The following is a 57,671-nucleotide window of genomic DNA, read 5'->3' as shown; positions in this document are numbered from 1 at the left end:
CGTCTCCAACCTGTGAGGAGCGCTGCTGCGAAATCCCTGCGGATTGACGCCCGTAGGGCAACACTGGGTTCCAAACACACACCACCGGGGGGCGGCCATGAGCACTTCAAGCCGCGGGAAAGACACCACAGCCACCACTCATCTCTCATCCCAGCGAAAGATCCCATCCATGTGCCAGCACCAGCCACCGTGTCCGACAGCCGAATCAGCCGACCGGGAGTCCGCCCGCCTCGTGGCGCACCACCCGGAGCAGGGATGGAGCCTGCTGTGCAACGGCGTTCTGCTCTTCGAGGACACCGGTGAGCTCCTGCCCGACGGCCAGATCATCGCCCCGCACCGCCCCCAGGGCAGCGAGCACGTGATGACGGCCGCCTGAGCCGCACAACCGGGTGACGGTGACCGCCACCCGGACATGGAGAGGGGCCGGCCCGGAGACGTGATCTCCGAACCGGCCCCGACGCGTATCCGAGGGTGACTACGCTTCGTAAGCGTCCAGCGGCGGGCAGGAACAGACCAGGTTCCGGTCGCCGTACGCCTGGTCGATGCGGCGCACCGGCGGCCAGTACTTGTCCGCGGCCGAGACACCGGCCGGGAAGACGGCCTCCTCGCGGGTGTACGCGTGCTCCCACTCGCCGCCGAGTGCGGCGGCGGTGTGCGGCGCGTTCCGCAGAGGGTTGTCCTCGGCCGCCCAGACGCCCGAGCCGACCTTGTCGATCTCCGCACGAATGGCGATCATCGCCTCGCAGAACCGGTCGAGCTCGATCAGGTCCTCGGACTCGGTGGGCTCGATCATCAGCGTGCCGGCCACCGGGAAGGACATCGTCGGCGCGTGGAAGCCATAGTCGATGAGCCGCTTGGCGATGTCGTCGACGCTGACGCCGGTCGCCTTGGTCAGCGGACGCAGATCGATGATGCACTCGTGCGCGACCAGCCCGCCGGGGCCGGTGTAGAGCACCGGGAAGTGCGGCTCCAGGCGCTTGGCGATGTAGTTCGCGGACAGCACCGCCACCTGCGTGGCCCGCTTGAGGCCCTCACCGCCCATGAGACGGACGTACGCCCAGGAGATCGGCAGAATGCCCGCCGAGCCCCAGGGAGCGGCCGAGATCGGTCCCACGCCGGTCTCGGGACCGGCCGCGGGCTGCAGCGGGTGGTTCGGCAGGTACGGCGCCAGGTGCGCGCGTACGCCGACCGGGCCCACGCCCGGACCGCCACCGCCGTGCGGGATGCAGAACGTCTTGTGCAGGTTCAGGTGGGAGACGTCACCGCCGAAGTGGCCCGGCTTGGCGAGGCCCACCAGCGCGTTGAGGTTGGCACCGTCGACGTACACCTGCCCGCCCGCCTCGTGCACCTGCGCGCAGATGTCGGCGACGTGCTCCTCGAACACACCGTGCGTCGAGGGGTACGTGATCATCAGCACGGACAGCTCGTCGCGGTACTGCTCGATCTTCGCGCGCAGGTCCTCGACGTCGATCTCGCCGTCCTCGGCGGTCTTCACGACGACGACCTTCATGCCGGCCATCACGGCGCTCGCGGCGTTCGTGCCGTGCGCGGAGGACGGGATCAGGCAGACCGTGCGCTGGTCATCGCCGTTGGCCCGGTGGTAGCCGCGTACGGCGAGCAGCCCGGCCAGCTCGCCCTGGGAGCCCGCGTTCGGCTGGAGCGACACCTTGTCGTACCCCGTGACCTCGGCGAGCCGCTCCTCCAGCTCCTGGATGAGGGTGAGATAGCCCTGCGCCTGCTCGGCGGGCACGAAGGGGTGCAGCTGGCCGAACTCGGGCCAGGTGACCGGCTCCATCTCGGTGGTCGCGTTGAGCTTCATGGTGCAGGAGCCCAGCGGGATCATGCCGCGGTCGAGCGCGTAGTCACGGTCGGACAGCCTGCGCAGGTAGCGCAGCATCGCGGTCTCGGAGCGGTACTGGTGGAAGACCGCGTGCGTGAGGTAGTCGTCGGTGCGCAGCAGCGCCGCGGGCAGCGTGTCCTCGGCGATGGCATCCAGGGCCTCGATGTCACCGTCGACACCGAACGCGGTCCAGACGGCGCCCACCTGCTTGCGGGCGGTGGTCTCGTCGCAGGCGATCGACACGTGGTCGGCGTCGACGAGATGGAGGTTGACGCCTCCGCTGCGCGCGCCCGCCACGACCTCGGCGGCCCGGCCCGGCACCCGCGCGGTCAGCGTGTCGAAGTAGGCACCGTGCACGACCTCGACCCCGCCGGCCGTCAGGCCCGCGGCGAGGATCGTGGCGTACCGGTGCGTACGCCGCGCGATGGTCCGCAGGCCCTCGGGACCGTGGTAGACGGCGTACATGCCGGCCATCACCGCGAGCAGCACCTGCGCCGTACAGATGTTGCTGGTCGCCTTCTCGCGGCGGATGTGCTGCTCCCGCGTCTGCAGGGCGAGCCGGTACGCCTTGTGTCCGTCGGCGTCCACGGAGACGCCCACCAGGCGGCCGGGCAGGCTGCGCGCGAACTTCTCTCGCACCGCCATGTATCCGGCGTGCGGACCGCCGAAGCCCATCGGCACGCCGAAGCGCTGGGTCGTACCGATCGCGATGTCGGCGCCGAGCTCACCGGGCGAGGTGAGCAGCGTGAGAGCGAGCAGGTCGGCGGCGACCGTGACGACCGCGCCGAGCTCGTGCGCCTGCTCGATGACGGGCTTCAGGTCTCGTACGGCACCGGAGGCGCCCGGGTACTGGATCAGCACGCCGTTGATCTCACGCCCGGCGATCTCGGCCGGGATGCCCTCGCCCAGGTCGGCGACGACGATCTCGACGCCGGTCGGCTCGGCGCGGGTCTCGATGACGGCGACGGTCTGCGGCAGGGTGTCCGCGTCGACCAGGAAGAGGCCCTTCTTGTTCTTGCCCATGCGCCGGGACAGCGCCATCGCCTCGGCGGCGGCGGTGCCCTCGTCGAGCAGCGAGGCGCCGGAGGTGGGCAGCCCGGTCAGCTCGGCGACGACGGTCTGGAAGTTCAGCAGCGCTTCGAGCCGCCCCTGGGAGATCTCCGGCTGGTACGGCGTGTACGCGGTGTACCAGGCCGGGTTCTCCATGACGTTGCGCAGGATCACCGGCGGCGTGAACGTGCCGTAGTAGCCGAGGCCGATCATCGAGTCGAGCACCTGGTTGCGGTCCGTGAGGGAGCGCAGCTCGGCCAGTACCTCGGCCTCGGTGCGCGCGCCCGGCAGCTCCAGCGCCTCGGCGTTCTTGATGACGTCCGGCACAGCGGCGGCCGTCAGCTCGTCGAGCGAGCCGTACCCGACCTGCGCGAGCATCTTGGCCCGCGCCTCGGGGTCGGGCCCGATGTGGCGCTGCTCGAAGGGGATTCCCTGTTCGAGCTCGGAGAGCGGAATGCGATGGGCGGTCATTGCGGAGGCCTCCTGGTCTGACACGACCTTCGAGGGGCACCACGGCGTGGGTACCCCGACGGCCTCCCCCTCTGTCATCTCAACCTGAGAGCTTCACCGGACCGCCCGCTCACTGCGACCCGGCTTTCACCGTCGGTGAGAGCGGAGGCCTTCGACACCCGCCCTGCTTTCCAGAGTGACCTCGTCCGTGCGGTACGTGTGCCTGAGAGATTCCGGGGAGGATTTGCTCCTTCGGCGCCTCCGATGGTGTCTGGAGGACTCTCCCGCACGGGGTCAGCAGCCGCTTGCCAGCCTACCAGCGAGGACAACGCACGAGCTTTCGAGTGGCCACCTTCCCGAATGTGCTCTTTTGTAGTGCTTACGGATGAGTTGCTAGCGAGTGGAGGGACCGTGCAGACCGACATCGATCCGCGCAACCTGATCGGCCGCAAGGCGCTCGACCGCAACGGCGCCAAGATCGGCACGGTCGACGAGGTCTATCTCGACGACGCGACGGGCGTCCCGGAGTGGGCCGCCATACGGACGGGCCTGTTCAGCAGGGACGCCTTCGTCCCCCTGGAGCCCAGCGAAGTCGTCGAGGGCACGCTGCGTGTCCCCTTCGACCGCGCCCTGATCAAGGACGCCCCCGACTTCGGCGTGGGCCGCCACCTCTCCCCCGAACAGGAACTCCAGCTCTACCACCACTACGGCCTGGACGTGACGCCCCCACCTCCACCCCCGGACCGCGACTTCGGCCGCCTGGCAGGCACGGACGAAGGGTGACTTCGCGGTCTGCGCCCCGCTGACGCGCCTCTCCAGGAGCGCGCGGAACTGACCAGCCACAAGCAACCCGCGACTGTCGAACCGACCTCACCCCCCACGGCGATCGCACACGGCCCCCATCACCAACGGCAACGGATCAGCCAACTCCAACGCAACATCATCCGTACGAAACGTCCGCACACGCCCCGGCTCTGAGTAAGGCGTCTCGAACCGCACGGTCACCCTCCCGAGCCCGCTCCCCTGCACCCACCCGTGCCCGAACTCCGCGTGCCGCACGTCATGCCCCGCAGGCCACCGCCGCTCGGCAGGCGGCGCCTGCTCGGCAGCCGCTCCCTCCGCCCTCTCTTCGCCCGGATGCTCCAGTACCGCCGACTCCCCCGCGGCGGCCTCCGCCTCCGCCTCCGCTTGCGCCTGGGCCTGGGCCTGGGCGAACAGGTCCTCCTGCGTGTAGTCGGCGAGCCCCGAGACGCCGACCCCCAGCAGCCGCACGCCCCCGGTCGTGTCCACCGCTTCCAGAAGCCGTGCGGCGGCCTCCCGTACGACGCCGGGGTCGTCCGTCGGCCCCCGCAGCGTCTCGGACCGGGTCAGCGTCGAGAAGTCGTACCTCCGCACCTTCAGCACGATGGTCCGCCCGGACAGCCCCGCACCCCGCAACCGCCGCACACACCGGTCGGCGAGCCGCTGCACCTCCAAGCCGACCCGCATCCGGTCGTGGATGTCCACGTCGTACGTGTCCTCCACCGACACGGACTTCGTCTCCCGCTCGGCCACCACGGGCCGCTCGTCGTGCGCCAGCGCCATCGCGTAGAGCGCGTGCCCGTGCGCCTTCCCCACCAGCCGTACGAGTTCGTCCTCGCCCGCCTCGGCGATCTCGTCGACCGTGGTGATCCCTGCCCGGCGCAGATGGTCCCCGGTCGCCGGCCCGACACCCGGCAGCGTCCGCACCGACATCGGCCCCAGCAGCGCGCGCTCCGTCCCCGGTTCGATGACCACGAGACCGTCGGGCTTCGCCTGCTCCGAAGCGATCTTGGCGAGCATCTTGGACGCGGCGAGCCCCACCGAACCCGTCAGCCCCGTGACGGCCCGGATGTCCGCGCGCAGTTTCACCCCGGCCAGCCGCGCGGAAGCCTCGTCCCAGGCCGCCTCCCCCGCCTCCAGATCGACGAACGCCTCGTCAAGGCTCAGCGGCTCCACCAACGGCGACAGCGCCCCCAGCAGCCCCATCACCTGCTCGCTGACCTCCCGGTAGAGGGTGAAGCGGGGGACGAGATATGCGGCGTTCGGCGCCAGCCGCCGTGCCTGGGCCATGGGCATCGCCGAGTGCACCCCGAAGACCCGTGCCTCGTACGAGGCGGTCGCGACGACTCCGCGGGGTCCGAGTCCGCCCACAACAACGGCCTTCCCGCGCAGGCTCGGCTTGGCTGCCTGCTCCGCCGAGGCGAAGAAGGCATCCATGTCGAGATGCAGGATCGTAGGCGCGGTTCTCACATGTCCGATGCTGCCCTACGCCACTGACAATGCCTTTGCGGACCTCAGACGGCCCGATTGCGCCGACGCGCCAGCTCGTCCGTCGGGTTGTGCCCGACGAGCGTCTCGCCCGTGTCCACGCGCTCCCCGTGCAACTGCGAGAGCGCGCTCTCGACGTCCCGCCACACCACGCCCACGGCGATCCCGAAGACACCCTGGCCGCCCTGCAACAGGGCGTGGACCTCGTCGGGCGAGGAACATTCGTAGACGGTCGCGCCGTCGCTCATCAGCGTCATCCGCTCCAGGTCCCGGAAGCCGCGTTCCCTGAGGTGCTGGACCGTGGTGCGGATGTTCTGCAACGACACTCCCGTGTCGAGGAACCGCTTCACGATCTTCAGGACGACGACATCCCGGAAGCTGTAGAGCCGCTGGGTCCCCGACCCGTAAGCGGGCCGCACGCTCGGTTCGACCAGACCGGTCCTGGCCCAGTAGTCCAGCTGCCGGTAGGTGATGCCCGCGGCGGCACACGCCGTAGGACCGCGGTAGCCGATCTCCTCGGCAGCCGCCCCTCCCCCACCGTGCTCGCCAGACACCGCTGTCGGCCGCTGCGGAACGTGATCGGCCGCGCTGCCGTGAAGCGGGTACGGGCTGCTCTCCCCCAGACTTCGTCCGGGGGCACCCCCAGCCGTACCGTCGCCGCTGATTCTCACGCCGACCTCCGTCCTTGACCTGCCCTCTCGACGGTAGGCAGTCACCGGGGGTGCGTCAACGATCGCCACACTCGGCACGCCGAGTGATAATCACCCTAAGAGTGGTTTCCCGTGTCCCACCGCGGGGAAAGGCTAGCCGAATGCTCTCGGAGCGGGCCGCAGCGCGCCACACGGGCCACGGGCCATTGCCGCCCCGGAGTCCTGCGATCCATCGGTTTGTCAGGGGGCGGACGCCACTCCCCGACCCACGAGCCCGGCGTCCGATCGCCCACCCGCGGGCGATCGGTCCCGTCACCGGTCGACCGGTCCCCTCACTGGCTGTTGGTCCCGAAGTCCTCGGGCGAGATCTGGTCGAGGAACTCTCGGAACTTCTCCACCTCGTCCTCCTGCTCGTCCGGGATCGCGATGCCGGCGTCGTCGAGCACCCCGTCACTGCCGTAGATCGGCGTTCCGGTGCGCAGCGCCAGCGCTATGGCGTCGGACGGGCGGGCACTGACCTCGACCCCGCTGGCGAACACCAGCTCCGCGTAGAAGACCCCCTCGCGCAGATCAGTGATGCGCACCTCGGTGAGCTCCTGGCCGACGGCTTCCAGCACGTCCTTGAACAGGTCGTGGGTCAGCGGTCGCGCGGGGGCCATGCCCTGCTGGGCGAAGGCGATCGCCGTCGCCTCCCCCGGTCCGATCCAGATGGGGAGGTAACGGTCGCCTCCCACTTCACGCAGGAGCACGATCGGTTGGTTGGAGGGCATTTCGACCCGGACACCTACGACATCGAGCTCGTTCACACAGCAACCCTAGGCCGTGCCCGGGACGTTTGGGTAGTCGGGCACAGAACGGGTGGCCGATCCGGACGCCCGCCGGGCACTTCGGGTCACGGCAGCCGGACGCCCAGCGCGGTCTGCACCAGCGCCGCGTGCAGCTTCACCGTGAGCCCCGCCAGCTCCTTCGTACGGGCCTCGGCGTGCGCCCTGGTCTGCGGATTGCGGTGGCGCCGCAAGGGGGCCACCACCTGGTCCACGAGCCCCGCGTCACGGTCGGCCGCAGCCTTCATCGCACGCAAATGGCGCGGCTCGATCCCGAACCGCCCGAGCTCGGCGACGAGCGCGGCGACCGTCACCGCCTCAGCGTCATATGCCCCGTCCGGAAGCGGGGCGAGGAGTCCGTACGACTCCCACTCCTGAAGCTCCTGCTCACCGATCTCGGCGGCGGCCAGCAGCTCCGCACGGCCCACCCGGGCCGCTGTGGGTGCCTCGGGCTCCCCGAAGAGGTCACCGAGCCCACCGAACGGCTCCCCGTCGCCGGAGTCGCGCTGCCGCCCCACGGACGGCAGCCGCACCGGCTCCCCACGCTCCAGAGCGTCCAGATGCTCGCGGATCACCTTCAACGGCAGATAGTGGTCCCGCTGCATCCGCAGTACGTGCCCGAGGCGCTCGACGTCGGCCTGGCTGAACTTGCGATACCCCGAGGGGGTCCGCTGCGGCTCGATGAGCCCCTCCGACTCCAGGAACCGGATCTTGGAGATCGTGACTTCGGGGAACTCGTCGCGCAGCGTGTTCAGCACCGAGCCGATGCTGATCAGCCCACTGTCCGCTGCGGCGGTACCGCTCCCGGCACCGCCGCTCGGTGATCGAAGCATGGACCTTCCTGAGGGTCCCCCCGGACGGAGTCCGGGGGAGGGTCAGATGCCTCGCTGGCTCGCGTAGAAGACCAGCCGGTACTTGCCGATCTGCACCTCATCGCCGTTCGACAGCGGGACCGAGTCGATTCGCTCCCGGTTGACGTACGTGCCGTTCAGGCTGCCCACGTCCGCGACCGTGAACGAGCCGTCCGCGGCGCGACGGAACTCCACGTGGCGACGCGACACGGTCACGTCGTCCAGGAAGATGTCGCTCTGCGGATGACGCCCGGCCGTGGTCAGGTCACCGTCCAGCAGGAAGCGGCTGCCCGAGTTCGGACCGCGGCGCACCACCAGGAGCGCAGAGCCGAGCGGCAGCGCGTCGACGGCCGCCTGCGCCTCCGGAGAGAGCGTCGGCATCTGCGTCTGGCCGGTGACCTCGGCATCGTAGGCCTCGATGCCCGAAATGGAGATCGTGGATGTGGTCTCGGAGGCACGCTCCGGGACCGCACCGGGCCGCAGCGGCGCACCGCAGTTGGAGCAGAAGCGGCTGTTCTCCGCGTTGCGGTTACCGCACCTCGTACACACCAGGGCCGACATGGACGGATCCTCCTGCCGCGGCTGCCCCCCAGGGGCATGGGACGCATACGGGTCGGAGGTGAACCCTCCACCCGCACTTGAGGCTGACGGTTCCCCGAAACCTATGCGTCCGGACTGGGCAGGGTCAACAGACGGCGCGCCCTGACCACCGGGAATGTCACCGACCTGGTCCCGGAACAGCGGGCGGTCGCCGCTCTGGCCCTCCGCGTCTCCATGGCGTGGTGCACGGTGTCGGGCAGTCGCGTTGTCGCTGCCCTCTCCTCGTGCGCTCTTGCCGAACAACTTCGCAAACAACTTCACGGGCGATTCCCCTTGACCGAAACAGACCCGCCCGTGGGGCAGGACGAACACTGATTGAACACACCGGTCGACCCGGACATCCTCACAACGTCCGTATCCACCAGACAGTTTCCACCACGCACCACCCATTCGGTGCGCCGACCCCCCGCAACCTCATGCCCTCGCCGGACGACGCCCATGCACCCCCGGTTCACTGGGAGGACGACCGAGCGTAGTCAGGCTGCTTCGCAGCCCGCAAGGCATCCACAATGATCTTCGTCGCACGCTCCACCGTGACGGTGGCCTGCTCCTTCTCGAGAGTCTGCACCACGCCTCCGGGGATGTTGAGCGCCGGCTCGAGGTCCTGCGGCTTACCGATGACCTTGAAACGATAGGGCTGAGTGATCTTGTTCCCGTCGACACTCACGCCCTTGCCGGAGTCGGCCAGATAGGTGCTGGCGACGACCCGTACACCGTTCACCTGGATCGCCTCCGCACCGGCGGCGCGCAGCTCCTGGATCGCGTCAAGCAGCATGTCCGCCTTGACCGTCCCCTTCGTGTCGTTGACCGTCAGCGTGATGCCGGGTCCCTGCGCCGCCACCGTGCCCGCCAGAATGCCGAGTTGCTTCTCCTTCTCGGCGGTCTGCTTGCGGGCCTCCGCGGCCTGGTTCGAGCTGTTCTCCAGCTCGGTGCGCTGATCTTCGAGACCCTGCTTCTCGTCTTCTAGACGCTGCGTACGGTTGTCGAGTTCATCGAGGATGCGTACGAGATCCTCTTGACGCGCGCCGCGCAGGGCGCTGCCGCTGTCGCTGTTGGAGGCCACCTGGACGGCCAGGCCGAAGCCGAGGCCGAACAGAAGCAGGGCGACGATGAGTTGCGCGCGCGTCACCCGCGGCGGCCACAACCCCTTCACGAGCCGCTGCCGACCGGCCAGCGACGGCTCGTCCTTCTCGTCACGCTGCTCGGGCCCCGAACTCTCGGGAGCCGCGGCCGGGACCTCTTCGGGAAGTTCCCTGCGCAGCCGGTTCTCGGGTGTCTCGCCTTCGTTGCTCATCGGCGTCACGCCCGGAACACGTGCCGGCGGATCGCCGCGGCGTTGGAGAAGATGCGGATGCCGAGGACGACCACGACGCCGGTGGAGAGTTGGGCGCCCACGCCCAACTTGTCGCCCAGGAAGACGATCAGTGCGGCCACGACCACGTTCGACAGGAAGGAGACCACGAAGACCTTGTCGTCGAAGATGCCGTCGAGCATCGCCCGCAGCCCTCCGAAGACGGCGTCCAGCGCCGCCACGACGGCGATCGGAAGGTAAGGCTCGACGACCGCCGGAACCTCGGGCCGGACCAACAATCCAGCCACGACTCCCACGACGAGGCCCAGTACGGCGATCACGATGTGCCCTTCTCTGTGCTCGGCTGTGCTGTACGTACGATCACACTCGGTGCGGCGGACAACTGGACGTCCTCTTCGACGGAAATGGCGGTCCGGATGCCGTAGTTCTCCTGCAGGGCGTGCAGATACAGGCCGTCGGCACTGTTCTGGAACCTGGTGCTGAGCCGCTCGCCGTCCCCCACCGCCAGCACCGTGTAGGGCGGCACCAGCGGCTTGTTGTCGACCAGTATCGCGTCACCGGCTGCCCTGATCGCCGACAGTGCCGTCAGCCGCTGTCCGTTGATCGAGACGGCCTCCGCACCGGACTCCCAGAGCCCGTTGACGACCCGCTGCATGTCACGGTCGCGGACGCGCCCGGTGTCGGAGAACCCACTGGTCTCACGAGGATTGCCGTCGCCGCCCTCGGTGGCTTCCTTGGCGTCGTTCACGACGAGCTTCACACCGGGCCCGTGGACGGCGACTGCGCCCGACAGGACGCCCACCAGATCGGCCTGGCCGCTGCCCCCCTGCTTCTTCAACGCCTCGTTCTGCTTGGCGCTCACATCGTCGCGCAGGGTGTCGACACCGCTCTCGAGCTTGTCCGCGGCCGCGGTCTCCCGCTCGACGCGGTCGATGAGCTCCTGGCGTTCCTTGGCGACGACCGGGGCTGCAATCCGCGCGTTCGCCGCGCCCACGGTCACCACCAGGGCCGCGAGGACGAGGCCGGCCGCGAGGCCCAGCTTCGCCCGCACCGTTTTCGGCATGCCGCCGGCACCCTCGGTCTGCCTACGGGCGGCCGCCTCGGCGTATCCGTCGTCGAGGCTGTGATCCATGACGTTGGTGAGCAGCGACATGGAGGCGTCCGGGCGCGGGGGGCGCGGAGGTGTGCTCCGAATGGGGGGCTGCTGCGGCATGCCGCACATCGTCGCACGTCGCGGGTGCTACCTCCGAATGGCCCCACCGGCGTGCCGGACAGGCCCCTTTGGGGGCACTTGTCCGGCACACGCGCGTGCTGTCCGTTTCAGCGACCTGCGCTGTCCACGACGGCAGCCCACTCGTCGAGCAGGGCCTCCGCGGACGCGTCGTCAGGCCCCTCCGCCCACAGATGCGTCACCGCCTCGGCGGGGTCGGGAAGCACCATCACCCAGCGCCCGTCCGTCTCCACCACCCGTACGCCGTCGGTCGTGTCCACGAACCGGTCCCCGGCCGCCTCCACGACCCGGCGCATCACCAGGCCCTTGACAGCCCAAGGAGTGGCCAGGTCGCGCTTGAGGACATGCGCCCGCGGAATCCGCGCGTCGATCTGGCTCAGCGTGAGCTGCGTCCGCGCCACCAGCCCGATCAGTCGTACGAAAGCCGCCGCGCCGTCGAAGACGCTGCTGAACTCCGGAATGATGAATCCGCCGCGCCCGTCACCGCCGAAGATCGTCGACTCCTCGCGACCGACCCTCGTCAGATCGTCCGGAGACGTCGTCGTCCACTCCACCTGCGTCCCGTGGTATGCCGCGACCTGCTCGGCGATCCGCGTGGTGGTCACCGGCAGCGCCACCCGCCCACTACGCCGCTCCGCGGCCACCAGGTCGAGCATGACGAGCAGGGCCCGGTCGTCCTCGACGATCCGTCCCTTCTCATCGACGAGCGAGAGCCGCTCGCCCACCGGGTCGAAACGCACCCCGAACGCGGCCCGCGCGGACGCGACGATCTCGCCCAGCCGCACCAGGCCGGCCCGCCGCGTGTCCGCGGTCTCCGTGGGCCTGGATTCGTCGAGACCGGGATTGATGGTCAGGGAGTCCACACCGAGCTTGCCCAACAGGCTGGGCAACACCAGCCCCGCACTGCCGTTCGAGGCGTCCACGACCACCTTCAGACCGGATTCGGTGATACCGGTGGTGTCGACATTCCTGAGCAGTGATCCGGTGTACGAGTCGAAGACGCTGGCCGGGAAGTGCAGATCCCCGATCTCACCCGGGAACGCACGCCGGTACTCCTGCCGCGCGAACACCCGGTCCAGCTTCCGCTGCCCCCCTTGCGACAGGTCGGCACCCTGCTCGTCGAAGAACATGATGTCGACGGAGTCCGGCACCCCGGGCGTCGTACGGATCATGATCCCGCCCGCACTGCCCCTGGCGGTCTGCTGACGAGCCACTGGCAGCGGTACGTTCTCCAGGTCGCGTACGTCGATGGCGCTGGCCTGCAAGGCTGAGATGACCGCCCGCTTCAGCGCACGGGCGCCTCGGGAGTGGTCGCGGGCCGTGGTGACGGTGGAGCCCTTCTTGAGCGTCGTCGCGTACGCCCCCGCGAGGCGCACGGCGAGCTCAGGAGTGATCTCCACGTTCAGGATTCCGGTGACACCGCGGGCACCGAAGAGATGCGCCTGACCGCGCGACTCCCAGATCACCGAGGTGTTGACAAAGGCGCCGGCCTCGATGGTCTTGAACGGATAGACGCGTACGTTGCCCTGGATGATCGATTCTTCACCGACGAGGCATTCGTCGCCGATGACAGCGCCGTCCTCGATCCTCGCGGCCCGCATGATGTCGGTGTTCTTCCCGATCACGCAGCCCCGCAAATTGCTGTGCTGGCCGATGTACACGTTGTCGTGGACCACGGCCCTGTGCAGAAAAGCCCCGCTCTTGACGACGACGTTGGAGCCGACGACGGTGTGCTCCCGGATTTCGGCGCCCGCCTCGACCTTGGCGTAGTCGCCGATGTAGAGCGGGCCTCGCAGTACGGCGTCGGCGTGCACTTCGGCGCCTTCGGCGACCCATACGCCCGGGGAGATCTCGAAACCGTCGATCTCGACGTCGACCTTGCCCTCCAGGACGTCGGCCTGCGCCTTCACATAGCTCTCGTGGGTGCCGACGTCCTCCCAGTAACCCTCGGCGATATAGCCGAAGACCGGCTTGCCCTCCTTCATCAACTGAGGGAAGACATCGCCGGACCAGTCGACGGAGACATCGGCCTCGACGTAGTCGAAGACTTCGGGCTCCATCACGTAGATACCCGTGTTGACGGTGTCGGAGAAGACCTGACCCCAGGTCGGTTTCTCCAGGAAGCGCTCGACCTTGCCCTCTTCGTCCACGATGGTGATGCCGAATTCAAGGGGGTTCGGCACACGCGTCAGGCAGACGGTGACCATCGCACCCTTTTCCTTGTGGAAATTGATGAGGTCGGTGAGATCGAAGTCGGTCAGGGCGTCACCGGAGATCACCAGGAAAGTGTCGTCCTTCAACGCCTCCTCGGCGTTCTTGACGCTCCCGGCAGTACCGAGTGGCTTCTCCTCATTGGCATAGGTGAGCTCCATACCGAGCTCCTCGCCGTCACCGAAATAGTTCTTGACCAGCGAGGCCAAGAACTGGACAGTAACGACGGTCTCGTTGAGCCCATGCCTTTTGAGCAGCCGCAGCACGTGCTCCATGATCGGGCGGTTCACCACCGGCAGGAGCGGCTTGGGCATGCTTGAGGTCATGGGACGAAGGCGTGTGCCTTCGCCTCCGGCCATCACGACGGCCTTCATGTCGGAAGCGTCCTCCTTGAAGAGACGACGGTCTAGCCGACTTCACCCGTCCTGATTGTCCCGCAGTTTTCGAGTGCGGGCCATCCGGGCACTTCAGCTGCCCCATCGGGCCGAGCTCAATCGGCCATGGCGTCCGCCCTGAGAAGCCGGCGGACCTGCACCACGTAGAGGACTCCTGCCCACCAATAGAGGGTTGTACCCCACCCGGCGAACGCCCATCCGAAAATCGCGGCGAGTGAAGCGAGCCATCCGCTTCCGTCGCTGAGCAGCAACAGAGGGAAGGCGTACATCAGGTTGAAGGTGGCCGCCTTCCCGAGGAAGTTCACCTGCAGCGGCGGATAGCCGTGACGCCGGAGGACTGCCACGACCACCAGCAGAACCAGCTCACGCGCCAGAAGCACAGCCGTCAACCACAGCGGCAGAATCTCGCGCCAGGTGAGCCCCACAAGAGTGGACAGAATATAGAGCCGGTCCGCCGCGGGATCGAGCAGCCGGCCGAGGCTGCTGATTTGGTTCCAGCGCCGCGCGAGCTTCCCGTCGAGATAGTCGCTGACGCCGCTCAGCATGAGCACGAGCAGCGCCCAGCCGTCACTCTTCGGACCGCCGAACTCGGGCCGGAGGATCAGCCACAGGAAGACGGGTACGCCGACGAGGCGCGCCATGCTGAGGATGTTCGGGATGGTGAGGACCCGGTCCGTCTGGACGCGGGTCTCCTGGACCTCCACCCGGGGGCCTCCTGTGGGAAACGAGCCAACGATGCCCCCTGACCCTACCCGCAGCGCTCGCGTCGAGGTGCGGAGGGGTGGCGGAGTCACCGCGAAAACGGACTTGACCCTTGAAAGCAGAAAACCCCCGTACCGATTTCCCGGTACGGGGGTTATCCCTACAATGAGTTCGGCGGCGTCCTACTCTCCCACAGGGTCCCCCCTGCAGTACCATCGGCGCTGTGAGGCTTAGCTTCCGGGTTCGGAATGTAACCGGGCGTTTCCCTCACGCTATGACCACCGAAACACTATGAAACTGTCACTACCGCACCATGCCCAGTGGCCCTGGGAATGGGGTTGTTCGTGGTTTCAGAACCAACACAGTGGACGCGAGCAACTGAGGACAAGCCCTCGGCCTATTAGTACCGGTCACCTCCAGCGGTTACCCGCCTTCCAGATCCGGCCTATCAACCCAGTCGTCTACTGGGAGCCTTAACCCCTCAAGGGGGTGGGAATACTCATCTCGAAGCAGGCTTCCCGCTTAGATGCTTTCAGCGGTTATCCCTCCCGAACGTAGCCAACCAGCCATGCCCTTGGCAGGACAACTGGCACACCAGAGGTTCGTCCGTCCCGGTCCTCTCGTACTAGGGACAGCCCTTCTCAATATTCCTACGCGCACAGCGGATAGGGACCGAACTGTCTCACGACGTTCTAAACCCAGCTCGCGTACCGCTTTAATGGGCGAACAGCCCAACCCTTGGGACCGACTCCAGCCCCAGGATGCGACGAGCCGACATCGAGGTGCCAAACCATCCCGTCGATATGGACTCTTGGGGAAGATCAGCCTGTTATCCCCGGGGTACCTTTTATCCGTTGAGCGACGGCGCTTCCACAAGCCACCGCCGGATCACTAGTCCCGACTTTCGTCCCTGCTCGACCCGTCGGTCTCACAGTCAAGCTCCCTTGTGCACTTACACTCAACACCTGATTACCAACCAGGCTGAGGGAACCTTTGGGCGCCTCCGTTACTCTTTAGGAGGCAACCGCCCCAGTTAAACTACCCATCAGACACTGTCCCTGATCCGGATCACGGACCCAGGTTAGACATCCAGCACGACCAGAGTGGTATTTCAACGACGACTCCACAACAGCTGGCGCTGCCGCTTCAAAGTCTCCCACCTATCCTACACAAGCCGAACCGAACACCAATATCAAACTGTAGTAAAGGTCCCGGGGTCTTTCCGTCCTGCTGCGCGAAACGAGCATCTTTACTCGTAGTGCAATTTCACCGGGCCTATGGTTGAGACAGTCGAGAAGTCGTTACGCCATTCGTGCAGGTCGGAACTTACCCGACAAGGAATTTCGCTACCTTAGGATGGTTATAGTTACCACCGCCGTTTACTGGCGCTTAAGTTCTCAGCTTCGCCACCCCGAAGAGTGACTAACCGGTCCCCTTAACGTTCCAGCACCGGGCAGGCGTCAGTCCGTATACATCGCCTTACGGCTTCGCACGGACCTGTGTTTTTAGTAAACAGTCGCTTCTCGCTGGTCTCTGCGGCCACCCCCAGCTCAGAGTGCAAGACTCATCACCGGTGATGGCCCCCCTTCTCCCGAAGTTACGGGGGCATTTTGCCGAGTTCCTTAACCATAGTTCACCCGAACGCCTCGGTATTCTCTACCTGACCACCTGAGTCGGTTTAGGGTACGGGCCGCCATGAAACTCGCTAGAGGCTTTTCTCGACAGCATAGGATCATCCACTTCACCACAATCGGCTCGGCATCAGGTCTCAGACTATGTGCCAGGCGGATTTACCTACCTGACGTCCTACACCCTTACCCCGGGACAACCACCGCCCGGGATGGACTACCTTCCTGCGTCACCCCATCACTCACCTACTGCAGGTCTGGTCCGTCGGCTCCACCACTCCCCTTTGCCCGAAGGCTCCGGGGCGGCTTCACGGACTTAGCATCGCCTGGTTCAATGTTTGACGCTTCACAGCGGGTACCGGAATATCAACCGGTTATCCATCGACTACGCCTGTCGGCCTCGCCTTAGGTCCCGACTTACCCTGGGCAGATCAGCTTGACCCAGGAACCCTTAGTCAATCGGCGCACACGTTTCTCACGTGTGTATCGCTACTCATGCCTGCATTCTCACTCGTGAACCGTCCACCACTGCCTTCCGGCGCGGCTTCACCCGGCACACGACGCTCCCCTACCCATCACAGCCGCCGTTGGGCGTATTGCTGCAATGACACGACTTCGGCGGTACGCTTGAGCCCCGCTACATTGTCGGCGCGGAATCACTAGACCAGTGAGCTATTACGCACTCTTTCAAGGGTGGCTGCTTCTAAGCCAACCTCCTGGTTGTCTCTGCGACTCCACATCCTTTCCCACTTAGCGTACGCTTAGGGGCCTTAGTCGATGCTCTGGGCTGTTTCCCTCTCGACCATGGAGCTTATCCCCCACAGTCTCACTGCCGCGCTCTCACTTACCGGCATTCGGAGTTTGGCTAAGGTCAGTAACCCGGTAGGGCCCATCGCCTATCCAGTGCTCTACCTCCGGCAAGAAACACACGACGCTGCACCTAAATGCATTTCGGGGAGAACCAGCTATCACGGAGTTTGATTGGCCTTTCACCCCTAACCACAGGTCATCCCCCAGGTTTTCAACCCTGGTGGGTTCGGTCCTCCACGACCTCTTACAGCCGCTTCAACCTGCCCATGGCTAGATCACTCCGCTTCGGGTCTTGAGCGCGCTACTATGTCGCCCTATTCGGACTCGCTTTCGCTACGGCTTCCCCACACGGGTTAACCTCGCAACACACCGCAAACTCGCAGGCTCATTCTTCAAAAGGCACGCAGTCACGACGCACTGAGTAAACTCAATGCGCGACGCTCCCACGGCTTGTAGGCACACGGTTTCAGGTACTATTTCACTCCGCTCCCGCGGTACTTTTCACCATTCCCTCACGGTACTATCCGCTATCGGTCACCAGGGAATATTTAGGCTTAGCGGGTGGTCCCGCCAGATTCACACGGGATTTCTCGGGCCCCGTGCTACTTGGGTGTTTCTCAAACGAGCCGTTGACGTTTCGACTACGGGGGTCTTACCCTCTACGCCGGACCTTTCGCATGTCCTTCGCCTACATCAACGGTTTCTGACTCGTCTCACGGCCGGCAGACCGTGAAAGAGAAATCCCACAACCCCACATACGCAACCCCTGCCGGGTCTCACACGCATATGGTTTGGCCTCATCCAGTTTCGCTCGCCACTACTCCCGGAATCACGGTTGTTTTCTCTTCCTGCGGGTACTGAGATGTTTCACTTCCCCGCGTTCCCTCCACTTGCCCTATGTGTTCAGGCAAGGGTGACAGCCCATGACGACTGCCGGGTTTCCCCATTCGGAAACCCCCGGATCAAAGCCTGGTTGACGACTCCCCGGGGACTATCGTGGCCTCCCACGTCCTTCATCGGTTCCTGGTGCCAAGGCATCCACCGTGCGCCCTTAAAAACTTGGCCACAGATGCTCGCGTCCACTGTGCAGTTCTCAAACAACGACCAACCACCCATCACCCCCGGTTACCACCGGAGTTCACTGGGGCCGGCACTGAAGGCAGCCAACAATCGGCCGTACCCTCAGACACCCAACAGCGTGCCCGACACCCCCGCCACTCATGATCAGCTTTCCACGCCCCGAAGAGCAGTACTCACAGCCTGAGATGACTGAAGATGCCGAATAATCAACGTTCCACCCATGAGCAACCACCGTCGAACGTGTGCCGACGTAATGGCCCTGGACCACCAAGCAAGCTTGGCGGCCTAGATGCTCCTTAGAAAGGAGGTGATCCAGCCGCACCTTCCGGTACGGCTACCTTGTTACGACTTCGTCCCAATCGCCAGTCCCACCTTCGACAGCTCCCTCCCACAAGGGGTTGGGCCACCGGCTTCGGGTGTTACCGACTTTCGTGACGTGACGGGCGGTGTGTACAAGGCCCGGGAACGTATTCACCGCAGCAATGCTGATCTGCGATTACTAGCAACTCCGACTTCATGGGGTCGAGTTGCAGACCCCAATCCGAACTGAGACAGGCTTTTTGAGATTCGCTCCGCCTCACGGCTTCGCAGCTCATTGTACCTGCCATTGTAGCACGTGTGCAGCCCAAGACATAAGGGGCATGATGACTTGACGTCGTCCCCACCTTCCTCCGAGTTGACCCCGGCAGTCTCCTGTGAGTCCCCATCACCCCGAAGGGCATGCTGGCAACACAGAACAAGGGTTGCGCTCGTTGCGGGACTTAACCCAACATCTCACGACACGAGCTGACGACAGCCATGCACCACCTGTACACCGACCACAAGGGGGCGACCATCTCTGGCCGTTTCCGGTGTATGTCAAGCCTTGGTAAGGTTCTTCGCGTTGCGTCGAATTAAGCCACATGCTCCGCTGCTTGTGCGGGCCCCCGTCAATTCCTTTGAGTTTTAGCCTTGCGGCCGTACTCCCCAGGCGGGGAACTTAATGCGTTAGCTGCGGCACCGACGACGTGGAATGTCGCCAACACCTAGTTCCCACCGTTTACGGCGTGGACTACCAGGGTATCTAATCCTGTTCGCTCCCCACGCTTTCGCTCCTCAGCGTCAGTAATGGCCCAGAGATCCGCCTTCGCCACCGGTGTTCCTCCTGATATCTGCGCATTTCACCGCTACACCAGGAATTCCGATCTCCCCTACCACACTCTAGCTAGCCCGTATCGAATGCAGACCCGGGGTTAAGCCCCGGGCTTTCACACCCGACGTGACAAGCCGCCTACGAGCTCTTTACGCCCAATAATTCCGGACAACGCTTGCGCCCTACGTATTACCGCGGCTGCTGGCACGTAGTTAGCCGGCGCTTCTTCTGCAGGTACCGTCACTTTCGCTTCTTCCCTGCTGAAAGAGGTTTACAACCCGAAGGCCGTCATCCCTCACGCGGCGTCGCTGCATCAGGCTTTCGCCCATTGTGCAATATTCCCCACTGCTGCCTCCCGTAGGAGTCTGGGCCGTGTCTCAGTCCCAGTGTGGCCGGTCGCCCTCTCAGGCCGGCTACCCGTCGTCGCCTTGGTGAGCCACTACCTCACCAACAAGCTGATAGGCCGCGGGCTCATCCTTCACCGCCGGAGCTTTTAACCCACCCGGATGCCCGGGCAGGTGTTATCCGGTATTAGACCCCGTTTCCAGGGCTTGTCCCAGAGTGAAGGGCAGATTGCCCACGTGTTACTCACCCGTTCGCCACTAATCCACCCCGAAGGGCTTCATCGTTCGACTTGCATGTGTTAAGCACGCCGCCAGCGTTCGTCCTGAGCCAGGATCAAACTCTCCGTGAATGTTTTCCCGTAATCGGGACGACACCACGAGAGCGGAACCAAGGAGAGGAATAATCCCCTCGGTTCACAGCGTCCTCGCTGTGCGCCTACCGGACAGTGCCCGGCAGGACTTTTTCAAAGGAACCTCGTCCCAGCCGATCGGCCGGAGACGGGGTATCAACATATCTGGCGTTGATTTTTGGCACGCTGTTGAGTTCTCAAGGAACGGACGCTTCCTTTGTACTCACCCTCTCGGGCTTTCCTCCGGGCGCTTCCCTTCGGTCTTGCTGTCTTGCTTTGTTCTTGCGTTTCCGACTCTATCAGACCGTTTCCCGATCCGATTTCCTCGGTGCTTTCCAGGTTCCCGCTCTCGCGTTTCCCTTTCCGGCGGTCCAAACACTATCAGCGTTTTTCCGTCTCTCTGACCACGATTCTGCGGACATGCAGAACCAGACCCCGAGATAGGATCTGACAAGTTGGGTGCTGCCAGGCAAGGACGCTTGGTCGCGTCGCTCAGCCTCAAGCAGGAGTACGACTCTACATGGGGGTTTGGAGCGCGCGCAAATCGTTTGCGTGGTGCTCTAGGGCCGCCAACCGGGACCTCTCATGCGGAACCGGTAGTTCGTATGACATACCCTGCTCAACAGTGCGCCGTCCGGTACAGGCAGTGACGGCCCATATGAATCTCCACCCCTGGGAGGCTTCCCATGACCATCGTGACGTCCCCGCTTGCAGGACGCACCATCGGACTCGCCGCGGTACCGGATCCCGTCTTCTCCGGAGCGATGGTAGGCCCCGGCACGGCGATCGACCCCGTGCGTGAGCCCGGGGAGGCTGTCTCCCCCGTTGACGGGGTGATCGTCTCGCTTCACCCGCATGCCTTCGTCGTCGTCGACGCTGAGGGCCACGGCGTACTCACGCACCTGGGCATCGACACAGTCCAGCTCAATGGCGAGGGCTTCGAACTTCTCGTCAACAAGGGTGACACCGTGACGCGCGGTCAGGCCGTCGTGCGCTGGAACCCGGCTGCCGTCGAGGTGGCCGGCAAGTCCCCGATCTGCCCGATCGTGGCGCTCGAGGCGACGGCCGACTCCCTCTCCAATCTCCGCGAGGACGGCGATGTGAAGGCCGGCGACGCCCTTTTCAGCTGGCAGTGACATCAACAGCGCTGCTGTCACAGACGGCAGGCTCGAAAACCACCGCGGTGGCGGGACGCGCCGCACTACCGGAGACGGGTGAGATGGAGACAACGCTGCGAGGCGTCGGCGTGAGCCACGGTGTGGCGATCGGCGAGGTTCGGCACATGGGAACGGCGGTGCTTGAGCCGCCTGCCAAGCAGATCCCGGCGGAGGACGCGGAGCGCGAACAGGGGCGCGCCCGCCAGGCCGTCGAGGCTGTGGCGGCCGATCTGATGGCGCGCGGCAATCTGGCGGGGGGCGAAGCCCAGGCAGTGCTCGAGGCGCAGGCCATGATGGCCCAGGACCCCGAGCTGATGGCGGACGTGGATCGGCGTATCGCGGTCGGTAGCACCGCCGAGCGTGCCGTCTATGACGCGTTCGCCTCGTATCGCGCGCTCCTGGCGGGTGCCGGTGAATATCTCGCCGGTCGCGTGGCCGACCTCGACGATGTGCGGAATCGTATCGTCGCCCGACTGCTTGGGGTGCCCATGCCGGGCGTCCCGGACAGCGACGAGCCGTACGTCCTTATTGCTCGTGACCTTGCGCCCGCGGACACGGCGCTGCTCGACCCCACCCTCGTCCTCGGCTTCGTCACCGAGGAGGGCGGGCCGACCAGCCACAGCGCGATTCTGGCTCGGGCGCTCGGAGTGCCCGCCGTTGTCGCGCTCCCCGGCGCCGGAGAGCTCGCCGAAGGCACGGTGATCGCCGTGGACGGCAGCACCGGCGAGATCTTCGTGGAGCCGAGCGCCGAGAAGCGGGCGCAGCTGGAGGCCGCGGCGGCCGAGCGGAAGGCCTCGCTGTCGGCCTCGACCGGACCGGGTGCCACCTCCGACGGACACAAGGTGCCGCTGCTGGCCAATGTCGGCGGTCCCGCCGATGTGCCGGCCGCCGTCGAGGCCGGGGCTGAGGGTGTCGGTCTGTTCCGTACCGAGTTCCTCTTCCTGGACGACAGCAAGCAGGCGCCGTCGGAGGAGAAGCAGGTCGAGGCGTACCGGCAGGTGCTGGAGGCGTTCCCCGAGGGGCGTGTCGTGGTGCGGGTGCTGGACGCGGGCGCGGACAAGCCCCTGGAGTTCCTTACTCCGGCCGACGAGCCGAACCCGGCACTGGGTGTACGGGGTCTGCGCACCCTGCTCGACCACCCCGATGTCCTGCGTACGCAGCTGACGGCGCTCGCGAAGGCCGCGGAGGGGCTTCCGGTCTACCTCGAGGTCATGGCGCCGATGGTCGCCGACCGCATCGACGCCAAGGCGTTCGCGAACGCGTGCCGTGCCGCCGGGCTGAAGGCGAAGTTCGGCGCGATGGTGGAGATTCCGTCGGCCGCGCTGCGGGCTCGCTCAATTCTTCAGGAGGTCGAGTTCCTGTCGCTGGGGACCAACGACCTCGCGCAGTACACCTTCGCCGCCGACCGGCAGGTGGGTGCGGTGTCCCGACTGCAGGACCCGTGGCAGCCGGCGCTGCTCGACCTGGTAGCCGTGTCCGCCGAGGCGGCGAAGGCCGAGGGCAAGAGCTGCGGTGTCTGCGGTGAGGCCGCGTCCGATCCGCTGCTCGCGTGTGTGCTGACCGGTCTGGGGGTCACCTCCTTGTCGATGGGTGCCGCGTCGATTCCTTACGTCCGGGCGACGCTGGCCAAGTACACGCTGGCGCAGTGCGAGCGTGCCGCCGCGGCGGCACGTGCCACGGACACGGCCGACGAGGCGCGCACGGCGGCCCAGGCGGTGCTGTCCGGCGAGTAGCCGGGACCATTCGTCGAGCGACGGTTGCTCAGGGGCGCTCCACCTGCGGGTGGGGCGCCCCTTCGCGTTCAGTGCCTGTGGCGTGTCGCCTCCTCTCCGCTTCCGAGGTCGGGTGGTACGCAGTAGTCGACGCCTGACTCCGGGGAGACCAGGTCTCCGGATGCGACATCGGTGCAGTAGGCGTCGAAGACCTCGCCTGCGGTGAGGGGTTCCAGGCCTTCTCCGCGCAGCCGCCATCCGTAGACGCGGTCGCTTGTGTCGGGGGCGGTGGTGCGCATGACGAGTCCTCCGGCGCTGCCGGTGGCAAGGCCCAGGGCCAGGACGGTGGTGAACTCGATGGCTTCCGCCTCGTCGAGGCGGGTGGTGCCCTCGGCGTCGTCGTCGGCCCGCAGCACCGCGACGAGTGTTTCGGGTGCCGCGGAGACGCTGCACACGAGATGGCGCTCGCCGGGGCTCGCGGTATCGAGGACGCGGGTGAGCAGGTGGGAGGCGCGGGCGAAGGACGCCCGTCCGATGTCCTCTCCGCAGGACGCGCAGTTGCCGATGCGGGCCAGGAGTGTGGTCGCGTACTCCCAGGTCGCTTTGCGGACGGCTTCGTCGACGAGGTCGGGGACGAGTTCGGCGAGGGGCTGTCCCTCGTACGGAACGGTGGGGCCGGTGGCGGCGAGTTCGGCGGTGAAACGTGTGCGGCTGGCCGCGGTGTCGGGTTCCAGGCCGTTGTGGGCGCAGAACTCCGCGTACTCCTCGGGGTCGAAGAGCGCGACCGTGGTGTGGCTGCCTTGGGCTGCCAGGGTCCTGAGCAGGGATTCCACCTGCTGGAGGTAGGTCGTGTGGTCGTTGAACGTGAAGGTGCGGTAGCGCCGCATCACTGTGAAGTCGTGCTCGTCGGTCAGCAGACCGATGGTGCCGACGATTTCGCGGCGCAGGACGCGTCGCATGGTCTGGTGCTCGGTGTGCGCCATGTTTCCCCCTGTGCGCAGTCGATCAATGATCACTCACAGTAACCGGCGGCACTGACAACGTGGTGCGGGAGAGCTGGTTGCGCACCAGTCGGTGCTGAAACACGCAGGTCACGGCGATGGTCGTGCCGAAGGCCGTCCAGCCGAGGGGGCCGGTCGCGATGGCCGCGGTGACGGCGAGTGGTCCGATGCTGCGTTGGCAGGACTGCGCCAGTCCATGGACGCCGAGGTAGGCGCCCTGGGCCGTCCCGGGCGCGAGGGCGACGGAGAGTTCCCAGGAGACGGTGGCGTGCAGCATCTCCGCCACGGTGAAGGCGACGGCCGAGGTCGTGAGGAACAGCGTGGTGGTGAAGGCTCCGCCCGTGGCCGAGAGTGCCATGGCGACGCCACCGAGAGCGAAGGCGGCGGACAGGGGGAGCAACAGGGAGCGCGCGGCGGCCGTCGTGGCGCCGAAGCGGGCCAGCGGGACCTGAAGGGCCACGACCATCAGGTTGTTGAGGACCATGAGCAACGGGGCGAGGCCGTGGGGGGCTTGGTCGGAGTGGGCGATCCAGAGCGGTAGGCCGACCTTGAACACGGCGTCGTCGAGGCAGAGGACGGTCTCGGTGGCTACGTACGCGAGATAGCCGCGGTCGCGCCAGGGGTTGGCCGGCCTGGTGGTGGGGGCCGGGTCCTTGGACGTGGCGATCGTGCGTGCGGGGGACGTCGGCTCGGCGCAGCGCAAGGTGAGGAGGGCGGCGGCGACGAACGACAGCGCGTCTCCTGTCAGGAGCCACTGGTAGGCGGTGGTGGTGCCGATGGTGAGAGCGGCCGCTGCGGTGAGGCCGCCCAGGGCCCATCCGGCATTGGCGACGGTTCTGGTGACGGCCTGGTAGCGGACACGGTCGGGTCCGGAGACGCGGGTGGCGTACAGCTTGGTGAGGACGTTGGCGGCCCGGTCGCCGAAGCTGCCGACGGCCGAGAAGGCCAGCAGCAGGGCGTAGTTGTCGGTGGTGAGCAGCGCGAGGGAGGCCAGGGCTCGCAGGATCTGCAGGGAGATCAGGACGCGGGTGAGGGGCAGGCGGTCGGCGATGCGGCCGCCGAGCGGTGCGCCGGCGATGCCGATGGCCCCCGAGACCGCGGCGAGGGTGCCGACCTGTGCCACTGACAGGCCGGTGACGTAGGTGAAGTACAGGACCGAGACTGCTGCCCACAGGCCGCTGCCGATCCGGTCGACGAGGGCGATCCAGAGCATTCTTCGGCCGTCGGGGCCTCCTGGAATGCGTGTCGACCATGCGGCTGTGCGGCTGATCGGTCCCACCGTTCCCCCTTGCTTCCATTTATGTATTGATACATACTTGGTAACGTGGCAACACAATATGGGATCAGTGGCGCGACGGCCAAGGGAATTGCCTCGTCCGTCGAACGCGGCGTGGCCGAAGGCGCGTTGGGGCCGGGAGCGGCGCTGCCTCCGGTACGCAGGCTTGCCGACGAGCTCGGGGTGAGCCCGGGGACGGTCGCTACGGCGTACAAGGAACTGCGGCGGCGTGGGATCGTCGTGACGCGCGGGCGGGGCGGGACCGTGGTCGCCCCGGCTCCCGCGGTGGCGTCACGGCGACCACCGAAAGTGCCGGACGGGCTGCGGGACTTGGCGGGTGGCCATCCCGACCCTCGGCTGCTTCCGCACCTGGTGCCGCCCTCGCGGCTCTCCCCCGGCGCGCGGTCGCACCGCAGCACGCCGCGTCTGGCGCGGTTGGAGGACGCCGTGCGCGACTGGCTGCGACCGGACGGAGTGCCGACGGAACACGTGACCTTCGCGCACGGCGCGCTCGATCTGATCGGGCGGCTGCTGTCGGTGGAGTTGCGTCCGGGTGACGCCGTCGCCATGGAAGACCCCGGCTATCACCATCTGCTGGACCTGGTCACGGCTCTGGGGCTGCGCATGGTCCCGGTCGCCGTGGACGACCAGGGGATGCGACCCGAGGCCTTGCGAGAAGCGCTACGGGCGGGCGCACGAGCGGTGGTGTGCAGTCCACGGGCGCAGAATCCGTACGGCGGTCACTTCTCGGCGGAGCGCCGGGACGCTCTGGTCGCCGTGCTCCAGGAAGAGCCCGATGTGCTCGTGGTGGAGAACGACCATGCGTCTGCCGTCGCCGACGCGCCTCTTCATGCTCTGGCCGCGGGCGGCCTTGCGCGCTGGGTACATGTGCGGACCGTGAGCAAGTTCCTGGGGACGGACCTGCGGTGGGCGGCTGCGGCCTGCGATCCGATCACACTGGCCCGGCACGACGGGCGGATGCTGCTCACCTCCGGCTGGGTCAGCCACCTGCTCCAGGAGACGGTGTACGGGCTGATGACGGACGACGACACGCGCGCGTTGGTCGCCCGCGCACAGGACACGTACGCGCTGCGGCGGAACGCACTCCGACACGAACTCGCGGAACGCGGGATCCCGTCCCATTCCGTGAGCGGAATGAATGCCTGGGTACCGGTCCGGGACGAGTCGGCCGTCGTCAATGGACTGCGGTCCTACGGGTGGTGGGTCGCGGCGGGTGCGCGGTTCAGGATCGCTTCCGCGCCTGGTGTACGGATCTCGGTCGCGGAACTCGAACCCTCCGACGCGATGCGCCTGGCCTCGGACTTCGCTGTCGTGCTCGGCGAGTCCGAGGCCACCTACGGAGGTTGATCAGCCGCGTTTGCGGGCCAGCTCTTCGTAGAAGTGCAGCAACTCGACGTTGTCCACGGAGCCGATGTTGACCGCCTTCTCCAAAGGGGCTCCCTGGAGAAGGCGCTTGACCGGAACCTCGATGCGTTTGCCCGTGAGGGTGTGCGGGACGCCGGGCACCTCGATGACCTCGTCGGGGACGTGACGCGGGGAGAGCTGTTCGCGGATGGTCTGCTTGATGCGGTTCAGGAGGGCCTCGTCGAGCGCGGCTCCGGGGGCGAGGTGGACGAAGAGGGGCATCCAGTAGCCGCCGTCGGGCTGTTCGACACCGATGACGAGCGACTCCTTGATCTCGGGGAGGCGTTCGACGGCTTCGTAGATGTCGGCCGACCCCATGCGCACGCCCTGGCGGTTGAGCGTCGAGTCCGAGCGGCCGTGGATGACGACGGAACCGCGCGAGGTGAGGGTGATCCAGTCACCGTGGCGCCACACTCCGGGGTACGTGTCGAAGTAGCTGTCGTGGTAGCGGCTGCCGTCGGGATCGTTCCAGAAACGGATGGGCATGGACGGCATCGGGTTGGTGACCACCAGCTCACCGACTTCGTCGGTGAGGGGCTTGCCGCCGGGGTCCCAGGACTGGAGATCGGTGCCGAGGCCGGGGGCCTGGAGTTCCCCGATGTACACCGGGAGCGTCGGCACCGCTCCCGCGAAGCAGGAGCACACGTCCGTGCCACCGCTGACGGAGGCGATCCACAGATCGTCGCGGACCTCGTCGTGCAGCCAGCGGAAGCCGTCGGGCGGCAGGGGCGAGCCGGTCGTCGCGACGCACCGCACGCGCGTGAGGTCGAAGTCCTGGGAGGGGTGGACGCCCGCCTTGCGGCACGCCATCACATACGCGGCGGACGTGCCGAAGAGGGTCGCTCCCGTGCGTTCGGCGATCCGCCACTGGGCGCCCGTGTCCGGGTATCCGGGGCTGCCGTCGTAAAGGACGATCGTGGTACCCGTGAGCAGGCCGGAGACGAGGAAGTTCCACATCATCCAGCCGGTGGACGTGTACCAGAAGAAGCGGTCCTCGGGGCCGAGGTCGCAGTGCAGGCCCAGTTGCTTGAGGTGCTCGACGAGGATGCCGCCCTGGGACTGGACGATGGCCTTGGGGAGACCGGTCGTGCCGGAGGAGTAGAGCACCCACAAAGGGTGCTCGAAAGGGACCTGTTCGAAGACGGGTGCCACGTCCGCCGATGCCAGCTCGGACCAGTCCAGGGCGCCTTCGGGGGCTTCGGTGCCGAGCAGTGGGATGTGGACGACGGCGCGCAGGGTCGGCAGTTCGCGGCGCAGTTCGGCGACCACGTCCCGGCGGTCGTGCTCCTTGCCGCCGTAGCGGTAGCCGTCGACCGTGAAGAGCACGACGGGTTCGACCTGCTGGAAGCGGTCGAGGACGCTGCGCGCGCCGAAATCGGGGGCACAGGACGTCCACACGGCCCCCACGGCGGCCGTGGCGAGCAGGGCGGCCACGGCCTGCGGAATGTTCGGGAGATAGCCGCTGACGCGGTCTCCCGGGCGTACCCCGAGGGCGCGCAGCTCGGCGGCCAGGGAGCCGACCTGACGGCGCAGCTCGGACCAGCTCACCGGGGTCGCCACGTGGGTCTCGTCGACGTACAGGAGCGCAGGTTCGTCCGTGCGGGTCTCTGCCGCGCGCAGGGCATGCTCGGCGTAGTTCAGGGTCGCCCCGGGGAACCATTCGGCACCGGGCATCGAGCGGTCACCGAGCACGCGCGCGTAGGGGGTCGAAAACCGTACGTCGAACCACTCGGTGACGGCCTTCCAGAACGTGTCCAGTTCCCGTACCGACCAGCTGTGCAGTGCCGGGTAGCCGCCGTCGGACGGGGCTCCGTGGTGCTCGGCCGCCCAGGCCTGGAACTTCGTGACCTGCGCCTGAGTGATGCGCCCTGGGTCGGGCTGCCAGAGCGCTGAGGGGTTCGCGGTGGACATGAATCGGCTCCCGGACTGTGTGCGTCGGTCGCGCACGAGCTGGGGTGTGCGCGTCACGCGGCTGACACGGACGATGCCATGTGATCGACTTCCGCACCAGGGTGTGCCGCAGATGGTCGTCCACGTGAAGATGTGCCCCCACCGCGGGTGAACGGCAGTTGAACGACTCACTCATTTGGCGCAGGCAATGGCAGGGTGAGCAGCATGGACGGTCGTGACCTGGTGCGTTCGGTGAAGACGGTCGGTTCGACGGGGGCGGCCCAGGGCTTGCGTACCGTGCGGGCCGCATGGCGAAGGAGGCGTGCCGACGCCGCTGGGTTGCCGCAGCGGGGGGCCGAGCGCGCGCGGGTGCCCGGCCCGGTGGAGGGGGTGGAGCCGGCGCCCGGTGGTGGGGTCGTCCGGTTCACGCGGTCCGAGCTGCGGATCATGGTCGCGGTGAGCGGAGCGGTGTTCTGGGGCTGGGACGGGGCCGGTCCGGAGCCGTCCTACGCGCTCGCGGGCCGTTGCCCGGAGCCGGACCCGCGGGCCGTCCTGGAACCCGACAAGGACGGCGGCTGGCGGGTGGTGGCCGAACGGGTGACGGTCGTCGTCTCTCGGCACGGCGCCGTCGAGGTGCGAACCCCTGGTGGTGTGATCCTGCGCCGCGATCTGCCGCCCCGTTGGTGGGAGCCGGTCGACGGGGGCGGCGCGCGCTGGATGCAGCGCTCGGAAGTGGCCGCCGACGCTCGGTTCTTCGGCCTGGGCGGGCGCACGGCCGGTCCCAGGCTGCGCGACGGGACGTACCGGCTGTGGAACACGGATCCCGGGCACGCCTTCGCGCCGGGCGACGATCCGCTGTACATCACGATGCCCGTGCAGATGGTGGTCTCCGACGCGGGCACGCATCTCGTGTTCCACGACACCTCCTGGGACGGCACGGTGAACCTGCGCGAGGGAGAGGAAGGCGCGGGGTCGGGGCACGACCGGGCGGGAACGTGCGAGCTGCGGATGGACGGCGGCCCGCTGCGCTGCTGGATGATGGTGGGCACCCCCGCGCGCGTGCTGCATGCCTGGGCCTCGCTCACCGGGGCGCCCGCGCTGCCGCCCGCATGGGCTCTGGGGCACCATCACGCGCGCTGGGGCTTCGGCAGCGAGCAGGAGGTGCGGCGGATCGTCGCGGGCTATCAGGAGCGCGGTCTGCCCCTCGACGCGGTCCACCTGGACATCGATCACTACGACGCCCACCAGGTGTTCACGGTGGACCGGGAGCGCTTCCCGAAGCTGCCGGTGCTCGCCGAGGAACTGCGGCGCGACGGCATCCGGCTGGTGTCGATCGTCGACCCGGCGGTCAAGGCCGAGCCGGGCAACACGGTGTACGACAGCGGTCTCGCCGAGGACGCTTTCGTACGGGATGCCTCGGGCCGGCTCGTGCGGGGAGTCGTATGGCCCGGGGAGTCGGTCTATCCGGACTTCACGCACGCGCGTGTGCGTGAGTGGTGGGGCGGCCTCTACCAGGAACGGCTGGCGCAGGGGTTCGCGGGATTCTGGCACGACATGAACGAACCGACGTCGTTCACGGCGTTCGGGGAGTCGACGCTGCCGAGGTCGGCTCGGCACTCCCTGGAGGGACGCGGCGGCGACCATCGTGAGGCGCACAACGTGTACGCCCTGGGCATGGCCCGAGCCGCGTTCGAGGGCCTGCGCGAGCTGGATCCCCAGGAGCGACCGTTCCTCTTCTCGCGCTCCGGGTGGGCCGGAATGCAGCGCTACGGAGGGACCTGGTCCGGAGACGTGGCCACGGGCTGGCCCGGGCTGCGGGCCTCGCTGTCACTGGTGATGGGGCTCGGGCTGTGCGGGGTTCCGTACTCGGGTCCCGACGTGGGCGGTTTCGACGGCAGCCCTTCTCCCGAGCTGTACTTGCGGTGGTTCCAGCTCGGCGCGTATCTGCCGCTGTTCCGTACGCACGCGAGTCTGCGGGCGGGTCGCCGGGAGCCCTGGGAGTTCGGTGACGACGTACTGGAGCACGCGCGCGCGGCGCTCGTCGAGCGGCGGCGGCTGCTCCCGTACTTCATGACGCTGGCGCTGCTGGCGCGCCGCACCGGCGCACCCTATGTGCGGCCTCTGTGGTGGGCGGCGCCGGAGGACCGGGCGCTCAGGGACTGCGAGGACGCCTTCATGCTGGGCGACTGCCTCCTTGTGGCACCGGTGCTGGACCACGGGGCCGACCGTCGTGCGGTACAGCTGCCCCGGGGGCGCTGGTACGACACGGTCACCGGGGAGGCGTACGAGGGGCCGGCCCAGGTGTTGCTCGATGCCCCCTTGTCGCGGATTCCGGTGCTGGCGCGCGCGGGTGCCGTCGTGCCGGTCCGGGGCGACGACGGCGGCCTGGAGCTGGAGGCGTGGGCTCCCGCGCGCGGGCGGGTCGGGGGCGGGCTCGCCGTGCCGGACCGCGGCGACGGCTGGGACGAGCCCGAGCTCGAACGCTATGTGACGCGCTGGGAGGGGCAGCAGGTGGTCGTGCGGCGCGACGGAGAGGGCGGACCGGGCAAACCGGAGTATCCGGTCCGGGTGCGGGGCCTCGGTGCGCGATGACGGCCTCCGAGAACCCCGTGGGACCCGCTCAGACGTAGCGTCCCTCGAACCATGCGCGCGCCGCCAAGGTGTGCAGCGGGAAGGCGAGCTCTGCGGGCCGGCGCAGCAGGTGCCAGCCCTCGGTCTCGTCCGTGGCGGCGGACGGCGGCAGATCGGCGGCCGGGCGCTCGGGTAGGAGCCCGAAGAGCAGCAGGTGACCGGCGGGAGAGCTCATCGCGTCGGCGAGCCGCACCTCGCGGCTCGCCACGTCGATTCCCGTCTCCTCCTTGAGTTCCCGGGCGACGGCGTGCCGCCAGTCCTCCCGGTGGTCGATGAACCCTCCGGGCAGCGCGATTCCTCCGCGCGCTGGGGCGATGGTCCGGGTGATGACGACCAGGGCGGTGCCCCTGTCGTCGTACACAGGTTGCAGGGCCACCGCGACCGGCAGCGGATTGCGGTAGGCCACGCCGCCACAGACGGCGCAGGTGCGGGGCCAGCCGGAGTTGCTTTCTCCGTAGGGTGCTCCGCAGCTCGAACAGTGCGAGTCGGGCGCGAAGTCGGCGGGTGGGTGCGGGGTTGCGGACACGCCGCGGACTGTAGCCGATCACTTCTCTCTCGTCTTCGGGTGCCTCATCAAGTGCGGGCCCGGACGCCTGTTGAAGTGCGTCTCGCGATGCGGTCCGCCTCGCCGTCACGGGGCGGACCGGCCCGGCTCAGGGGGACGAAGCGAGTGACTTCTTGGACACGGGGAAGTCGAAGTACGTGTCGGGGTAGGGCTCGGGCTTGTACGTGTAGTGCCACCACTCCTCGGCGAGGTTGACGAATCCGAGGTCTTCGAGGGTGCTCTTCAGGAGCAGCCGGTTGGCTCGCTGCACGCCCTGGATGCGTGGGTCCAGCGTGTGGGCGAGGGTGTCGAAGCAGTCGAAGCCGGTGCCCATGTCCACGGAGTTGTCCGGGAAGCGCTCGTCCTGGGGCGCGTAGCAGGGCACGAGGGGTTCTCCGGGGACGTACGGGCGGGTCGGCTTCACCGGCAGCCGCACGATGGTGAGGTCCATCGTCGAGCCGCGGCTGTGTCCGGACTTCTCGGCGATGTAACCGTCCTCGAACAGACGGGTCTTGTCGACCTGTGGATAGAACTCGGGCTTCATCGCCTGGTCGTCGAGGTCCTCGGCCCAGCGCACGAAGTGGTCGACGGCGCGTTGCGGCCGGTAGCAGTCGTACACCTTGAGGGTGTAGCCCTCGTGCAGCAGCGTGACCTGGGCCTTGTGGAGAGCCTCGGCGGCGGGCCGGGTCAGGATGCACATCGGCTGCCGGTAGCCGTCGATGCGCTCTCCCACGAAGTTGTGCGGCGTGAAGTAGCGCATCTCCTGGATGATCGTCGGGTCCACGGATCCCAGGGCCACGAAGTCCTCGGGAGCCTTCGGCTCGGGCGTCGCCCGGGCGGTGGCGGAGGCGGCGGTCACGGCCAGTAAGGCGGCGAGTGTGGTCACCAGACCGCGTACGGCGGTGGAGAGTCGTGTCATGTCGCCTGCATCTATCAGGTGCGGGATCCGCCAGGGAAGGGATCGCGTGCGGTCGGGCACCATCGAGTGAGGGAACCACCGGCTTGCCCAACGGGCCCTGGAGCCGGCACGGGAGGTGCGGCCGGAACCACCCCCGTAGGCCCCGGCCGCACCTCCCGGTACTCCGACGCCCAGGAGGCCTCCACGGTTCTCTCCGTCGCGCTGCCCATTTCCCGATGCCCGTGGCACACTTCTGACGTTCCGTCAGATCCAGCGTCATGGAGGGGTCTTGCCGCGTACACGCACACCCGTGGTCACCGGATGGTTCGCCGGGGACGGGGACGACTTCCGTCTCCTCGGCACGCGCTGCGCCGCGTGTGCCTCGGTCTTCTTTCCCCGCGAGGACGCCTTCTGCCGAAATCCGGGGTGCCAAAGCGGTGAGCTGACCGAGGTACCGCTGTCCCGGCGCGGTCGCGTCTGGTCGTACACCGACAGCCGGTACCGGCCTCCGTCACCGTATGTGACCGATCCGGAACTCTCGTGGGAACCCTATGCGTTGATCGCTGTGGAACTGGAATCCGAGCGGATCGTCGTACTCGGCCAGACGGTTCCCGGGATCACCGTCTCCGACCTGGCGGTGGGCATGGAGGTGGAGGTCGTCCCCGGTGTGCTGAACGAGGACGAGGAGACGACCTGGACCACGTGGCACTGGCGGCCGACGGGGGTGACTGCATGAAGGGCATGTGGCGTACGGGGGTGACGGGATGAGCGGTGAGGTGGCGGTGCTCGGCGCGGGTATGCACCCGTGGGGCAAGTGGGGGCGCGGATTCGTCGAGTACGGGGTCGTGGCGGCGCGCGCTGCGCTGGCCGACGCGGGAATCGACTGGCGGGACGTCGGCTCGGTCGTGGGCGCGGACACCGTGCGCGCCGGCTATCCGGGGTACGTGGCGGGAGCGACGTTCGCCAAGGCGCTGGGCTGGCAGGGAGCGCGGGTCACGAGTGTGTACGCCGCGTGCGCGTCCGGGGCGCAGGCTCTCAACGCGGCGCGGGCGCAGATCCTTTCGGGCCTCGCGGACGTGGTCCTCGTGGTCGGCGCCGACGCGGCGCCCAAGGGATTCTTCCGTCCGGCGGGCGGGGACAGGCCGGACGATCCCGACTGGCTGCGGTTCCGGGTCCTCGGAGTGACGAATCCGACGTACTTCGGGCTGTACGCGCGGCGGCGGATGGCCGTGCACGGCGACACCTTGGAGGACTTCGCGCAGGTCAAGGTGAAGAACGCCGCCCTCGGGGCGCTGAATCCGAACGCGCGGTACCGCAAGAGGGTCACGGCCGAAGAGGTGGCGGGCTCCGCCGTCGTCGCCGACCCGTTGCGGCTGCTCGACATCTGCGCGACGTCCGACGGGGGCGCCGCCCTCGTGCTGTCGAGCATGGACTTCGCGCGACGGCACGGGGCGGCGGACCCCGTACGAATCCGCGCGGTGTCGACGGTGACACCGCGCTACCCCAACACCGTGCTGGATCTCCCGGACATCGCCACGGACTCCGCCATCGCGGTGGAACCCGCGGCCGGCACCTTCCGGGCCTCGATCGCGCGGGCGGCGTACGAGGAGGCGGGCATCGGTCCCGAGGACCTCTCGCTCGCCGAGGTGTACGACCTGTCCACGGCCCTGGAATTGCAGTGGTACGAGGACCTGGGGCTGTGCGGGGAGGGCGAGGCCGCGAAGCTGCTGCGGGAGGGTGCCACGTCGCTGGGCGGGCGCATACCGGTGAACGTCAGCGGCGGACTGGCCTCCTTCGGAGAGGCAGTTCCGGCGCAGGCCATAGCCCAGGTCTGCGAACTGACATGGCAGCTGCGCGAAGACGCGGGCGACCGGCAGGTCGCGAGCGCGCGTGTGGGAATCACCGCGAACCAGGGGCTGTTCGGACACGGGTCGTCGGTCATCGCCGTCCGCTGAGTCGGCGGACGGTCGAATGTGCCGTGTCCAGGGGCGGCGTGCGCTGCGACGATCGCTGTCCACGGACGCTCGCCCGCGCGGCCGTCAGTACTCGGTGTGACGACCTCGGAATGCTGCGTGAACAGCTCGTGAATCGCGCCCGGGCATACGCGGGCGGGGCCAGTATGCTCCCGTGCCCTCCTGGACGGATACTGTCCGCTTCGCCTTCCAGCCGGTCGTCAACCTGACGACCGGAGGGGTTGCGGCGCTGGAGATACTCGCTCGTCCCGAATCCGGTGACATCCTGGCACAGGCCCGCCGCGACCCCGAACTCGACGGTCGACTGGCGGCGTTGGCGATCCGCGCAGCGGCCCGCAGGGAGACGATGCTGCCGCTGCACGTGAATGTCTTCGCCGGGACACTGGCCGATCTCGGGCGGCTCGCGGCGCTGCGCGACGCCGTGCGCGAGGCCGGTCGGCTGCCGTGGGAGGTGACGATCGACATCGGTCCGCCGTACACGCACGTGCCGCACCACGCCCTGCTGGAGGCGGTGTCCACCGTGCGGAGCGAAGGTTTCCGGATCTGTGCGGACGGAGTGGGCGACGGCGACGTACCCTTGCGGCTGCTCACGGACCTCGCGCCCGAGCTGGTGAAGCTCGATGTATCCCTGCTGACGCGATCTGCGGCGGTCCGGGCGATGCGGACGCTGTGCGAGCAGTTGGGCGCGCTGCTGTCCGTGGAGGGCGTCGAGACGGAGCTACAGTGCGCGGCCGCGGTGTCGGCGGGGGCGCAGTTGGCGCAGGGCGAGCTGTTCGCGCCGCCCGCTCGGCTGCCCGTCGCGGACGTATACGTTCCGGCCCTCTCCCCCGGCGTCGCGGCGGCCCCCCGGTCGGGTCCGTCGGTGCGGCAGTTCGTGCGGCCCGCCGCGCTGCTGCCCGCGACGGCGTCCGCGGGGCAGGTGCGGGCGCTGCTCACCGGATCGCCCGAGGTGTCCGGTGTGCTGCTCGTGGACCCCTCCGGGATCCCGGTCCGCTCAGTGCACCGGTCACGGTTTCTGCTGTCGATGTCGGGGCCGTACGGGCATGCCCTGTACGCCGACCGGCCGGCCGCCAAGCTGGGTGATCCGCCGCGTACGGTCGGCGTCGACGCGACCGCGTGGGAGGTCCTCGACGTGGTGGCGGACGGCGAGCGGGACCGTACGTCGGACGATGTCGCGGTCGTCGATCACTACGGGCGGTGCGTGGGGGTCGTACGCCTGGCCGATCTCGTACGAGCGCTCTCCGAGAGCCGGGTCGAGGAGGCGGCCGGGCTCAACCCGCTGACCAGGCTGCCCGGTTCGGACGCGATCACCGGCGAGGTGGACCGGCGGATCGCCGACGGCCGGACGTTCGTGCTCAGTTGGCTCGATGTCGACCACTTCAAGCAGGTCAACGACGGAGCGGGGTTCGCGGCGGGCGACGAGCTGATCCGGGCGGTCGGGCGGACGCTGCAGCACGCGGCTTCCGGGACGACCCGTGTGGGGCACATCGGCGGCGACGATTTCCTGGTGCTCGCGGATCCGGAGACTCTCGGCCCGCTGGCCGGCGCGGTACTTGACGCACCCTGGTCGGCGGGCGGACGTCCCGTCACCTTGTCGCTGGCCACGGTCCTGTGCGCGCCGGGCAGCGTGACCGACCACCGACAGGCAGCGGCCTGCCTGGCACCACTCAAGCAGGCCGCCAAGGCTCTGAGCGGGGCGAGTTGGGTGCTGGGTCGGGCGGGGCTGCCGGGACATGAGGTGCTGCGTGGTTCGGGGGCGGAGCGGGCACAGGCCGGTTGACCGACGGACCGGGAGGCTTCTGAGCAACGGCCGTGCCGCCCGGGACCCGTGTGACGGGTGAGCACGAGGGGACGGTCGGCCCGGGATCCGTGCCCCGGGCAGGCCCGTACCGCGCCCCGATCCCGGCTCGTTCGCGGCCCTCAACCGTTGCCGTCGGCGACCTTGACGCCCTCTGGGCTCCGGTGAACACTTCCGGATGTCAGTCGGCATCGCCGCATTCGGGCGTCTTCAGGCACCGCACCGCTCGGGTTCCCGACCTGTTCCCAAGGTCGGCCCCCACGGGCGATTCCGCTGCGACGGCACGCTCGTCACGGACGCCGGGCGGGGCGCGGGACCTCCCTGCCTTCGGCTGAAGTAGCCATGGGAAACGCACCCCGCACGGTGGCCCGGAGCGGACCGCTCCGGGCGAGGCCTAGGAGCCGCCATGAGCAACGGCGACATTTTTGTCGGCGAGTTGATCGGCACTGCGATTCTGATTCTGTTCGGCGCGGGGGTCTGCGCCGCGGTCACCCTCAACAAGTCCAAGGCGCAGGGCGCCGGCTGGGTCGTCATCGCGTTCGGATGGGGTTTCGGCGTGCTCGCCGGTGCCTACACCGCGGCGCCGCTGTCCGGTGGTCAGATCAACCCGGCCGTGACCATCGGTTTCGCCATCGAGGGCTCGACGAAGTGGGAGGACGTGCCCTTCTACATTCTGGGCCAGTTCGCGGGCGCCATCGTCGGCGCCGTGCTCTGCTGGCTGCTCTACCTCGGCCAGTTCAACCTGAACGCCGACGAGGACAAGGCCATCGAGACGCTGGGCATCTTCTCGACCCGGCCGGAGATCAACCATCCCGTGCAGAACCTCATGACCGAGACCATCGCCACCGTCGGCCTGATGCTGCCCATTCTGGCCATGGTCGGCGGCCACAAACACGTGGCGGGGATCGGCGACGCGGGACTGCCCGTCCAGCTCATCGCGTTCCTCGTGGTCGGTATCGGACTCTCGCTGGGCGGCCCCACCGGGTACGCCATCAACCCGGCCCGTGACCTGGGACCGCGCCTCACCCACGCATTGCTGCCGATTCCCAACAAGGGCACCTCGGAGTGGAGTTACTCCTGGATCCCGGTGGTCGGCCCGATCGCCGGTGCCGCCATCGGGGCCGCGATCTACAACGCAGCCTTCTGACGAGAACGCAGCCTTCTCACGCAGTCTTCTGACGAAGAAGACGTAAGGGGACGTCATGACGGAGAACGCCGAGAAGTACGTCGCCGCAATCGACCAGGGCACCACCTCCAGCCGCTGCATCATCTTCGACCGGGGCGGCGCGATCGTCGCCGTCGACCAGCGCGAGCACCGCCAGATCTTCCCCAAGCCGGGCTGGGTGGAACACGACGCCACCGAGATCTGGTCCAAGGTGCAGGCGGTCGTCGCGGGAGCGATCGCCAAGGCGGGTCTGCGCGCCGACCAGTTGAGCGCGCTCGGCATCACCAACCAGCGCGAGACCACGGTCCTGTGGGACCGGGCCACCGGCAAGCCCGTGCACAACGCGATCGTCTGGCAGGACACCCGGACCTCGGCGCTCTGCAACCAACTGGGCGGCACGGACGGCCAGGACCGTTTCCGCGAACAGACCGGCCTGCCGCTGGCCAGCTACTTCTCCGGCCCCAAGGCGGCCTGGCTGCTCGACAACGTGCCCGGGCTGCGCGCGCGTGCCGAGCGCGGCGAGATCGCCTTCGGCACCATCGACTCCTGGCTGATCTGGAACCTGACCGGCGGCACGGACGGCGGTCGGCACGTCACCGACGTCACCAACGCCGGGCGCACCATGCTGATGAACCTGGAGACCCTTCAGTGGGACCCGTCGATCCTCGCGGCGATGAACATCCCCGAGGCGGTGCTGCCCGAGATCAGGTCGTCGGCCGAGGTGTACGGCACCGCCGTGGGCCAGCTGGCGGGCGTCCCCGTCGCCTCGGCGCTCGGCGACCAGCAGGCAGCGGTCTTCGGGCAGGCCTGCTACGACGTGGGCACCGCCAAGAACACGTACGGCACCGGCAGCTTCCTGCTGCTCAACACCGGCAACCGGCCCGTCCCCTCGAAGAACGGGCTGCTGACGACCATGGGCTACAAGATCGGCGGCGAGGCGCCCGTCTACTGCCTCGAAGGGTCGATCGCGATCACCGGCGCCCTGGTGCAGTGGTTCCGCGACCAGCTCGGCATCATCCGCAATGCCGACGAGATCGAGACGCTGGCCGCGAGCGTCGACGACAACGGCGGCGCGTACATCGTGCCCGCGTTCTCGGGCCTGTTCGCGCCCTACTGGCGCTCCGACGCGCGCGGTGTCGTCACCGGCCTCACCCGGTACGTCACCAAGGCACACCTCGCCCGCGCGGTTCTGGAGGCGACGAGCTGGCAGACCCGTGAGGTCGTCGACGCCATGTTCCAGGACTCCGGCGTGCAGATCACCACCCTGAAGGTGGACGGCGGCATGACCAAGAACAATCTGCTGATGCAGCACCAGGCGGATGTCCTTGGTGTGCCGGTGATCCGTCCCCGGGTGTCCGAGACGACATGTCTGGGGGCGGCCTACGCGGCCGGGCTCGCGACCGGTGTGTGGAACGATCTCGACGAGCTGAAGTCGCACTGGCAGAAGGACGTCGAGTGGACACCGTCCATGGAGGCCTCCGTGCGCGACCGTGAGTACCACAACTGGCGCAAGGCGGTGGAGAAGAGCTTCGGCTGGCACGAGGACGACGTCAGCTGAAACAGGGGTCCACGCGCGCGTGCGTCTCGCGTGAGCCACACGCGCGTGCGGGACGGCGGCCCGTACCCCGGTCGGCGGGGGTACGGGCCGTGTGCGCGGTGCGAACCGTATGCGCGGGTCAGGTGGTGACCGGTTCGCGTCGGTCGGCCCCGTACGCCATCGCGTGCTGGACGACCTCGATGAGGACCTCCTTGGCCGACTCCCGGTCTCTCGCGTCACACAGCACGACCGGAACGTCGTCGTCGAGGTCGAGTGCCTGGCGGACCTCGTCGACCGGGTATCGGGCCGACCCCTCGAAGCAGTTGACGCCCATCACGAACGGTATGGAGCGCCGCTCGAAGTAGTCGACGGCGGCGAAACAGTCCTCCAGGCGGCGTGTGTCGGCGAGTACGACGGCGCCCAGGGAGCCGGAGGCGAGCTCGTCCCACAGGAACCAGAAGCGGTCCTGCCCGGGCGTCCCGAAGAGGTAGAGCACCAGGTCCTCGCGGAGCGTGATGCGGCCGAAGTCCATGGCGACGGTGGTGGTGTGCTTGCCCTCCACGCCGCTGGTGTCGTCGACCGGGCGGCCCGCCTCGGTGAGCACCTCCTCGGTGCGCAGCGGTTTGATCTCGCTGACCGCGCCGACCAGGGTCGTCTTGCCCACGCCGAAGCCACCGGCCACCAGGATCTTGAGCGTGACGGGCTCGACCGGGGGCTTGCCGCGCTCAGAACGCCCGAAGATCATCGATCTCTTCTCCTGCTTGATGGGGGTCGTGGGACGGTGGGCCGTAGCCCCCGCCGCCGGGGGTTTCGATGACAAGTACGTCGCCGGGGCCGACGTCCGCCGTATCACTTGCGCCAAGTTCCGTGACCGTGCCGTCCGCGCGCTCCACCCGGTTGGCGCCGAGCGCTCCGGGCTCGCCGCCGGCCATGCCGTAGGGCGGGACCCTGCGGTGCTGGGACAGTGTGGAGACGGTCATGAGCTGATGGAACCGGATGCGGCGCACGGCACCGTCCCCGCCGGTCCAGCGCCCGGCTCCGCCGCTGCCCGGCCGGACCGCGAACTCGTCGAGCTGGACCGGCAGTCGCCACTCCAGGATCTCGGGGTCGGTGAGCCGCGAGTTGGTCATGTGGGTCTGCACGACGGAGGCGCCGGGGAAGCCGTCGCCCGCGCCGGATCCGGAGGCCACGGTCTCGTAGTACTGGTAGCGCTCGTTGCCGAAGGTCACGTTGTTCATCGTTCCGGACCCCTCGGCCTGCACGCGCAGGGCTCCGTACAGTGCGCCGGTGATCGCCTGAGAGGTCTCCACATTGCCCGCGACCACGGCGGCGGGGGCCTCGGGAGCGAGCATCGAGCCACGCGGCACGACGATGTCGAGCGGGCGCAGGCATCCGTCGTTGAGCGGGATGTCGTCGGCGACCAGGGTGCGGAAGACGTACAGGACGGCGGCGTTGACCACCGCGAAGGGTGCGTTGAAGTTGGTGTCGAGCTGCGGGGACGTACCCGTGAAGTCGACAGTGGCGGAGCGGTTTTCGCGGTCTACGGAGACCCGGACGCGAATGACCGCCCCGGAGTCGGTCTCGTAGGCGAACTCACCGCCTTCCAGGGCGTCGATGACGCGGCGTACGGCTTCCTCTGCGTTGTCCTGCACGTGCCGCATGTAGGCCTGGACGACGCCGATACCGAAGTTGTCGATCATACGGGCGACCTCGTCGACGCCCTTCTGGTTGGCGGCGATCTGGGCACGCAGGTCCGCGAGATTGGTCTTCGGATTGCGCGAGGGGTAGGGCGCCTCGGTGAGCAGGCGAAGGGTCTCGGCCTCTCGGAAGCGGCCGTTCTCGGCGAGCAGCCAGTTGTCGAAGAGGATGCCCTCTTCCTCGATGGTGCGGCTGTTCGCGGGCATGGAGCCCGGGGCGATGCCGCCGATCTCGGCGTGGTGTCCGCGCGAGGCGACGTAGAACAGGATGTGCTCACCCTCCGTGTCGAAGACCGGGGTGATCACGGTGACGTCGGGGAGGTGGGTGCCTCCGTGGTACGGGTCGTTGACCGCGTACGTGTCACCCGGGCGCATGCTGTCGCCGCGTCGCCGGATGACTTCCTGCACGCTCGTGCCCATCGAGCCCAAGTGGACGGGGATGTGGGGGGCGTTGGCGACAAGACTGCCGTCGGGGTCGAAGAGCGCGCAGGAGAAGTCCAGGCGTTCTTTGATGTTGACCGACTGGGCCGTGGACTCCAGACGGGCACCCATCTGTTCGGCGATGGACATGAAGAGGTTGTTGAAGACCTCGAGGAGAACGGGGTCCGCTTCTGTGCCGAGATCGGAACTCTGCGTAACCGCCACGCGTTCCATGACCAGATGCCCGTCGCCGGTCGTCGCGGCCCGCCAGCCGTCGTCGACGACGGTCGTCGCGCTGGCCTCGGTGATGATCGCGGGGCCGGTGACCGTTTCACCGGGGGGCAGTTCCTCGCGGCGGTGCAGGGGTACGCCGCGCCAGGCGCCACCCGTGTGGAGGCTGACCGTCTCCGTCGCGCCTCGGGCGGACGAAGGGGTGGCGAGGGCGGAGAGATCGGGGGGTTCGGTGAGTCCGGTGGCTTCTACGGAGAGGGCCTCCACGACGACCGGACGGTCGAGGGTGAAGGAGTAGGTGGCGCGATGGCGTTCTTCGAAGGCGTGAGTCATGGTGTCGGGCTCGGTGAGCTCGACGGTGAGCGCCGTGTCCGTTCCGTCGTAGCGGACTTGGGCGCGGCGGGTGACGCGGATGCGGTCCTCGGGCACGTCCTCGGCGAGGAGTTCGGCGCGGGTGGCGCCCTCCAAGTCGTCAGCGGTCTTGAGGATGCCGGGCATCGCGGAGACCTCAAGGGGTGCCTCCACGGACTGCTCGCGCATGGCCGTCGTGTCGGCGAGTCCGATGCCGAGGGCGGACAGGACGCCGGCCATGGGCGGGACGAGGACGGTGCGGATGCCGAGCGAGTCGGCGACCATGCACGCGTGCTGGCCGCCCGCGCCGCCGAAGGTGGTGAGCGCGTACCGGGTGACGTCGTGGCCCTTCTGGACCGAGATCCGCTTGACCGCGTTGGCGATGTTGGCCACGGCGATCTGCAGGTATCCCTCCGCCACCTGCTCCGGGGTGCGGTCGTCGCCGGTCTTCTCACGGATCTCGCGCGCAAGGGCGGCGAACCGGTCGCGGACGAGTGTGTCGTCGAGGGGCTGGTCGCCGTCGGGGCCGAACAGTTCGGGGAAGTGGGTGGGTTGGATGCGGCCGAGTGCGACGTTGGCGTCCGTGACGGTGAGTGGTCCGCCGCCGCGGTAGCAGGCGGGGCCGGGGGCGGCGCCGGCCGAGTCTGGGCCCACCCGGTAGCGGGAGCCGTCGAAGTGGAGCACCGAGCCGCCGCCCGCGGCGACGGTGTGGATGTCCAGCATGGGCGCCCGCAGCCGGACCCCGGCGATCCGGGTGGTGAAGACCCGCTCGTACTCGCCCGCGAAGTGAGAGACGTCCGTGGAGGTGCCGCCCATGTCGAAGCCGATGACACGGTCGAAGCCGGCGAGCTGCGACATCCGGGCCATGCCGACGATGCCGCCCGCCGGGCCGGACAGGATGGCGTCCTTGCCGCGGAACTGACCCGCTTCGGCGAGGCCTCCATTGGACTGCATGAACATCAATCGCACGCCCTGGAGCTCTTCGGCGACGTGCTGGACGTAGCGGCGCAGCACGGGCGACAGGTAGGCGTCTACGACGGCCGTGTCACCGCGCGGGACGAGCTTCATCAGCGGGCTGACCTCGCTGGAGAGCGAGATCTGTGGGAAGCCGGTGTGTGCCGCCAGCTCGCCGACGGCCTCTTCATGGGCCGGGTGGAGGTGACTGTGCATGCAGACGACGGCGACGGCCCGGATCCCGGAGTCGTACGCCTCCTGGAGGGGCCCGGCGAGGGCGTCCAGGTCGGGGGCTCGCAGGACCGTGCCGTCGGCGGCGATCCGCTCGTCGACCTCGACCACGCGTTCGTACAGCAGCTCGGGCAGTTCGATCGCGCGGGCGAAGATGTGGGGGCGGTTCTGGTACGCGATGCGCAGGGCGTCGCGGAAGCCTCGGGTGATGACGAGGAGGGTGCGCTCTCCCTTGCGTTCCAGGAGGGCGTTGGTGGCGACGGTGGTTCCCATGCGGACGGCGTCGATCCGCGCGCCATGGGTGTCCTGGCCGCTGCCGAGGAGTTCACGGACACCCGCCACCGCCGCGTCGGCGTACCTCGCCCGGTTCTCGGACAGGAGTTTGTGCGTGAGCAGGCGGCCGTCCGGGCGTCGCGCGACGATGTCGGTGAAGGTGCCGCCTCGGTCGACCCAGAACTGCCAGCCTGTCACGTCTGTTCCCCGCTTCCGCCCAGCTCAGAGCGCCCGGAGGCCGCTGATCACGTCGCGCAGAATACTCTCGTCCGGCAGCTCGGCAGGGGGTACGGGACGTGTCACGTGGACCATTTCCTCGGTCACGAGGTCCCCGATGAGGACCCGGACCACTCCGATGGGCAGGTCGAGCTCGGCGGCGAGTTCGGCGACCGACTGGGGAGTGTCACGGCAGAGCTCGACGATGTCCACGTGTTCCGGGGACAGCGAATGGTCGGCCTCGGGGTCGTCCGCGTGGGGCTCCGTGACGACCACCGCGATCAGGTCGAGGCGATGCTGGGCCGGACTGGTGGTGCGCCCGCGTGTCATGGCATAAGGACGGACCACCGGTCCGGCGTCGTCGTCGAACCAGTGGCGTTTTCCCTGACCGTCTCCGCTCATGCCATCCCACTACCCGCCCGAGGGCAGATCGGTGCGCGGAGCGGCGGCCAGATGTGCGCCGACCCGCTTCACCAGGAGCGTCATTTCGTACGCGACCTGCCCGACGTCGGAGTCGGCGTCCGAGAGAACGGCGAGGCAGCTGCCGTCCCCGGCGGCCGTGACGAAGAGGAAGGCTTCTTCGAGCTCGACCACGGTCTGCCGGACACCGCCCGCCTCGAAGTGGCGGCCGACGCCCTTGGCGAGGCTGTGGAAGCCGGAGGCGACGGCGGCCAGGTGCTCGCTGTCCTCCCGGGTCAGATCCTTGGAGGCCCCGGTGGCAAGGCCGTCGCCGGAGAGCACGATCGCCTTGCTGATGCTGGCCACGCGGTCCACCAGGTCGTCGAGCAGCCAGTTCAGCTCTCCCGACGTCTTGCTGGTCGCGGTGGGCCCTGTGGCCTTCGGTGCGGTCATCGACCGTCCCCCTTCGTCGTTCCTGGTGCTGTGCCGCCCTGGGCCCCGTCGCCCGCGGCGTTCTCGTCGCGGCCCCGCTGCCAGCCCCGCTGGAGCGAGGCCATCCGGCTGCGTACCTCGTCGGCGTCGCGATCGGCGAAGTCCGGCCCCTTCGGGGTGCGGGCCTTGTCTCGCTCGGCGCGCCGTTCGGGTCCGTCCTTCAACTGCGGGGCCAGATTGGCCTGTCGGACGCGGCGGGGCAGCGGGTTCGCACCCGATTCTCCCCCTTGCGTCGCAGCGGCGGAGCCCGGAGTGGTCCCGGCCCTGCCCGCCGGCGAGCCGGCGGAGCGGGTGCGCCGGGGGAGAGCGGGGGCCTCTCGGAGGCCGGACGCCTCGGAGCGAAGGCCCGGAGTCTCGGGGCGTTCGCCGTTGCGGCGCCCAGAGGTTTCGGTGCGGTCGGTACGCCGGGCGGTCGACGGCTGTGCGCTCGCCCTCTCCGCCACGCTTCGCCTCTCCACCGGCTCGAGGACCGGTTCGAGGCTCTCCACCGGCTTCAGCGCCTCGGCGGGCTCCTCGCCGCGCCGGGGCCTTCGGGTCACGGGACGACCGTGCGAGCTGACCAGCTTGGGAGTTCTGCGACGCGGCAGGGGGACCGGGGCGCCCGCGTGGTCGTCGTCGCCGGAGCGGGCCGTCTCCGAGCCGTCTGCGCGGGGCTGCTGGTGGGGCCGGTGCTCCTCGACCGGGACACCCGCTATGGAGCGGCGCGGCCTGAACAGACCGCCCCGCTCGGCGTCCTCGTCGTCGAGGGCGCCCGGGAAACCGCCGAGTGCGTCCAGATCGACCGGCGCCTCAAGCTCGACCGGCCCGTCCAGGATCGCGGCAGGCAGGCCGGGGAGGCGCACCGGTACGTCGGAGAGCGCCGCCTTGCGGTCCTCCTCGATCTTGCCCTCCTTCGAGGGCAGCGCTCGGTCGAGACGGAAGCCGATGCCGTTGGTGTCCGGGACGTCGTCGGTGAGCAGCGCGTCGGGAATGAACACCACGGCAGTGGTGCCGCCGTACGGGGAAGGCTGGAGGGAGACACGGACGTTCTGCCGCTGCGCGAGCCGGCTGACCACGAAGAGACCGAGCCGGTCGGTGTCGGACAGTTCGAACTCGGGGGTCTCGGCGAGCCGTAGGTTGGCGTCGAGGAGCGCTTCGGCCGCCATGCCCAGACCGCGGTCGTGGATCTCCAGGGTGAAACCGTTGGCGACGCGTTCGCCAACGACCTGCACGGCCGTGTGAGGGGGCGAGAACACCGTGGCGTTCTCCAGGAGTTCGGCCACCAGGTGCGTGAGGTCGGCGACCGCGGGCCCGGTGACGGCGACGCGGGGCAGTCGGCGTACCTCGATGCGCTCGTAGTCCTCGACCTCGGCGACGGCGGCGCGGACGATGTCCATGAGCTGGACGGGCTTGCGCCACTGTCGGGACGGGGCCGCGCCGGACAGGATGACCAGGCCCTCCGCATGCCGGCGCATACGTGTGGTCAGGTGGTCGAGGCGGAACAGGTCGGCGAGTTCGTCGGTGTCCTCGGTCCTGCGTTCCATGGTGTCGAGGAGGGTGAGCTGCTTGTGCAGCAGGACCTGGCTGCGGCGGGCGAGGTTGACGAAGACCTCGGAGACGCCGTCCCGCAGTTCGGACTGTTTGACGGCGGCCTCGACGGCCGCGCGCTGAAGGGTGTTGAGGGCCTGGCCGACCTCGCCGATCTCGTTCTTGTCGTACTCCAGGCGGGGCACTTCGGTCTCGACGTCGACCTGTTCGCCGCCGGAGAGGCGGCGCATGACGCTGGGAAGCCGCACGCCGGACGCCTCGTGGGCCTCCAGGCGCAGCCGGCGCAGGTCGCGGATGAGGCTCCGGCCGATGCGTACGGACATGACGAGCGAGGCCAGCAGGGCGATGAGTCCGAGGACACCCGCGATGACCGCCTTGACGATGACGCCCGTGGCCACGGGGCGCACGCGGTCCTGGTAGCGGTCGCCGGCCTTGTCGTCGAGGTCGGCCAGTTCGTTGAGCACGTGTCCGGCCGCCCGGTCCCAGCTCTGCGCGGTGACACCGTGCGGGGATCCGGCCGGGGAGGTGACGACGGCCTGCTCCGCCACGCGCAGGGGAGCCGTGTCGGCGTTCGACCAGTAGCGCTCGAAGCGGCCGCGTTCCGATGAGGGCAGCAGCGGCAGGCTGATGTTGTACAGCAGGGTGCGTTGCGCGATGAGATCGGAGATGTCGCGGATGTCGTCGCGGGTGACGCGGCCCGCGACCAGCGCGGAGCCGAGGAGGGCGTCCTCGCGGGAGAGCAGTTCGCGGGCGTTGGCGACGTTGACGAGGGCGCGGCCCTGCTTGTCCATCTCCACGTTGTCCACGACGTGGAGGTTGGCCAACAGTGTGTAACAGGGGTCGACAAGACGGTTGTAGAGGTCGAGGGCCTGGGCCCGGTTGACGGTGCCCTCCTCGACGCTGCGGCGCAGCGAGTCGACGCCGTCGAGGGCGTCCAGGATGGTGGTGAGGCGCTGTGAGGTGCCCCCGTTCATCTCTTCCCGTACGTCTTCGTCCTTGGCGTTCTTGCGGACCTTCGCCACGGCCCGGTCGGTCGCGGTGCGACTGCGCTTCAGCGCCGCCAGCGCGTCGGAGGCGCGGGGATCGGCGAGATAGACGAGTGTCTGGCGGCGTTCCTGCTGGAGAACGCTGACGGTGTCCTCGGCCGGGTAGCCGATCTTCTCGACGACGTCCGACACGTTGAACAGCTGGTTGGCCGCGCGGCCGGTGAGTACCGTCGCGAAGGCCCAAATCCCCGTCAGGGAGAGGAGCGGCACGAGGAGCAGCGCCACGATCTTCCGGCGGATGGACTTCCCGCGAAAGCGCATGGCCTCCCCCAGCTCGACCCCCTCCGGCCGGGGGCACACCTGTGCGTCAACAAACGGCGTGAGCCTACTACTGACTCACAGGTAACTCGAAGACGTGTCCGGGCCGCCGCCCGGCGTGAAGAGGGTGGAACCCGGGCTCTAGAGGGAACTGGAGATGGGCAGTTGTCCGTTCATTGGGGGAGATTGCCGCCCCGAATCCGGCATGGCGAGCCGAAGCTCATCGGACTGGTGAACTTGGTCAGTTGGCCGGAATTTTTCGCTAGTTGGGAATCTTCGGGGCACATTGTTCGTCCTTCTCTATGGGAAATGGGGGCGGAATCGGCCACACGGGCCGCATGCCGCGTCCAGGCGGCGTAAAACAGCGCAAGCCGGGCAGCCACTGGGGAGCAGGTGTCGTATGACACCCGTGCGAGGGTCTGCTGGGCGGTGGGGAGTGACAAGTTGATGGGCACGGCGGAGCGGGGCGGGGCGTCAGGGGTGGGTACTGCGGCGCCTGTGGCGGTGCGATCGGCCACGCGGACACCGGATCGCGACATACCGGCGGACGGGCGCGATCGGGCGAGCGGGCGGAGCGTGGCCCGGGAGGAACGCGACCGGAAGAACGAGCGGGCGGGTGCCGGGGACGGAGGCGATCACATGAGCGCCCGGGCCGTCGCCGAGGGCGGCCCCGAGCCGACGGGCGGGCTGCGCACGGTCGCCGGTGGGTATGAGCGGGCGGGCGACCAGGGCGTTGCCGCCGGTCAGCGGCGCGCCGACGGGCAGGCTCGGGCAGCCGTCGGACACGTGGACGGATACGAAGAGCAGGCGTACTACCGGCCGTTGTGGATCGAGGAGCGCGCGCGGCGGCGACGGCTTCCCGACCCGGTGCGTACGGCGGCCGTGCGTGCGGTGCTGATCATCGCGGTCACCCTGATCCAGGCCGTGATCGCCTTCCTGTCCACGGTGGCGGAGTCCTGGCTCGCCTTCCCGATGGTCCTGAGCAGCGTGGCCAGCACGGTGGTGGCCACCTGGGCCGCCCTCGACGTCTGGGTCACCCGCCAGGTGTGGAACCAGCGCAACGGCGTGGTGTCCGAACCGAGCAGCACCGCACGGACCCTGCGGCGCGAGCGGCGCCGGGCCCGACGGCAGGCACGCGCGACGGAGCGCGCTCAGGAGCGAATACGGCAGCAGGGCGGCACCGGGCAGTTGTCGCACCCCTGAGTACGACTCGCGGCTGAGTACGGCACGGTTCGCAGCTGAGCCCGGCTCGTGACTGAGCCTGGCTCACGGCTGCCCGCGGCACGGGGCCAAGGGGCGGACTCCACGGACTGTGGACCTGGTGGTCCCGATGGACTGCGTCCGTCGGTCCGCCCACGGGCCGGCAGCTTGCCCCGGCGCCCGCCGGGTCCACCGGGTCCCCGCTGCGCGCCAGTTCACGGCGTACCTTCATGAACGGGCGAGGGCGGTCGATGGAGAGCACGGCCGTGGTGCGGCCGTCGCGCTCGTACAGGGCGAGGAGGCCGCCTTCGGCCGGTGCGCCGTCGTCGAGCGCGCCCTCGGTGATGCGGACGGTGTCCGCCGCGTGCCGGCACCCCGCGAACTGGGTCCGTGCGCCGTACTGATCGGACCAGAAGTAGGGCAGGGACCGTGCGGTCTCGACGGTGCGCTCGGCGAGCAAGTTGCGTACCGCGACGCGGGGTTGTTCGGTGGCGGAGGTCCAGTGCTCGGCGCGGGCGCCTCCGACGCGGGCGACGTCGCCGACGGCGACCACCTGCGGCAGCGCGGTCACGCAACCGTCGTCGCACAGCACGCCATCGTGCAGAGCGAGTGTCGAACCGGCGAGCCAGCCGGTGTTGGGGGCGGCGCCGATGCCCACGATCACGACATCGGCGGGCAGGAGCCGGCCGTCGGAGAGCTCCACACCCGTGACGGTGCCGCTCCCCCGCAGGCCCGCGACACCGATTCCGGTCACGAGGCCGGCACCACCGCGGCGATGCAGGGCGGCGCACACGGCGGCCATCTGGGGGCCGAGTTGAGGAACGAGGGGCAGGGGTGCGGCCTCGACGACGGTGACGTCGTGGCCGAGTCCGGCGCAGGAGGAAGCGGTCTCGGCGCCGATGAAGCCGCCGCCGATGACGACAACGCTGCGCGGGCCCCGGGAGAGCTCCGCGCGCAGGGCGCGGGCGTCGTCGAGGGTGCGCAGGGTGTGCACGCCGACAAGGCCGTCCCCAGGGAGCCGGCGGGCCGAGGCGCCGGTCGCGATGATCACGCCGTCCGTGGAGACGGTGCGGCCGTCGTCGAGGAGGACGGTGCGCCCCCGGGCGTCGAGGCCGCGGGCGCGTACGCCGAGCAGCCACTCGGCGTCGAGTTCGGCGGTCTCCTCGGCGTCGGTGAGGGCGAGTTGGGTCTCGTCGGCGCGTCCGGCGAGGAAGTCCTTGGAAAGGGGTGGGCGGTCGTACGGGCGGTGGGGCTCGTCCCCGACGATCACCAGGCGGCCGTCGAACCCCTGGGCCCGGAGTTCCCGGGCGGCGTACAGCCCGGAGAGCGAGGCACCGACGACGGTCACGGCCCTCATGAGGCGCGCTCTTCGGCGCAGACGGTCAGGGCGTTCATGCGGCGGTGCCCTCCTCCGCGGCCAGGTGGACGTGGATGATTCCGTCGTCGACGGTGACGCGGTGGGTGCCGACGGGGCGGCGTGCGGGCAGGCACGTCGGCCGGCCCGTACGGAGATCGAATGAGGCGGCGTGCAGCGGGCATTCGATCAGACAGCCCTCCAGCCAGCCTTCCGAGAGGGAGGCGTCCTGGTGGGTGCAGGTGTCGTCGATGGCGTACAACTCGCCGTCGGCGTCGAACACCGCGATGGGCGGCGCGGTGTCGACACGGACGGATTCGCCCGCGGGGAGGTCGTCGAGGCGGCAGACGGGAATCATGGGCCCCCCTCTCGGTCTTGGACTCTTCGTCCGGGACCTCCTGGTCCAGGTGGGTCCGGAGACCTTTCGGATTCCGGACGCTTCGGTAACGAGCAGCCCATGACCACCACGTCCGGCCAGTGGTGGGAGGCGGGCATCTTCTACGACACCGAACCGGGCCTGGACCGGCCCGACCTGATGTACCACTACGGTTCGGTGCCGTTCGACATGAACACGGCTCGGCACGGGTTCCCGACGTCCGAGAACGCGTTCTGCCTCACGCCGAACGTCACGCGCGCGAAGTCTCGCGGCACGGTGCGACTGCGCACCCGGGACTACCGGGACAAGCCGATGGTCGATCCGCGGTACTTCACACACGAGCACGACGTGCGCGTGATGACATACGGGCTGAAGCTGGCGCGGAAGATCGCGTCGCAGCCCGCGCTGAGCAGCTGGGCGGGCGCGGAGCTGGCCCCCGGGCCGGACGTCCGGACGGACGACGAGTTGCTCGACTACATCCACAAGACCCACAACACCGTCTACCACCCGTCCTGCACCGTGAAGATGGGCGCGGACGACGACTCCTCGGCCCCGCTCGACGCGCGGCTGCGGGTCAAGGGGGTCGAGGGGCTGCGGGTCGCGGACGGTTCGGTGATGCCGGATCTCATCTCCGTCAACCCCTGCATCACGACCATGATGATCGGCGAAAAGTGCGCGGACCTTGTGAAGGAGGACCGGACCTAGGCCCCCTGAGGCGCCGGGCGCTTGAACATCCGCGTCGCCGTGATCTCTGTATGCACGGCTTCCCCGGCGGGAGCCTCACGCGGCAGTCCCGGCCGGAGGTGTTCCTCCACGCTGATGTACTTCAGCCCGGCGCGCAGGTCAGCGTCGTTGCGCAGGCGGATGACGAGGGGGAACTCGGCAAGCGCGGTCGTGTCGAACAGGCCGGTGGTGTAGAGGAGTTGGACGCCGAGCGCGTCGGAGACGGCCCTCTGCAGCTCCAGGAGATAGGTCGCGTTGGCGCGTCCGATGGGGTTGTCGAGGAAGAGCGTGCCGGCGTGCCGGTGCTTGTCGCGGCCCCGGTCGTTGCTGCGCAGCGCGGCCATCGTGCAGTACAGCGCGATGGCCGCGGTGAGCAGCTGACCGCCGGAGAAGACGTCACCCATCTGTCCGACGGGGACGCGCTCGGCGCGCAGTACGGCGTCCGGCTTGAGGATCTCGACGGCGACGCCCTTCGGTTCGAGGGCGGCGCTGACTCCGCGCAGCAGCAGTGACATGCCGTCGCGCCGCATGTCGGAGTTCTTCTTGACCGCCGCGCGGGTGGCCTCGTCGACGACCTCGCCGAGCCGCTCGGCGAGCGTGGCCTGATCGGGCTCCTCGAAGCGGATGCGCAGGAACTCCTGCCCGGACCACTCGCCGAGCCCCTCCGGCAGCCGGGACAGCCGCTGCGCGGACCGCAGGGTGGCGAGCGACGACTCCACCAGCCCCCGCAGCCGGTCCACGATCGAGTCCCGGTTGCGCTCCAGCTGCGCCAACTCGTCGGTCAGCACCCGCAGTCGGGGTGCGAAGGCGTCCGCCCACTTCTGGGCGTGCTCGGGCAGCGCGGACGCGGGCAGCTCGCGGATCTGCTGCCGGGCAGGGGTGCGCACCTGCTCGTAGCGGTTGGAGTTGGCATGCCGTACGAGGATGTCGCTCGCCTCGCGCACGGCGCCCTCGGCCGCGGAGAGGTCGGCGGCGCAGCCGCGCAGGGAGCGGCGGGTCTCGGCGGCGGAGTGCCGGGCCTCTTCGAGGGTGCCGGGGTAGGGCTCGGGCTCCTCCTGCTCCTCGTCGGAGTGCTCCCGCAGCAGGTCCCTGAGCAGGGCGGCCGTCTCGTCGAAGCCACCGGCCGCGTCCTCGGCGGCGCGGTGCGCGTCGAGCAGCTCGGAGTGCGCCTCACGCGCCTGGCCGAGTGCCTCGGCGCGGGAGGCGAGTTCACCGGTGGCCATGCGCAGCAGCGACTGCGCGTGCTCGGCGTCGCGCGGGACCAGCTCCTGCGACAGCTCGGTGTGGGCCTCGCCGTCCTCGGGCGCGTGCCGCTCGGCCTCGCCGCGCAGCCGTCCGAGCTGCTCGCTCGCGGTGGACATGCGGGTCTCCAGGAGCTGCACGAGCTCCTCGGCGCGGGCGGCCGCGGCCTGCCGGGACGGCCCGTCGGAACCGTCCGGCGCCTGAAGGAGCTGTGCGGCGCGGGTGCGCACCTTGTTGCTGAGCCGGTCCAGCTCTGCCAGGGCCGCGGTTTCGTCGCTCTCGGCGCGGGCCTGCTCGGCGCGCAGGTCGGCGCCGACGCCGACCTTCTCGTACAGCTGTGACGCGGCCCGGTAGGCCTCGCGCAGGGCGGGCAGCGACGACTTCGCCGTCTGCGACGCGTCCTCCGGTACGTCGTCGGGGGCGCCCGCGATCTCGGCGCGCTCGGCGCGCAGCGCGCGGGCCGTGCGGCGGGCGTCGTCGGCGGCGCGCTGGGCGGCGCGGCGGTCCTCGTCGGCGGCGCGGGCGCGCTCCAGGCAGACCTGGGCGCGGGCCTCCGACTCGGTGGCCTCGTCGGCGAGTTCGCGCACCTTGACCTGCCAGCCGGCGCGTTCACGCAGGCGGAAGGCGAGTCCGGCGAGCGCGTCGGCCGCACGCCGGGCGCGCTGGGCGGCGTCCTGGCGTTCATCGCGCACGAGGGCCGCCTCGGCCGCCGCCTCGTCGGCCTCGGCCCGCACGGTGCGCGCCTCGGCGAGCTCGGCCTCGGCCTCCTCGGCGAACGCGCGCGCGTCCCGGGCGGCCGCGGCCAGTTCGACGAGCCGCCCGGTGGGGCAGCCGGTGCGCCAGGAGGCGAGGCGCGCCGCGAGCTCACGGTCCTTGCCGAGCCGGGCCGCCAGGGTGCGGATCTCCTCGTCCCGCTCGGTCGCTCGGGTACGCAGCGCCTGCCGTTCCTCGTCGGCGGCGTGCTCGTCGTGCATGGCCGGGTTCGGCGGTACGAGGAAGACGCCGCCGTCGCCCGCGTCGGCGGCCGGGGTCGGGGCGAGCAGCGCGGCGGCCGTACCGACGGCGACGGCGGAGCGCGGCAGCAGCGCCGCTTCGCTGAGCACCTCACGGGCCCGCGCGTGGGTGTCCGGGTCGGTGATGATCACGCCGTCGACGAGCTCGGGCCTGGCGGCCAGCACGCGCGCGTGGTCGACGGGGTCGACGGCCTGCGCGAGATAGCGCCAGCCGGGCAGGGCCGGGATGCCGTGCTCACCGAGGTACTCGACCGTGGCCAGCACGTCAGGGCCGGGCGGCAGGAGTCCGCCGTCGCCGAGGGCGCCGAGGATCCGGGCGTCGTCGGCCGCGGCGGTGCGCAGCTCGAAGAGCTGGCGCTCGGCGGAGGCGACCGCGTCGTCGAGCAGCTCGCGCAGTTCGTCGGCGTACTGGTCCAACTCCTCGGGCGTGAAGGCGCCTTCGGTCTCCGCCCAGACGTCGGCGGAGGTGCCGCGAGCGCCTCGGCCGGTATCGCCGCTCCTGCCGTGGCCGGCGGAGGCAGCGGCGTCCCCGGCCGACCGGGGCACCGGTACCCCGCCGTGCCGCGTTCCGGCGGCACCCGGCAGGCTGAGCAGCTCCGCGAGCCGCTCCTCCCCCGCCAGTGCCTCGGCCGTACGGCGCTCGCCGTCGTACGCGAGCTCGGCCGCCGTCGCCGCGTCCGCCGCGCGGGCGGCCGTCAGCTCGGCGCGGGACTCGGCGGACGCCGCCTCGCGGGCGTGCTCCGAGGCCCGTCGCGAGGCCTCCCGCGCGGTGTCCCACGCCGCGACGGCCGTCTTCTCGGCGTCGCTGGCGGCGAGGGCGGCGCGGGCCGGGTCGGCGTCGGGGGCGCTGTCGTCGAGCCAGCCCGCGCGGACCGCCTCGGCGGTCTCCTGCTCGACCTCGCTCAGGCGCTGACGCAGATGTCCGACCTCGCTGCGGGCGCGCTGAGCGGCGGTGGCCGCGGCGGTGGAGTCGGCGTACGCGGTCTCGCCGACCTCCTGGAGTCCGGCGGAGCGCTCCTCCTCCTCGTTGGCGAGCGCCTCGGCGCCCTCGGCGGCGCGGTGCAGCGCGCGGACGAGGTCGACGGCGGCCTTGGCACGGGCGGCGAGCGCGGGGGCGGCGTCCCGCTCGGCCTCGAGGATCGCGGCGGCCACGCGCGCTGAGCGGTCGGCGGCGGCACGGTGCCTCAGTACGAGCTCGGCGGCCTGCCAGGAGGAGTGCAGGGTGCGCGCGTCGGCCAGTTCGCGCTTCTGCGCGGCCGCCGACTTCTCGGCCCCGGCGAGCGCCAGCGAGGCGTGCCGGTAGGCGAGTTCGGCGGCGATGAGGGCGCTGCGCTCGCGTGCGCCCTCGGAGTGGGTGACGGCATACGCGGCGGCGGTCACGCGCTGTGCGAGTTCACCGGCGCGGACACGCTCACGCACGGCTCGCGCGGACAGCCGCCTGGCCAGGGTGCGGGTGCGACGCTCGGCGCCCGCGTGGATGTCACGCGCACGTGCCCGTGCCTCGGCGGCCTCGACGATCCGGCCGAGCAGATCCACGGACCCCGCCGTGAAGTCCCGCTCGGCGATCAGCTCGGCGCGCCGCCCCAGCTTGTTGCCGAAGCCGCCGACCAGGTCGGCGAGCCCGTCGGTGTCCCGGGTGTCGGTGACCGCGCGCAGCAGCAGGTCGGTGAAGTCGGAGTCCTTCTTGACCGCGAAGAGACCGGCGGCCTCACCCTCATCGGCGTTCATCTCCCGCTGGTAGCGGAAGAGTTCGGGGTCGAGGCCGAGGTCCGTCAGATGCTCGTTCCAGCGGTCGTGGATCTCCTCCCAGTGCACTTCGAGGTGCGGATACGCCTTTCCGGCCTCGGTGAGGGCGTCGCGGAAGCCCTTCATGGTGCGCCGCCGTCCCTGCGCACCGGAGGCGCCCTCGACGGGCGGCCGGACGACGGTCGCCTCGGCGACCGGCAGGTTGTCCAGGCTCAGGCCGGGACCGGGCCGGAAGGAGTACCAGGCTTCGGCGAACTTCCTCGGGTCGTTGGAGACCTGTCGTCCCCGCCACTCGCTGGCCTTGCCGACCACGACGCACTCGCCGGTCAGCGTGTGCTGCCACTCCAGCGTGACATGACCGCAGTCGTCGGCGAGCAGGAACTTGCGCAGCACTCCGGAGCTGGCGCCGCCCAAGGTGTTGCGGTGGCCCGGCAGCATCACCGAGAAGATCAGCTTGAGCAGCACCGACTTGCCGCCGCCGTTCTCCAGGAAGAGCACGCCCGCGGGCGCGGGCCGGCGCGGCGGCCCGACGGGCTCCTCCTCGAAGAACTCCGCCTGGGTGGGGGCGGGGTCGGGCACGGGCTCGCCGACGCCCCTCAGGTCAAGGACGGTGTCGGCATAGCGCGCCCCAGCAGGCCCGATGGAGTAGAGGCGGACCCGGGACAGCTCGTACATGGCGGCGGACTCTCGTAGTAAGTCTTCGGATACGTGAGGAAGGTCGGGGAGGGTCAGGAGTGGAACGGCAGTCCGGCGTCGGCCACCAGCTCCAGGTCGTCGGTGTGCTCGGCGGGCAGCAGCGTCGGGGTGCCGTCGGTCACCGGGACGACGCCCAGCTCGAGGAGCTCGGCCATCGCGGCGCTGCCCGCCATGTCCCGCACCTGGAGCTGATAGCGGGCCGTCGTCCGGTACGTCCCCCCGGAGTCGTCGCCGGTCCGCTGGAGGAATCCGGAGTCGGTGAGGAACGCGACGGCCTTGCCGATGATGCCGGTCGTCGAACCGGACAGTCTTCGCGCGTCCTTGGTGGCGCCGGTGGAGCTGCGCCGCGCCCAGATCCGCCAGGCCGCCTCAAGGCCGGGCGCCTCGGTCGCCGGATCGGTGTTCTCGCCCTGCTCCTCGGCCCGCTCCTCCAGGCGGCGGCAGGCCTGGCGTACGAACGCGTCGACGCCGTTGACCGAGACACGCCCGATGTACCCGTCGTCGGCGAGGTCCTCGGGGCGTGGGAAGGCCATCGCGGCGACGGCGAGGTGGGCTAGGCCGTGCAGGAAGCGGTCCGCGGAGTCGGCCGAGGTACGACGGGCGTAGTCGCCCATCCGCACGGCGAACACCGAGTCCTCGGCGGCCGTCACCGACATCCCCGCGCGCGGGGACACCTCCAGCACGACCAGCCCGAGCCCGGCGGCCACGGCGTCGGCGAGCCGGGCGAACGGCGGGTCCTCGCGGTAGCGTCGCAACAGCTCCGCGTACTCCTGGTCCCGCGCCGGCTGCAGCTTGGGCTGGAGCCCGAAGGCGACGAGCCGCGCCGCGTCGGCGGCGTCGGCGGGTGTGACGGGAGCGTTCGCCGGCGCGGCGACGGCATCCGGCTCACTCCACTCGACGTGCTGCTCGGTCACGACAGAGGCTCCTTGTACAGAGTTACGAGGCTGGGATTCACGACCGATCCGCCGCCATCCCCGCCGCGTCCAGCAAAGCCATCCCCACTATCAGATCGGCCCCGCCGAACTCGGGATCATCGAGCTCGACCCCGTCATCCACGGCGAACAGCAGCTTCTCCTCCCCCTGCCGATAGGCGGTACCGACCGGCGGGCTGGCCGCGTGAACGGCCAACAGGGCGACGAGGTAGGGCAGTTCGGGATCCCGGCGGCGCGCTTCGGCAAGCAGCCCGGACAGCCGTCGCGGTGCGTCCGCCGGCAGATCCAGCAGTTCCATCGCGGAAGCGAGCTGCTCCTCACTGAACCGGCTGTCGTCCGGCGTGGCGATCAGGTCCGGCTCGGGCATCTCCGCACCGAGGTGCTCCCGCTCCAGGGGCGGTGTCAGCAGGAGCTCGACAAGATCCCCCACCCGTACGGCCACCGGCGTACGCAGCCCCGTCCCGCGCGCGAAGAACGCGTCCGTCACGCGCCGCGCCTGTGCGACGGGCAGCGGCAGCACGGGCGCGACGAGGTGGCCGTAGAGGTCGATCCCCGAGGTCGTCATGGGTGTGGCGAAGGCCTGCCGGTCCTGCTCGGCGCGGAACAGGGGCCCGGCCTCCAGGAGCCGGGACTGCAGCTGCGTGTGCCGGCGGATGCAGTCCTTGACGATGTCGACGAGCTCGGCGGCGCGGCGCTTCTGCTCGGGGTCCTCGGACTCGTCGCGAGCCTTGCGGATGTTGGTGAGGATCGCGTTCTCGTGGCGGTAGCGGTCGGCGACGTGGTCGAGCGCCTCGGCGATCATGTCGGGCACGGCCTGGAGCCAGTCGACGGCCCGCACATTGCGCCTGGTCGCGTCGAGCGCCCTGCGGAGCGTCTCCGAGTACTGCACGGTCCGGTACCGGGCCTGCTCGGCGGCGAGCTGGGCGTCGGCGAGGCGGCCACGGCTGATCAGCACCTCCAGCTTGACCTCGGCGGCGATCTGCGCGCTGGTGACGTCGGTGTCGAGGGCGCCGACGAGGACGTTGACCGCCTCGTCCGTCGTACGGAGGTAGACGGTCCCCCCGTACCCGGGCACCTCCTCGATCAGCTTGAAGTCGTAGTCGCGGCGCACATAGGAGCCGTCGGGGGCGAAGGTGCCGTATACGGCCCGGAAGCCGCGGTCGACGCTGCCGACGTTGATCAGGTTCTCCAGGACCCACTTGGCCACGCGCTCGTGCTCGGCGACGGGGCGCTGCGGGGCCTGCGCCGCGATGCGCGGGATGAGCCGGGCCACTATCTGGTCGTGGTCGGCGCCCGTGTCGAAGTCCATGTTCAGTGTGACGAGGTCGATGGCGGCGAGGGCCACCTCGGCCATCCCGTAGACCGTGTACTCGCCCGCGAGATTCGCCTTGCGCACATCGAGGTCGTGCAGCGGCGCGGTGCATGCGAGCGCGCGCAGCCGCCGCGCCAGGCCCTCGTCGGCGGCCGGGCCCGGAGCGGGGCGCGGCCCCGCGCTGAGCTGGGGCGGAACGCTGTCCGTCGATGCAGGCGAAGTCACG

General features: G+C 69.1%; 37 protein-coding genes, 3 rRNA genes, 2 pseudogenes and 1 riboswitch. Of the genes and pseudogenes, 13 read left to right on the top strand and 29 right to left on the bottom strand.

What is annotated here, in order from left to right; all coding sequences use genetic code 11:
- The first annotated feature begins 169 nt into the window (after positions 1–169).
- The gene (locus tag SMIR_RS33165; RefSeq protein ID WP_054229126.1) at positions 170–376 is read left to right on the top strand and encodes a DUF5999 family protein; all 207 of its coding nucleotides are present in this window, start codon (positions 170–172) and stop codon (positions 374–376) included.
- Positions 377–475: 99 nt separating this feature from the next.
- On the opposite strand, the gene gcvP is transcribed toward SMIR_RS33165, so the two are convergent.
- Complete coding sequence (gene gcvP / locus SMIR_RS33160) at positions 476–3,361, bottom strand: aminomethyl-transferring glycine dehydrogenase (RefSeq protein WP_212727727.1); 2,886 nt, start codon at positions 3,359–3,361, stop codon at positions 476–478.
- 180 nt (positions 3,362–3,541) lie between these two features.
- A riboswitch (glycine riboswitch) is annotated at positions 3,542–3,637 on the bottom strand.
- Between the two features lie 114 nt (positions 3,638–3,751).
- On the opposite strand from gcvP, the gene SMIR_RS33155 reads away from it, so the two are divergent.
- Positions 3,752–4,123, top strand: a complete 372-nt coding sequence (locus SMIR_RS33155) for a PRC-barrel domain-containing protein (RefSeq protein WP_054229128.1) — start codon at positions 3,752–3,754, stop codon at positions 4,121–4,123.
- Between the two features lie 87 nt (positions 4,124–4,210).
- Here the strand turns inward: SMIR_RS33155 and SMIR_RS33150 are convergent, their stop codons facing one another.
- The 13 genes from SMIR_RS33150 to SMIR_RS33090 all read right to left on the bottom strand — a co-directional run bounded on the left by SMIR_RS33150 (position 4,211) and on the right by SMIR_RS33090 (position 19,749).
- Positions 4,211–5,611 (bottom strand): DNA polymerase IV, encoded by a 1,401-nt coding sequence (locus tag SMIR_RS33150; protein ID WP_168489945.1) that lies wholly within the window; start codon positions 5,609–5,611, stop codon positions 4,211–4,213.
- A 44-nt stretch (positions 5,612–5,655) separates the two neighbouring features.
- Positions 5,656–6,300: a MerR family transcriptional regulator gene (locus SMIR_RS33145; protein ID WP_211118666.1), complete on the bottom strand. Its 645-nt coding sequence runs from the start codon at positions 6,298–6,300 to the stop codon at positions 5,656–5,658.
- 311 nt (positions 6,301–6,611) lie between these two features.
- A complete protein-coding gene (locus SMIR_RS33140) occupies positions 6,612–7,085 on the bottom strand; it encodes a bifunctional nuclease family protein (RefSeq protein WP_006123076.1) in 474 nt (157 codons plus the stop codon).
- A gap of 86 nt (positions 7,086–7,171) precedes the next feature.
- Positions 7,172–7,936: a transcriptional regulator FtsR gene (gene ftsR, locus SMIR_RS33135; protein ID WP_168489946.1), complete on the bottom strand. Its 765-nt coding sequence runs from the start codon at positions 7,934–7,936 to the stop codon at positions 7,172–7,174.
- A 42-nt stretch (positions 7,937–7,978) separates the two neighbouring features.
- The gene (locus SMIR_RS33130) at positions 7,979–8,944 is read right to left on the bottom strand and encodes a zinc-ribbon and FHA domain-containing protein (RefSeq protein ID WP_168489947.1); all 966 of its coding nucleotides are present in this window, start codon (positions 8,942–8,944) and stop codon (positions 7,979–7,981) included.
- Positions 8,945–9,005: 61 nt separating this feature from the next.
- Positions 9,006–9,848, bottom strand: a complete 843-nt coding sequence (locus SMIR_RS33125) for a DUF881 domain-containing protein (RefSeq protein WP_168489948.1) — start codon at positions 9,846–9,848, stop codon at positions 9,006–9,008.
- A gap of 5 nt (positions 9,849–9,853) precedes the next feature.
- Positions 9,854–10,186 (bottom strand): small basic family protein, encoded by a 333-nt coding sequence (locus tag SMIR_RS33120; RefSeq protein WP_003988855.1) that lies wholly within the window; start codon positions 10,184–10,186, stop codon positions 9,854–9,856.
- Positions 10,183–11,088, bottom strand: coding sequence for a DUF881 domain-containing protein (locus SMIR_RS33115; RefSeq protein WP_211118667.1), 906 nt, complete (start codon positions 11,086–11,088; stop codon positions 10,183–10,185). The genes SMIR_RS33120 and SMIR_RS33115 overlap by 4 nt, the downstream gene beginning before the upstream one ends.
- Before the next feature lie 98 nt (positions 11,089–11,186).
- Positions 11,187–13,682 (bottom strand): mannose-1-phosphate guanyltransferase, encoded by a 2,496-nt coding sequence (locus tag SMIR_RS33110; RefSeq protein ID WP_168489949.1) that lies wholly within the window; start codon positions 13,680–13,682, stop codon positions 11,187–11,189.
- Positions 13,683–13,798: 116 nt separating this feature from the next.
- Positions 13,799–14,407: a cardiolipin synthase ClsA gene (gene clsA, locus SMIR_RS33105; RefSeq protein WP_054229135.1), complete on the bottom strand. Its 609-nt coding sequence runs from the start codon at positions 14,405–14,407 to the stop codon at positions 13,799–13,801.
- 167 nt (positions 14,408–14,574) lie between these two features.
- A 5S ribosomal RNA gene (rrf, locus tag SMIR_RS33100) occupies positions 14,575–14,691 on the bottom strand.
- Between the two features lie 94 nt (positions 14,692–14,785).
- Positions 14,786–17,908: ribosomal RNA gene (locus tag SMIR_RS33095) — 23S ribosomal RNA — on the bottom strand.
- Between the two features lie 315 nt (positions 17,909–18,223).
- Positions 18,224–19,749, bottom strand: a 16S ribosomal RNA gene (locus SMIR_RS33090).
- Together the 16S, 23S and 5S rRNA genes form the textbook arrangement of a ribosomal RNA operon.
- A gap of 686 nt (positions 19,750–20,435) precedes the next feature.
- Here SMIR_RS33090 and SMIR_RS33085 point away from each other — a divergent pair.
- Together SMIR_RS33085 and ptsP are read left to right on the top strand one after the other, a co-directional pair.
- Complete coding sequence (locus SMIR_RS33085) at positions 20,436–20,885, top strand: PTS sugar transporter subunit IIA (protein ID WP_168489950.1); 450 nt, start codon at positions 20,436–20,438, stop codon at positions 20,883–20,885.
- A gap of 83 nt (positions 20,886–20,968) precedes the next feature.
- Positions 20,969–22,639, top strand: a complete 1,671-nt coding sequence (gene ptsP, locus SMIR_RS33080; protein ID WP_168489951.1) for a phosphoenolpyruvate--protein phosphotransferase — start codon at positions 20,969–20,971, stop codon at positions 22,637–22,639.
- 68 nt (positions 22,640–22,707) lie between these two features.
- Here the strand turns inward: ptsP and SMIR_RS33075 are convergent, their stop codons facing one another.
- Both SMIR_RS33075 and SMIR_RS33070 read right to left on the bottom strand, forming a co-directional pair.
- Complete coding sequence (locus tag SMIR_RS33075; RefSeq protein WP_168489952.1) at positions 22,708–23,601, bottom strand: DUF8829 domain-containing protein; 894 nt, start codon at positions 23,599–23,601, stop codon at positions 22,708–22,710.
- A 22-nt stretch (positions 23,602–23,623) separates the two neighbouring features.
- Positions 23,624–24,832: an MFS transporter gene (locus SMIR_RS33070; RefSeq protein ID WP_212727726.1), complete on the bottom strand. Its 1,209-nt coding sequence runs from the start codon at positions 24,830–24,832 to the stop codon at positions 23,624–23,626.
- A 111-nt stretch (positions 24,833–24,943) separates the two neighbouring features.
- Between SMIR_RS33070 and SMIR_RS33065 the strand changes: the two genes are divergently transcribed.
- Positions 24,944–26,263, top strand: coding sequence for an aminotransferase class I/II-fold pyridoxal phosphate-dependent enzyme (locus tag SMIR_RS33065; protein ID WP_168489954.1), 1,320 nt, complete (start codon positions 24,944–24,946; stop codon positions 26,261–26,263).
- Here SMIR_RS33065 and SMIR_RS33060 read toward each other — a convergent pair whose 3' ends face one another.
- Complete coding sequence (locus SMIR_RS33060; RefSeq protein WP_168489955.1) at positions 26,264–28,231, bottom strand: acetoacetate--CoA ligase; 1,968 nt, start codon at positions 28,229–28,231, stop codon at positions 26,264–26,266.
- A gap of 204 nt (positions 28,232–28,435) precedes the next feature.
- On the opposite strand from SMIR_RS33060, the gene SMIR_RS33055 reads away from it, so the two are divergent.
- Entirely contained in the window at positions 28,436–30,802 is a 2,367-nt protein-coding gene (locus SMIR_RS33055; RefSeq protein ID WP_212727725.1) for a glycoside hydrolase family 31 protein, read from the top strand.
- A 28-nt stretch (positions 30,803–30,830) separates the two neighbouring features.
- Here the strand turns inward: SMIR_RS33055 and SMIR_RS33050 are convergent, their stop codons facing one another.
- Together SMIR_RS33050 and SMIR_RS33045 are read right to left on the bottom strand one after the other, a co-directional pair.
- Positions 30,831–31,367, bottom strand: a complete 537-nt coding sequence (locus SMIR_RS33050) for an NUDIX domain-containing protein (RefSeq protein WP_168489956.1) — start codon at positions 31,365–31,367, stop codon at positions 30,831–30,833.
- 127 nt (positions 31,368–31,494) lie between these two features.
- Positions 31,495–32,304 (bottom strand): M15 family metallopeptidase, encoded by an 810-nt coding sequence (locus SMIR_RS33045; protein WP_168489957.1) that lies wholly within the window; start codon positions 32,302–32,304, stop codon positions 31,495–31,497.
- A gap of 289 nt (positions 32,305–32,593) precedes the next feature.
- Here SMIR_RS33045 and SMIR_RS33040 point away from each other — a divergent pair, with 289 nt between their 5' ends.
- From SMIR_RS33040 to glpK, 5 genes are all read left to right on the top strand, one after another.
- Positions 32,594–33,019, top strand: coding sequence for a Zn-ribbon domain-containing OB-fold protein (locus SMIR_RS33040; protein WP_168500911.1), 426 nt, complete (start codon positions 32,594–32,596; stop codon positions 33,017–33,019).
- 28 nt (positions 33,020–33,047) lie between these two features.
- Positions 33,048–34,238, top strand: a complete 1,191-nt coding sequence (locus tag SMIR_RS33035; protein ID WP_212727724.1) for a lipid-transfer protein — start codon at positions 33,048–33,050, stop codon at positions 34,236–34,238.
- A gap of 172 nt (positions 34,239–34,410) precedes the next feature.
- Positions 34,411–36,036, top strand: a complete 1,626-nt coding sequence (locus SMIR_RS33030; protein ID WP_168489959.1) for a GGDEF domain-containing protein — start codon at positions 34,411–34,413, stop codon at positions 36,034–36,036.
- A gap of 424 nt (positions 36,037–36,460) precedes the next feature.
- Complete coding sequence (locus SMIR_RS33025) at positions 36,461–37,201, top strand: MIP/aquaporin family protein (protein ID WP_168489960.1); 741 nt, start codon at positions 36,461–36,463, stop codon at positions 37,199–37,201.
- Positions 37,202–37,256: 55 nt separating this feature from the next.
- Positions 37,257–38,777 carry a glycerol kinase GlpK gene (glpK, locus tag SMIR_RS33020; protein WP_101406357.1) on the top strand — a complete coding sequence of 507 codons (1,521 nt, stop codon included), beginning with the start codon at positions 37,257–37,259 and terminating at the stop codon, positions 38,775–38,777.
- Positions 38,778–38,895: 118 nt separating this feature from the next.
- Here the strand turns inward: glpK and SMIR_RS33015 are convergent, their stop codons facing one another.
- From SMIR_RS33015 to SMIR_RS32995, 5 genes are read right to left on the bottom strand one after another with little or no spacing between them, the layout of a single operon-like run.
- Positions 38,896–39,501, bottom strand: coding sequence for a GTP-binding protein (locus SMIR_RS33015; protein WP_054237193.1), 606 nt, complete (start codon positions 39,499–39,501; stop codon positions 38,896–38,898).
- On the bottom strand, positions 39,482–43,111 hold the full coding sequence (locus tag SMIR_RS33010) for a hydantoinase B/oxoprolinase family protein (RefSeq protein WP_168489961.1): 3,630 nt from the start codon (positions 43,109–43,111) through the stop codon (positions 39,482–39,484). Before SMIR_RS33010 ends, SMIR_RS33015 begins: the two co-directional genes overlap by 20 nt.
- A gap of 24 nt (positions 43,112–43,135) precedes the next feature.
- Positions 43,136–43,531: a DUF742 domain-containing protein gene (locus SMIR_RS33005; RefSeq protein WP_054237191.1), complete on the bottom strand. Its 396-nt coding sequence runs from the start codon at positions 43,529–43,531 to the stop codon at positions 43,136–43,138.
- Positions 43,532–43,540: 9 nt separating this feature from the next.
- A complete protein-coding gene (locus SMIR_RS33000; RefSeq protein ID WP_054237190.1) occupies positions 43,541–43,981 on the bottom strand; it encodes a roadblock/LC7 domain-containing protein in 441 nt (146 codons plus the stop codon).
- On the bottom strand, positions 43,978–46,854 hold the full coding sequence (locus tag SMIR_RS32995) for a sensor histidine kinase (RefSeq protein ID WP_168489962.1): 2,877 nt from the start codon (positions 46,852–46,854) through the stop codon (positions 43,978–43,980). The genes SMIR_RS33000 and SMIR_RS32995 overlap by 4 nt, the downstream gene beginning before the upstream one ends.
- 636 nt (positions 46,855–47,490) lie before the next feature.
- Between SMIR_RS32995 and SMIR_RS32990 the strand changes: the two genes are divergently transcribed.
- Positions 47,491–48,054: a hypothetical protein gene (locus SMIR_RS32990; protein WP_248002854.1), complete on the top strand. Its 564-nt coding sequence runs from the start codon at positions 47,491–47,493 to the stop codon at positions 48,052–48,054.
- A 178-nt stretch (positions 48,055–48,232) separates the two neighbouring features.
- Here the strand turns inward: SMIR_RS32990 and SMIR_RS32985 are convergent.
- Positions 48,233–49,408, bottom strand: a pseudogene (locus tag SMIR_RS32985) (NAD(P)/FAD-dependent oxidoreductase); the annotation flags it as partial.
- Positions 49,409–49,442: 34 nt separating this feature from the next.
- Complete coding sequence (locus SMIR_RS32980) at positions 49,443–49,763, bottom strand: bifunctional 3-phenylpropionate/cinnamic acid dioxygenase ferredoxin subunit (protein WP_168489963.1); 321 nt, start codon at positions 49,761–49,763, stop codon at positions 49,443–49,445.
- 90 nt (positions 49,764–49,853) lie between these two features.
- Between SMIR_RS32980 and SMIR_RS32975 the strand changes: the two are divergent.
- Positions 49,854–50,486: pseudogene (locus SMIR_RS32975) on the top strand (GMC family oxidoreductase); the annotation flags it as partial.
- Here SMIR_RS32975 and SMIR_RS32970 read toward each other — a convergent pair.
- From SMIR_RS32970 to SMIR_RS32960, 3 genes are read right to left on the bottom strand one after another with little or no spacing between them, the layout of a single operon-like run.
- Positions 50,483–55,180 carry a coiled-coil domain-containing protein gene (locus SMIR_RS32970; protein WP_168489964.1) on the bottom strand — a complete coding sequence of 1,566 codons (4,698 nt, stop codon included), beginning with the start codon at positions 55,178–55,180 and terminating at the stop codon, positions 50,483–50,485. The pseudogene SMIR_RS32975 and the gene SMIR_RS32970 overlap by 4 nt on opposite strands.
- A gap of 53 nt (positions 55,181–55,233) precedes the next feature.
- Positions 55,234–56,115: a hypothetical protein gene (locus SMIR_RS32965; protein WP_212727723.1), complete on the bottom strand. Its 882-nt coding sequence runs from the start codon at positions 56,113–56,115 to the stop codon at positions 55,234–55,236.
- A 37-nt stretch (positions 56,116–56,152) separates the two neighbouring features.
- Positions 56,153–57,670: a hypothetical protein gene (locus SMIR_RS32960; RefSeq protein ID WP_168489966.1), complete on the bottom strand. Its 1,518-nt coding sequence runs from the start codon at positions 57,668–57,670 to the stop codon at positions 56,153–56,155.
- Position 57,671: the final 1 nt, after the last annotated feature.

The sequence above is a fragment of the Streptomyces mirabilis genome (assembly GCF_018310535.1).
Classification (GTDB): domain Bacteria; phylum Actinomycetota; class Actinomycetes; order Streptomycetales; family Streptomycetaceae; genus Streptomyces.
The sequence above is the reverse complement of the archived record's forward strand: the minus strand, read 5'-3'. Positions and strand labels throughout refer to the sequence as shown.

Bases quoted from the DNA above. Each gene is read 5' to 3' on its own strand.
- SMIR_RS33165 (WP_054229126.1), top strand. From the start codon at position 170: ATGTGCCAGCACCAGCCACCGTGTCCGACAGCCGAATCAGCCGACCGG.
- gcvP (WP_212727727.1), bottom strand. From the start codon at position 3,361: ATGACCGCCCATCGCATTCCGCTCTCCGAGCTCGAACAGGGAATCCCC.
- ftsR (WP_168489946.1), bottom strand. From the start codon at position 7,936: ATGCTTCGATCACCGAGCGGCGGTGCCGGGAGCGGTACCGCCGCAGCG.
- SMIR_RS33130 (WP_168489947.1), bottom strand. From the start codon at position 8,944: ATGGGTGGTGCGTGGTGGAAACTGTCTGGTGGATACGGACGTTGTGAG.
- SMIR_RS33125 (WP_168489948.1), bottom strand. From the start codon at position 9,848: ATGAGCAACGAAGGCGAGACACCCGAGAACCGGCTGCGCAGGGAACTT.
- SMIR_RS33115 (WP_211118667.1), bottom strand. From the start codon at position 11,088: ATGTGCGGCATGCCGCAGCAGCCCCCCATTCGGAGCACACCTCCGCGC.
- SMIR_RS33110 (WP_168489949.1), bottom strand. From the start codon at position 13,682: ATGAAGGCCGTCGTGATGGCCGGAGGCGAAGGCACACGCCTTCGTCCC.
- SMIR_RS33085 (WP_168489950.1), top strand. From the start codon at position 20,436: ATGACCATCGTGACGTCCCCGCTTGCAGGACGCACCATCGGACTCGCC.
- ptsP (WP_168489951.1), top strand. From the start codon at position 20,969: ATGGAGACAACGCTGCGAGGCGTCGGCGTGAGCCACGGTGTGGCGATC.
- SMIR_RS33075 (WP_168489952.1), bottom strand. From the start codon at position 23,601: ATGGCGCACACCGAGCACCAGACCATGCGACGCGTCCTGCGCCGCGAA.
- SMIR_RS33070 (WP_212727726.1), bottom strand. From the start codon at position 24,832: ATGCTCTGGATCGCCCTCGTCGACCGGATCGGCAGCGGCCTGTGGGCA.
- SMIR_RS33060 (WP_168489955.1), bottom strand. From the start codon at position 28,231: ATGTCCACCGCGAACCCCTCAGCGCTCTGGCAGCCCGACCCAGGGCGC.
- SMIR_RS33055 (WP_212727725.1), top strand. From the start codon at position 28,436: ATGGACGGTCGTGACCTGGTGCGTTCGGTGAAGACGGTCGGTTCGACG.
- SMIR_RS33045 (WP_168489957.1), bottom strand. From the start codon at position 32,304: ATGACACGACTCTCCACCGCCGTACGCGGTCTGGTGACCACACTCGCC.
- SMIR_RS33035 (WP_212727724.1), top strand. From the start codon at position 33,048: ATGAGCGGTGAGGTGGCGGTGCTCGGCGCGGGTATGCACCCGTGGGGC.
- SMIR_RS33025 (WP_168489960.1), top strand. From the start codon at position 36,461: ATGAGCAACGGCGACATTTTTGTCGGCGAGTTGATCGGCACTGCGATT.
- glpK (WP_101406357.1), top strand. From the start codon at position 37,257: ATGACGGAGAACGCCGAGAAGTACGTCGCCGCAATCGACCAGGGCACC.
- SMIR_RS33015 (WP_054237193.1), bottom strand. From the start codon at position 39,501: ATGATCTTCGGGCGTTCTGAGCGCGGCAAGCCCCCGGTCGAGCCCGTC.
- SMIR_RS33005 (WP_054237191.1), bottom strand. From the start codon at position 43,531: ATGAGCGGAGACGGTCAGGGAAAACGCCACTGGTTCGACGACGACGCC.
- SMIR_RS33000 (WP_054237190.1), bottom strand. From the start codon at position 43,981: ATGACCGCACCGAAGGCCACAGGGCCCACCGCGACCAGCAAGACGTCG.
- SMIR_RS32995 (WP_168489962.1), bottom strand. From the start codon at position 46,854: ATGCGCTTTCGCGGGAAGTCCATCCGCCGGAAGATCGTGGCGCTGCTC.
- SMIR_RS32990 (WP_248002854.1), top strand. From the start codon at position 47,491: ATGAGCGCCCGGGCCGTCGCCGAGGGCGGCCCCGAGCCGACGGGCGGG.
- SMIR_RS32980 (WP_168489963.1), bottom strand. From the start codon at position 49,763: ATGATTCCCGTCTGCCGCCTCGACGACCTCCCCGCGGGCGAATCCGTC.
- SMIR_RS32970 (WP_168489964.1), bottom strand. From the start codon at position 55,180: ATGTACGAGCTGTCCCGGGTCCGCCTCTACTCCATCGGGCCTGCTGGG.